The organism is Mesorhizobium sp. CA13, assembly GCF_020165235.1.
In the GTDB taxonomy this organism is placed as follows: Bacteria; Pseudomonadota; Alphaproteobacteria; order Rhizobiales; family Rhizobiaceae; genus Mesorhizobium.
In genome coordinates this window covers 1-44,238 of record NZ_JAIUHS010000022.1, presented here as the reverse complement: position 1 = coordinate 44,238, position 44,238 = coordinate 1, and the positions used below count along the sequence as shown (strand labels likewise).

Genomic DNA, 44,238 nt, shown 5'->3' with positions numbered 1-44,238 from the left:
GGCGAGGGCGGGCCGGATTTCATCCTGATCTGCCGGCCGGCCGATCTCGTCGACAAGGTGCTTGCGCTCGAGCTCGGTGCCGCCGACGTCATCGAAAGTCCGCTCAATGTCAGGGAACTCGCTGCCCGCGTCGGCGGCCTGCTGACGCGGCGGGGCAGGGCCGCCCAGGAGCTGATCGTGCTGGAGAACGCGACCGTCGATTTGAAATCGGCCATCGTCATGCACCGCTCGGGCACGGAGGAGCAGCTTTCGCCCGGCCAGGTGGCGCTGCTTCGGCTGTTCCTGGCCAGTCCCCGCAAGGTGCTGACGCGCGACGACATAATTGCGGCGGCGCCGGCCGAGAATGCCGACGCCTTCGACCGCTCCATCGATTCGCGCATCGTGCGGCTGCGCCGCAAGCTCGATACGGAAGCCATCACCACCATACGCGGCGCCGGCTACCGTTTCGATCCGCCGGCGCAATTCGCCGATTAACGGCCCGGCGCTCACGTCATTCCCCTGGCTGAGCATCGGATTTCCCAGAACCGGTTTTTTTCACCTTGGGCCCGATTGCCATGCGGCTCAGCGCACCACCAGTAGCGATGGCCCCGACGGCATGTCGCCGCTTGTCGCGAACTCGCCTGCATGCGCGCGCTCTTTCAAGAGCACCGTGGCAAGCCCGGCAAAACCGAGCAGGCCCTGTGCGTAGAGCAGTGCCGAAAGCACCGAAGCTGCAAGTTTCGTTTTCATTGCATCAATCCCCCAGTAATTCATGTTGCGGCGGCTTGTTTTCCGAAGACCAGCGCTCCTCTTGGTGGGCGCGTGTCGCTTCGGCGTACTTCACGAAACTCCCGAAGTGCCCGCGCCGTCTACGGAGCCCCCCGTCACGGCGCGGGCCTTCGGTCCTCTCAGCAGCAAGTTGCCGGAGGGGCCGCGCAATGCCAGCAGCCGAAGGCCAACCCGCCAGTGGGCCTTGAGCCGGACGATGCGCAGGCTGGAACAATCCAGACCGTGGCACAAAACAGTACGGTATGCAGGGTTGAGATCTCACTCGAACTCATCGCCGCGAGGCTGGCCATGGAACCGTCGGCAACCGTGCCGGCGCCGCTGATGGCTGCTGCTGCGATGCTGATCCCGAGAAACCAGGACCACATATTCGTTTTCGTTCCCGTGGTCGTTGCCGTCTGCTTTCGTTACGTCAACTCTGCCGGCGGCCTGTATCCGCTTCATGCCGCCTGAAGTAGCGCTTTGTTGCAGATCAGTTTCGAAATTGAGCCTCAGTCTTTCATCTTGGGGAAATTCGAACTTTCGTTTCGGGCTGAATACCTATGTGCCGTGTCCTGTGCGAGTTGACAGCTTCGATGTCCGCCATTTTTGGCTTAGGTTCTGTTAACCAGAGGAAACACATTCGAAACACAAACGAGCATTTCACGAAATCTCACCGAAACATGATGCACGGATAAGCCGCTCATCGAATTTGGGGCCGGCCAGACCGGCAGAGAGAGGGACATCATGCATACTGCTATTTCCGCCAAGCTCATCAACATCACCGCCGCCGCTGCCCTGACGGGCGCGGCACTTCTGTTGGGCGCCGGCACGGGTACCGCGCATGCCGCCAACAAGATCGTGGCGCGCGTCTCGCTTTCGCAACAGGTCATGGAAGTCTCGGTCGACGGCCGCCCGGCCTTCGCCTGGAAGGTTTCCACCGGTGACAGGGCGCATGTGACGCCGACCGGCTCGTTCAAGCCGACGCGCATGCATGAAATGTGGTATTCGAAGAAGTACGACAACGCGCCGATGCCGCATTCGGTGTTCTTCAGCGGCGGCTATGCGGTGCATGCGACTTATGCCATCAAGCGGCTTGGCCGGCCGGCCTCACATGGTTGCGTGCGGCTGCATCCCGACAATGCCGCCGATTTCTACCAGCTCGTCGAGACCTTCGGGCCGGCCAACACCAGCATCGTCATCGTCAAGTAGCAGGCTGGCAACGGGTCGGCACAGCAGCCATATCCGTTCAGGGCTCCCGCCGGAACATCTTTTCGCGGCAGTCGAGAACAGCCAAAAAAGAGGCCGGGGTGTTCCGGCCTCTTTTTTTGTTAGTTTTGTTAGTTCGGCAATGCCGTTTCCATTAGCTCGGCAATGCCGGCATCAGTTTTGGATCCGGCTTCTCTGCCACCTCGGGCAGATCCTTGCTGGCAATGAAGGTATAGAACATGGGCACGACGAAGAGCGTGAACATGGTGCCTACCAGGATGCCGGTGAAAATGACCAGGCCCATCGAATAGCGGGCAGCCGCGCCGGCGCCGCTGGACGTGATCAGCGGCACCACGCCAAGCGCCATCGCCGCCGTCGTCATCAGGATCGGCCGCAGCCTCACCTTGGCCGAAGCGATGATGGCGTCGCGCCGCCGCATACCGTGGATCTCGCGCTGCTGGTTGGCAAACTCGACCAGCAGGATGCCGTGCTTTGTGATCAGGCCGATCAGAGTGATCAGTCCGACCTGCGTGTAGATGTTGAGTGTGCCGAGGCCCAGATTGAGCGGCACGATGGCGCCGAAGATCGACAGCGGCACCGCCATCATGATGATCAGCGGATCACGGAAGCTTTCGAACTGCGCCGCCAGCACCAGATAGATGACGATGACGGCCGCCCCGAAAGCGATCAGGATCGTATTGCCCTGTTCCTTCTCCTGCCTGGACTGGCCCGAATAGTCGATGAAGAAGGTGTCGGGCAGGTTCTCCCTGGCGATGTCCTCGAGGACTTTCAATCCGTCGCCGGTGGTGACGCCGGGCAGCGGCAGCGCCGAGATGGTAGACGAATTCAGCTGGTTGAACTGCTCGATCGCGGCCGGCGACGCATTGGTCGAGATCTTCACCACCGCCGACAGCGGCACCATCTCGCCCGTCACGCTGCGTACGAAGTATTCGCCAAGCTTTTCGGGATTGTCGCGGAATTCTTTCGGCACCTGCGGGATGATGTCGTAGCTGTTGGAGTCGCGGTCGAACTGCGCCACTTCGGCGCCGCCGACCAGCAGCGTCAGCGTCCGGCCGATATCGGCGATCGGCAGATTCAGCGCCGCGGCGCGGTCGCGGTCGATGGTCACCGTCACCTGCGGCGCATCGTAGGCCATCGAATTCTGCACGACGATGAAGCGGCCGGAGGCCTGTGCCTTGTTCTTGATCTGCTCGGCCACGTCGTACACTTCCGAGGCGTCGCCGGTCGATCGCACCACCAGGGCGATGGGCAGGCCGCCGCCGGAGCCCGGCAGCGTCGGCGGCGCAAAGACGAAGGCCTGGACGCCCGCCACCTTGGCGAGACGGGCTGTGATGTCGGCCTGCAGCTCCTTCGAGTTGCGCTTGCGCTCCGCCCAGTCCTTGAAGGCGAAACCGACGAACGCACTGTTCGTCGTGCCGCCGAACGCGACGGCCGAGAACTGCGCCCGCGTTTCGGGAATATCCTTCACTAGACCGAGCATCTGGTTGACGTAAGTCTCGGTGTAGTCGGATGTCGCGTAACGCGGCGCCGTTACAAGCGAGAGCAGGAAGCCCTGGTCTTCTTCCGGCGCCAGTTCGGTTGAGGTCTTGGTGAACATGAAGCCGGTCACGCCGACAAGCGCCAGCACGATGATCAGCGTCAGCGGGCGATAGTTGAGCGACCCGGTGACGGCCCGCTCATAGACGTGTTCGACCCGCGCGAAAGTGCCGTCGACAATGCGCTGGAAACGGCCTGGCGTGCCGGACTTCAGCAGGCGCGCCGACATCATCGGCGTGATGGTGATGGCGATCACGCCGGACAGCACCACCGAGCCGGCGAGCGTGACCGCGAATTCGCGGAACAGCGCGCCGGTCAGGCCGCCGGTGAAGGCCAATGGCGCGAACACGGCGGCCAGCGTCATGGTCATGGCAACGATGGCGGTGGCGATCTCGCGCATGCCGTTGAAGGCCGCCTGCATCGGCGACATGTGGTCCTCTTCCATGTGGCGGTGGATATTTTCCACCACCACGATGGCGTCGTCGACGACGAGGCCGATCGCCAGAACCATGGCGAGCAGCGACAGAAGGTTGATCGAATAGCCCACCGCGAACAACAGGAAACAGACGCCGATCAGTGACAACGGGATGGTGACGATGGGCATCATCACCGAACGGAAAGAGCCCAGGAACAGAAGGATAACGACGACGACGATGGCAACAGCCTCGCCGATGGTCTTGAACACTTCGTCGATCGAGGCGCTGATCTGCCCGGTCGCGTCGTAGACGATCTCGATCGTCATGCCTTTCGGCAGCGTCTCCTGGATTTGAGGCACCAGCTTGGTGAGCGCCGCCGCCGTGGTCAGAGGATTGGCAGCCGGGGTCGGGAAGATGGCGAGGAAGGTGCCTGGCTTGCCGTTGAAGGAGACCCTGGTGTCTGTGTTCTCGGCGCCGAGTTCGACACGAGCGACATCGCGCAGCCGCACCACATTGCCGTCGGTCGAGCGCAGCGGCAGCTCGGCGAAGGCTTCCGGCGTCTGCAGCGTCGAGCGCACGGTGATCGAGGAGACGACATATTCGTTCTCGGTGTTGCCGGGCGCCGACAGGAAGTTGGAGTTGTTGATCGCTGTCAGCACCTCCGATGCGGTCACGCCGCGCGCGGCGAGCCTGACCGGATCGATCCAGACGCGCATCGAATATTCCTGGGCGCCGAAGATCTGCACGTCGGCGACACCTTCGACCGTCGACATGCGGGGCCTGATGACGCGCTCGATATACTCGGTCAGCTGCTCCTTCGTCATGTTCGGGTTCTGCATCGAGATGTACATCATCGCGAACTGCTGGCCCGTGCCCTTGACGATGACGGGATCCTTGGAGGCGTCCGGCAAGGTGCCGCGCACGCCCTGGACCTTGGACAGCACCTCGGTCAGCGCGACGTCCGGGTTGGAGCCGAGCTTCATCTGCACCGTCACCGTGCTCGAGGACGGTCGGCTCGACGACGTGACGTAATCGATGTTCTCGGTCGAGGCGACGGCGCGCGCGATCGGAGCGGAAATGAAGCCCTGGATCAGGTCGGCGCTGGCGCCCGGATAGGCCGTCGTGATGGTGATCGCGGTTTCGTCAACCTTCGGATACTGGCGGATCGACAGGCTGAATATGCCCTGGAAACCCAGGAGCAGGATCATGCATGCAAGGACCGTGGAGAGGACGGGCCGGCGAATGAAGAGATCGGAAACGCTCATTGCTGGTCGGCCTGCTTGTTCGCCGATTTGGTTGGGTCGATGGTGTTGTCGACGTTGACGGACATGCCGTTGAAGAGGCGATTCTGACCTGCCGTGACAACCTCATCGCCCGCCTTGAGGCCCTCGACGATCTCGACCATGCCCTCGTTGCGGCGGCCGGGTTTGACGAACACCTGCGACAGGACCAGGGCAGGCTGCTCGCCCCCTGCGGCCGGCTTGGTCTGATCGGCGGCCGTTTTGTCCGCTGGTTTTGCCGCATCGGCGGCAGGCTTCGCGGCTTCGGCCGGTTTGGCATCGGCCGCGGGCTTGGCGTCCGCCGGCTTGTCGGTCGCCGCAGCCGCGGCGGGTTTTGTTTCATTGGTCGGCTGCGCCTCGGCGGGCTTTGCCGGGTGCACCACGAATATGTAGTCGCCATAGAGGCTGGTGGTCAGCGCCGTCTGCGGCAGCGCCAGCACATTCTGCTCCTGGGGCAATTCGACACGCACTTGCACGAACTGGCCGGGGGTCAGCTTGCCTTCGGGATTGGCGACTTCCGCCCGGATGTTCACCAGCCGGCTGGACGGGTCGATCTTGGGATCGATACCGCGAATGGCCCCGGCAAAAGGCATGTCGCCGCCGCTGAGGCCCAGCCGAACCGTCTGCCCGATCTTGAGCAGCGGCAGTTGCTGTTCGGGGACCGTGAAGTCGACCCGCATCGTGTCGAGGTCCTGCAGCGTCACCACGGCGGTGCCGGGCGCCAGATATTGGCCGAGATCGATCTTCGGGATGCCGACGGTGCCGGCGAAGGGCGCCGTCAGCTGCTTCTGGTCGAGCACCGCCTGAAGCCTGTTGACCTGGGATGCCGAAGCGGACGCGGCGGCACGTGCGGTGTCCAGGGTCGAGTCCGAGCCGACACCGCGCTTGGTCAGTTCGAGTGCGCGGGTCAGCGATGTCTGATCGAGCGCCGCCTGCGCCTTCTGTGCCGCGAGATCGGCGCGCTCTACGGCGTCGTCGAGTTGCAGCAGCACCGCATTGGCCGCCACTTTCTCGTTGGCATGGAAGGGGATCTCCTTGACGATGCCGGCGGTCTCGACCGTCAGGTCGACACCGCGCACGGCGCGGACCGTGCCGATTGCCTCGATGCCCGGCGTCCAGTTCGACGGCTTGACGATGGTTGTCGACACGGTTGCCGCTGGCGGCTTCATCGTGGCGAAATATTGCTTGATGCCGTTGTCACGCAGGAAATTGAACCCGACGATGCCGCCGACCACGATGACGAGCACGGCCAACACAAGAATGATGATAACGAAACGGAGTATGCGCTTGAACAAGGAAGTCCCCTCAGTCGAAATCCGGCGCGAAGCGCGGATATCGGGACACATATCGACTGCGGGCCCCGATTTCAAATGACCGCGGTCTTACTGTACCGTCTGGACGGTCTTGTCAATTGGGCCTAAGCTTGCGATGGGAGGCGCCATGAAAGCCCAACGAACGAACTCGCGCGAGAGGATTCTCGCTGCGGCGGCGGACGTCGCACGGGAATCCGGCCCCGGTAGCCTGTCCCTGGATGCCGTCGCCAGCCGCGCCGGCGTATCGAAGGGCGGACTGCTCTACAATTTCCCGACCAAGGCCAAATTGATGCAGGGCCTGGTCGAAGGCTATCTGCGCGAATTCGAGCAGGCGCTGGAGACCGCCAACAGCAACGACAAGGGCGCAAACCCGCTCGCCGTCTACATCAGGCTTTCGGCCAAGGATTGCGAGGACAAGCAGCCATCGGCCTCGTGGATATTTTCGGCGATCGCCGAGGATCCGGACTTCATGTCGCCGATAAAGACCTTCAAACGACAACTGTTCCAACGACTGAAGAGCGAGACGCCGGATCTCAAGTCGCTGCTGGTCTGCTATCTCGCCATCGAAGGCCTGCGCAGCATGAACCTGTTCGACGCGGATGTGCTTTCCCCAGACGAGCGGCAATTGCTGGTGTCGTCGCTGCTGGAAATCGCCGGATCGTCCGATGTCGGCCCTGCCCGGGCCAAGCGACCCTGACGGACCATCAGGGCGGTTCGGTGTCTACGCAATTCCGGAGGAAAAACCGCGCTCCCGCCGGCGATCGGCGCGTCCTCGTCGAGGTAGATCGGGTGGACATAGCCGCCATGCTGGCCTTGTAGCGCACCGGGATGACCTGGCCGGTCTCGGTGTAGTCGCCGAAGCCGGTCGGTTCGGGCATGCGCGGATATATGGCTGTGGCATCGTCATGTTGCGGCGCACAAGAACGCGTTCTATCTTTCGTGTTCCCTCCCACCATCGCGAGATCACCCATGGGTTCCCTGTCTTCGAAGAATGCGCTCGTCACCGGCTCGACCAGTGGCATCGGCCTGGCTATCGCCCGCGCCTTCGCCGCTGAAGGCGCCAATCTCACCATCAACGGCCTGGGCGACGCCACGACGATCGAGCAGGAGCGCGCCGGCATCGAGAAGGATTTCGGCGTCAAATGCCGCTACTCCGACGCCAACATGATGGACGGCGCGGCGGTCAGCGCGATGGTGCATGAGGCGGAAGAGGGGTTCGGCAGCCTCGACATCCTGGTCAACAATGCCGGCATCCAGCATGTCGCGCCGATCGAGGAATTCCCCGACGATAAATGGGAAGCGATCATCCGCGTCAACCTGGTGTCGGCCTTCCACGCGATCAAGGCGGCGCTGCCCGGCATGAAGAGCCGCAAATGGGGCCGCATCATCAACACGGCTTCGGCGCATGCGCTCGTCGCCTCGCCGTTCAAATCCGCCTATGTCTCGGCCAAGCACGGCATATCAGGCCTGACCAAGACGGTGGCGCTGGAAGTGGCGCAGGAGGGCATCACCGTCAACGCGATCGCGCCCGGCTATGTCTGGACGCCGCTGGTCGAGAAGCAGATCCCCGACACGATGAAGGCGCGCGGCATGACCGAGGAACAGGTCAAGCGCGATGTGCTTCTGGCAGCGCAGCCGACAAAGGAATTCGTCGCCGTCGAGGACCTTGCCGCCCTGGCGCTGTTCCTGTGCTCGGATTCAGCCAGGCAGATCACTGGCGCGACCTTGCCGATGGACGGCGGCTGGACGGCACAATAAAGCCCAGGCGAGGCGTCCTGTTTCCGGCTAATGCCTTCGGGAGCCGGCAAGCGGTTGCAAGTGCCACAGGACCGGTCGGTCCTCCTGTTTATGCACCGCCCGCCATTCGGCATCCCCATGCCGGTGCTCGACGAGGTCAGGCTGACCGACGCCGATGCCCTTCAAGAGCTACTCCAACGCCATGGTAATCACATCTTCATCGGACATGTCCACCGGCTGATCGCCGGCAACTGGCGCGGCATTCCGGTCAGCACGCTGCGCTCGATTTCTCGGAAAGCTGGAGTCTCGGCCACGAACCGCCGCCTACGCCGTGATCTTGGTCGACGCGGATGAGGTGATCATCCATTTTCACGATTTTCCGGTTGGCTAACACTTAGCCAAGGCGAATGCCCGTTCTCCCGTCACACGCCCAGCGCCTCGACTTCGGGACGCGTACGTGCGTCTTGAGCCCGGATTTTTCCGGGCCCGAATGCGTCGAACCGTCGCGAGCCGTTTGATTGTCCGATTTGCTGGCTTTCCCACCTCGCCGACGATGCTGGGAACTGCTGCAAAAGCGCTACGAATCTGGACATTAGTCTTGACAGAAATACAGATGTTCAATACCCCGTCAGGTGATTGAATAGCAGCATTACGGGAGGAATGAGCGATATGGCTTCCAATGTTTCGTTGACGGGCCTTGCCCGTGATCTCGAGGTGCGGGCCAAGTCGGGCAAGCCGATCCGCATCGGCCTGATCGGTTCGGGCGAGATGGGAACCGACATCGTCACCCGCGTCGCCCATATGTCCGGCATCGAGATCGGCGCCATTTCCGAGCTGAACCTGCCGGCGGCCAGCAAGGCCGTGGATATCGCCTTCCAGGAAACCGGGCATGCGCGCGAGGTGTCGAACGCCTCGGCGATGACGGCCGCCATGGAGGCCGGCAAGGTGGCGGTCACCAACGACGCCAGCCTGGTCATCAACAATGACCTGATCGACGTCGTCATCGACGCCACCGGCGTTCCCGCCGTCGGCGCCGAGATCGGCTTGCGCGCCATGGAGCACGGCAAGCATCTGGTGATGATGAATGTCGAGGCCGACGTCACCATCGGCGCTTATCTGAAGAGCGAGGCCGACCGGCTCGGCGTCACCTATTCGCTGGGCGCCGGCGACGAGCCGTCCTCCTGCATGGAACTGATCGAGTTCGTCTCGGCGATGGGCCATCCGATCGTCGCCGCCGGCAAGGGCAAGAACAATCCGCTCAACATCGATGCCACGCCGCCCGACTACGAGGAAGAGGCCCAGCGCCGGCACATGAATGTGCGCATGCTGGTCGAGTTCGTCGACGGCTCCAAGACCATGGTCGAGATGGCGGCGATCGCCAATGCCACTGGGCTGGTGCCCGACAAGGCCGGCATGCACGGCCCGGCGGCGACGCTCGGCGAATTGTCCAAGGTGCTGGTGCCGCAGAAGGATGGCGGCGTGCTGTCGAAGGTCGGCGTCGTCGACTACTCGATCGGCAAGGGTGTCGCGCCCGGCGTGTTCGTCGTCGCCGACATGTCGCATCCGCGCATTTCGGAGCGCATGGAAGATTTGAAGATGGGCAAGGGGCCGTACTTCACCTTCCATCGGCCCTACCATCTGACCTCGCTCGAAGTGCCGCTGACCTGCGCCCGCGTCGTGCTCTACGGCAAGGCCGACATGGTGCCGCTGGCAAAGCCGGTGGCCGAAGTCGCAGCCGTGGCCAAGAAGGACATGAAGCAGGGCGAGAAGCTCGATGCGATCGGCGAATATTGCTACCGTGCCTGGATCATGACGGCGCCGGAAGCGCATGCCGCCAGGGCTATTCCCTGTGGCCTGCTGCAGGGCGGTTCGGTGACGGCGCCGATCAAGAAGGGCGAGCTCATCACCTACGCCAATGCCGCCCCGGCCCCGGGTTCCAAGATCGCCGAACTGCGCGCGCGCCAGGACAAGCTCGTCTACGGAACCGTGGAGGCGTGATCATGGCCGCAGCCAGCAAAGCCGTCGCGGACAGCCGCGCCAACCTGCCCTTCGTCTATCGCCAGTACAGCGCCGAGCAGCTCAGAGAGGTGCTCTACAAGATGTACCTCATCCGCCGCTTCGAAGAGGGCGCGGAGGAGAGCTACACGCGCGGCCTCATCCACGGCACTATGCATCTGTCGATCGGCCAGGAAGCCAGCGCCATGGGCATCTGCATGCCGCTCGGCGAGGATGACCAGATCACCTCGACGCATCGCGGCCATGGCCACTGCATCGCCAAGGGCGCCGAGGTCAAGCGCATGTTCGCCGAGTTCTTCGGCAAGACCACCGGCTACTGCAAGGGCCGCGGCGGCTCGATGCACATCGCCGACGTCGCCAAGGGCAATCTCGGCGCCAACGGCATTGTCGGCGGCGGCATTCCGATCGCCGTCGGGGCGGCGCTCTCCTCCAAGATGATGAAGACCGGCAAGGTCGTGGTCTCCTTCTTCGGCGACGGTGCCAACAATGAGGGCGCTTTCCACGAGGCGCTCAACATGGCGGCGATCTGGAAGCTGCCGGTGATCTTCGTGTGCGAGAACAATGGCTACGGCATGTCGACGTCGACGGCCCGCTCGACCGCGGTCAAGAACATCGCCGAGCGCGCCGCCGCCTATTCGATGCCCGGCGTCATCGTCAACGGCAACATTTTTTCGGAGGTGGCCGAGGCGTCCTACAGAGCCGTCGAGCGCGCCCGCGCGGGCGAGGGGCCGACGCTGATCGAGTCCAAGACCTACCGCCATCGCGGCCATTCCAAGAGCGACCGCAACCGCTATCGCACCAAGGAGGAGATCGAGGACTGGATGTCGAACCGCGATCCGATCACCCTGTTCGAAAGCGAACTGCGCGATTTCGGCTTCATCGACGACAAGGGCATCGAGGCCATTCGTGACGCGGTGGCCAAGGAAATCGCCGACGGCATCGAGTTCGCCAAGGCGAGCCCGTCGCCCGATGTCAGCGAGACCGGAAATTACGTATATACGGAGCAGGTGTGATGGACGCGATGGTGCGTGAACTGAGCTACGCCCAAGCGATCCAGGAAGCCATGTCGATCGCCATGGACATGGACGAACGCGTCTTCCTGATGGGCGAGGATATCGGCGTCTATGGCGGCGCCTTCCAGGTGACCGGCGATCTGGTCGAGCGCTACGGCGCGGACCGGGTGATGGACACGCCGATCTCGGAACTGGGCGGCGCGGGCGTCGCGGTGGGTGCGGCCCTCACCGGGATGCGGCCGATCTTCGAGTTCCAGTTCTCCGACTTTGCCACGCTCGCCATGGAGCAGATCGTCAACCAGGCGGCGAAGATGCGCTTCATGCTGGGCGGCGAGGTTTCGGTGCCCGTCGTGATGCGCTTTCCTGCCGGTTCGGGCACCGGTGCCGCCGCGCAGCACAGCCAGAGCCTCGAGGCCTGGCTCGGCCATGTGCCGGGCCTGAAGGTCATCCAGCCGGCGACGCCGCACGATGCCAAGGGCATGCTTTTGGCTGCCGTCGCCGATCCCGATCCGGTGATGATCTTCGAACACAAGCTGCTCTACAAGATGAAGGGCCCGGTTCCGGAAGGCTACTATACGGTGCCGATCGGCAAGGCCGATATACGCCGCGAGGGGCGCGATCTCACCATCGTCGCCACCTCGATCATGGTGCAGAAGGCGCTCGACGCCGCGGCCGCGCTGGAGGCGGAAGGCATCGATGTCGAGGTCGTCGACCTCAGGACCATCCGGCCGATGGACAAGCAGACCGTCATCGACAGCGTCAAGAAGACGTCGCGGCTGATGTGCGTCTATGAAGCGGTCAAGACGCTCGGCATCGGCGCCGAGGTCAGCGCGATGATCGCCGAGAGCGAGGCGTTCGACTATCTCGACGCGCCGATCGTGCGGCTGGGCGGCGCCGAGACGCCGATCCCCTACAATCCGGAGCTGGAGAAAGCGACGGTGCCGCAGGTTCCCGACATCATCACCGCCGCGCGCGACCTCGTGAGAGGGGTCCGCTGAGAGATGCCGACCGAAGTCATTCTCCCCAAGGTCGACATGGACATGGCGACCGGACAGATTTCGCGATGGTTTGCCACCGAGGGCCAGCAGGTCAAGAAGGGCGACGTGCTGTTCGAGATCGAGACCGACAAGGCGGCGATGGAAATCGATGCGCCGGCCAGCGGCATCCTGCGCGATGTCTCCGGCAAGGAGGGCGTCGATATCCCCGTCGGCGCACCGGTTGCCTGGATCTATGCCGATGATGAAGCCTATGGGATTGGTGCTGCTGAGGCCAAGCAGGACAAGGCGCCAATCTCTCCACCCGTGGGGGAGATGTCGACGAAGTCGACAGAGGGGGGCGCTGCCCCTCCGTCCTCTCAGCGCGAGGCGCCCCCCTCTGCCCTGCCGGGCATCTCCCCCACAAGGGGGGAGATCGGCCAATCGCCATCTGTTGCGCGCGCAACGCCGTTAGCCCGGCGCCTGGCGCGTGAAGCCGGCCTCGTCCTCGCCAGTATTGCCGGCACCGGCCCGCATGGCCGCGTGGTCAAGGTGGATATTGACGCGGCGATCGCTAAGGGCGGCGCCAAGGAAGCCCCAGCGGTGGCTCCTGAAGCTCCCGCCGCTATCGCATCGGCTCCAGCGCCAAAGCCGATGTCGGACGATCAGGTGCTGCGCCTGTTCGAGGAAGGCTCCTATGAACTGGTCCCGCACGACAACATGCGCAAGACCATTGCGCGGCGGCTGGTCGAAGCCAAGACCACCATCCCGCATTTCTACCTGACGCTCGACTGCGAACTCGATGCGCTGCTGTCGCTGCGCACGCAGCTCAATGCGGCCGCACCGGTAAAGAAGACCGACAAGGGCGAGGCGCCCGCCTACAAGCTGTCGGTCAACGACATGGTGATCAAGGCGATGGCCATGGCCCTCAAGGCGGTGCCGGATGCCAATGCCTCGTGGACCGAGAGCGCCATGGTCAAGCACAGGCATGCCGATGTCGGCGTCGCCGTGTCGATCCCCGGCGGCCTGATCACGCCGATTATCCGCAAGGCGGACGAAAAGACGCTGTCGGTGATCTCCAACGAGATGAAGGACCTGGCCAGCCGCGCGCGCAGCCGCAAGCTGAAGCCGGAGGAGTATCAAGGCGGCACCACGGCGGTGTCGAACCTTGGCATGTTCGGCATCAAGGACTTTGCCGCCGTCATCAACCCGCCGCATGCGACGATCCTGGCGGTGGGCGCCGGCGAGGAGCGGGCGGTGGTCAAGAACGGCGAGATCAAAATTGCCACGGTGATGTCGGTGACGCTGTCGACCGACCACCGTGCGGTAGACGGCGCGCTCGGCGCTGAACTGCTGGTCGCCTTCAAGAAGCTGATCGAGAACCCGATGGGCATGCTGGTGTAGGTCACGTTGATGTGAACCGGCGTCGAATGATGCGCCGGCTCACCACAGAATCGACTTGTCAGGCGCGAACCCTTCGCCCATGTTTCAGGTGGACTGTGATCAAGGGAGGTCCGCATGCCCGCATTCGATCCATCCGACGTCAGGACCCTGTTCGGCAAGGTGATGGGCGCGTCTCCGTCCGACATCAAGCTGATGGCGCAGCGGCTGCACGATCACGCTTTCGAGCCGCGTATGTCGGCGGACGAAACCAAGCAACTCGTCGCGAATCTCGGCTATGAGAGCCTGGATGCGTTCTGCGCCGACATCGGCCTGCCGGCGCATATCGCGGAGCGCTGGGGCCGCTTCGGCGTTTCCGGCGAGATGAAGCAGGTGTTCACGCTGCTGGCGGCCCAACGCAGACGGGTGGCCGAGGCGATCGCGGAATTCGAATCCATGACCCATGTCGGCGTCGAGGATTTCTTGCGCGAACGCGGCCTTATCTGAGCGGCACTGAAAGCAGCCTCAGCCAGCCTTTGCCAGCAGCGCCGTCGCCGTATCGCTGTCGGTGATCAGCACATTGGTGCTGACGGCCTTCAGCGCGGCCAGGATCGCGGCAACCTTGCGCTTGCCGCCCGCGGCCAGCACGACATTCGGCACCTGGCCGACGACATCGAGATCGATGGCCATGACGCGGCCGTTGACTTCGTGGTCGACCAGCCTGCCTGAGGCATCGACGAAATAGCACAGCATGTTGGCGACGGCGCCCTTTGCCCTCAACGGCGCGATGAGCGACGACGGCACGATGCCGTGACGGAAGATGGTGGCGTCCGGCGACATGTCGCCGACGGTGAGCAGCGCGATGTCGGCGGCGGCAGCGCGCCGGCGCACGTCCTGCAGCGTCGGCTGCGCCCATAGCAGGTCACGCAGCGAGGGGTCGTCGACCGTCACCGGCGCGGTGATCTGATAGCTGTCGACCTCGAAGACGTCAGCGACCTTGGCGGCGACGATCGACGGATTGATCCACTGCGAATGCGGCAGGCTGCCCACGAGCGCCACGACCGAGGCGTGCTTCAGGTGTCGGCGGGCGAGAAAGCCGAGGCTGGCATGCAGCGTCGCGCCGCCGCCGATCGCCAGCGTCATGCCGTCCTGCATCTGCTCGCCGAGATAGGCCGCCACGGCGTGGCCGATCGCCTTCTCCAGGTGCTCTTGCGCCGAAGGCGTCGGGATGACGACGGCGGCGTCGAGACCCCAGCGCTTCTCGAGTGCACGTTCGAGCGCCACCTGTTCGGCGGTCGGCGCGTTGATCATGGTGACGACGATGCCCTCGGCTGTGCACGCGGCCAGCGTGCGCATGACCTTCACCCTGGAGACGTCAAGCTTCTCGGCGATCTGCTCCTGCGTGAAGCCCTCCACATAATAGAGCCACGCCGTCTTGACGTTGAGATCCGACGACACCATCGGCAATCCGGAGCGGGCCGGTCTGGTCTTTTCCACAGGCATCGCTTTTCGTCCTCATGAGCCTTGGCCCCGCATCGCCTCTTCGGAGAAAGGCCGGCCGCGTGTCAACTGGCGCCGGATGTCCGGCGTGTCGATTGTTGCATAGTTTTGTTCATTTGTAATTGACATCGAACATATGAACATATTTTGTATATCTCACGCGCTGTGTCATCCACCAGTCATATGCGCCGTGCAGGGAGGAAGAGACAGGGAACCGGCCGGGGGCCGGACCGGTCGTGCACAGACAGGACAGGAGGTCTCATGAAGACGCTATTCATCAAACTGCTGGGCAGCCAGCTGGCGCTCGCGGCAACTTTGTTTGCCGGCATGGCAAGTGCCGAAACGTTGACGCTCTACACATCCCAGCCGGAAGCCGATGCGGCCAAGACCGTGGAGGCCTTCAAGAAGGCGCAGCCCGGCATCGACGTGGCAATCTATCGTTCCGGAACAAGCGACATCCTCACCAAGATGGCGGCCGAATTCGCCGCCGGCAGCCCGCAGGCCGACGTGCTGTTGATCGCCGATGCGGTCTCGATGGAGCTGTTGAAGAAGGACGGCCGGCTGCTGCCTTATCCCGAGGCAAAGCTCGACGGCATCGAGCCGGATGCTTACGACGCCGACAAGACCTATTTCGGCAGCAAGCTGATCACCACCGGCATCGTCTACAACACCGCGGCGGCGCAAAAGCCCGAGCATTGGGCCGACCTCGCCAAGCCGGCCTATGCCGATGGCCTCGTCATGCCGAGCCCGCTCTATTCAGGTGCCGCCGCCTACCTGCTTTCGGGCTTCGTCGGCGATGCCGATTACGGATGGGACTTCTTCCAGAAGCTGAAGGCCAACAACACCGTCAGCGTGCGCGGCAATGGCGCGGTGCTGAAGTCCGTGGCATCAGGCGAGAAGCCCTATGGCATCCTCGTCGACTTCATGGCGATGAACGCCAAGAAGAAGGGCTCGCCGGTGGAATTCGTGTTCCCCTCGGAAGGCGTGCCGGCCGTGACCGAACCGGTCGCGATCATGAAGACGGCCAAGAATGTCGACGGCGCCAAGAAGTTCGTCGACTTCATTCTCTCGGACGAGGGCCAGAAGCTGGCGCTTTCCATGGGCTACCTGCCGGCACGGGCCTCGGTCGGCCGGCCCGAATGGCTGCCGGAAGGCGTCAAGGTCAAGGTGATGTCGTTCGACACCAAGGCAATCGTCGCCAAGACCGACGCCGACAAGGCGAAGTTCTCGGAACTGTTCGGCGGCTGACAAGTCTCGACGATCCGGCCGGATGCCGCTTCGGCGGCATCCCGCTGCCGCTGGTCGAATTTCAGGAAAGCAACCATGCCATCAACGATCAGGGAAAGCCGGGGCCAGGAAATGGTCCTGACGGCGGCGGTAGCCGTCGTCATCGTGCTGCTCTCCCTGCTGCCGATGCTGCGCCTCATCAAGGAGATCGTGGCACCCGGCGGCACGGTGTCGACGATGGCCCTGGAGGCCGGACTGAGAAGTCCGGCGACCTGGATCGCCACCTGGCACACGCTTGTCGTCGGCGTAGGCGGCACGGTGCTTGCCGTGCTGTCGGGGACGCTGGTGGCGGTGCTCATCACGCTGACCGATATACGCGGCCGCGGCGCCCTGGTGCTCTGCTACGTCATGCCGCTGATGATCGCGCCGCAGGTTACGGCGCTTGCCTGGCTGCAACTGTTCGGACCGGCCAGCCCGTTCCTCAAGCTGTTCGGCGCCGCACCGCCGCTCGGCACCAAAAACCCGCTCTATTCCACGTCGGGCATCATCCTGCTGCTCGGCGTGCAGTACGGCCCGCTGGTGTTCCTGCTGGTGCGCGCCGGCCTGCGCAAGCTGCCGCGCGAACTGGTCGAGGCGGCGCGGGCCGGCGGCGCGAGCTGGTTCACCGTGCTCGTCACCATCGTGCTACCCCTGATGACACCGTCGATCATGGCGGCAGCGGCACTGGCCTTCGTGTCCTGCGTCGGCAATTTCGGCATTCCCGCCTTTCTCGGCATTCCCGCCAATTATCTCGTGCTGCCGACCTTGATCTATCAGAAGCTGGCCGGCGGCGGGCCGGCCGTGCTCGGCGAGACGGCGTTCCTGTCGGTGCTGATCGGCATCATCGCCATGGCCGGCATCATCGCCCAGGAGGTCATGAGCCGGCGCCGCGACTACCGCATCAGCTCCACCTCGCTGCCCGCCGAGCCCTACGAGCTTGGCCGCTGGCGTCCGATCGTCCAGGCCGGCATGTGGCTGCTGGTCGTGCTGGTGCTGTTCCTGCCGCTGTTCGGGCTGGTGCTGACGTCGTTGGTGCCCGGCTACGGCATCGCGCTCAGCGCCAAGACGGCGACGCTCGACAATTACCGTTTCGTGCTGTTCGAGCACGCTGCCGCCAGCCGCGCCTTCTTCAACAGCTTTTGGCTGTCGATCGCCGCCGCCTTCTTCGCGGTCCTCGTCGCCGTGCCGATCGGCTATCTCATTGCCTGGGGCAAGCAGCGCTGGGTGCGGCTGCTCAATCTTTCGGTCGAACTGCCCTATGCCTTGCCCGGCGTGGTGCTGGCGATCGCCTCGCTGCTCTTGTTCCTGCGGCCGATCCCGCTGACCGGCATACAGCTTTACAATACGGTCTGGATCATTCTCTACGCCTATCTCGCCCGATTCCTGGTGCTGGCCTTGCGGCCGACCATCAGCGGCTACCACCAGATCGACCGGACGCTGGAAGAGGCAGCACAAGTGGCGGGCGCCGGCCTGTTCACCCGCATGCGCACCATTGTTTTTCCGCTGGTGGCGCCGGCAGCGATAGCCGGCGGCCTGCTGATCTTCATGACGGCGCTCAGCGAGCTTACGGTCTCGGCGCTGCTGTGGTCGTCGGGTTCCGAGACAATCGGCGTGGTGATGTTCTCGTTCGAACAGGGCGGCGATTCCAACTACGCGGCGGCGATGTCCGTCATCACGGTCGCGGTCACCTTCGTGCTGATGCTGGTGACCAACCTGCTTGCCCCTCATCTTCCGAGCGGAGTTCTGCCATGGCGCGATTGACCCTGGACCATGTGACCAAGAGCTTCGCCGAGTTCGATGCGGTCAAGGACGTTTCGATCGATGTCGGCGACGGCGAATTCCTTGCCGTGCTCGGGCCTTCCGGCTGCGGCAAGACGACGTTGCTCAGGCTTGTCGCCGGCTTCGAGAAGGTGACGTCGGGCGAAATCCGTATCGGCAGGGAGGTCGTGTCGGGTGCAGGCGGCAGCGTTCCGCCGGAGAAGCGGCGGGTCGGCATCGTCTTCCAGAACTACGCATTGTGGCCGCACATGACGGTCGCCGAGAACATCGGCTATTCACTCAAGGTTGCAAAGCTGGACAAGGCGGTCGCCCGCCAGAAGGTTGCCGATGCGCTGGCCCTGGTCAATCTACAGGGGCTGGGAGACCGCAGGCCCGCCAACCTCTCCGGCGGCCAGCGCCAGCGCGTGGCGCTGGCGCGCTGCCTGGTCGCGGCGCCCTCGCTGGTATTGTTCGACGAGCCGCTCGCCAACCTCGACGTGCATCTGAGGGCCTCGATGGAGGACGAGTTCGCCGCCTTCCACAAGCGCACCGGCACGACCATCGTCTACATCACCCACGACCAGGCCGAGGCCATGGCGCTGGCCGATCGCATCGCGGTGATGGATCACGGTCGCCTGGTCCAACTCGCGACGCCGCGCGAGCTCTATCATGAGCCGGCGAATGAAATGGTGGCCTCCTTCATTTCGCAGGGCATTCTGCTTCCGGCCGACGTGCTGAGCGCCGAAGAGGCCGGTCATTGCAAGGTCCGGGTTCTCGGGACCGAGCTGGTCGTCCGCTGCCGGGCAGGCGAGCGGCCGCGCGCTGGGGCAAGGATCTGCTGCCGGTCGGCCGATCTCGACGTGTCGCCGGACGGCCCCGGCTTCGATGGCCTCGTCAAGCGGGTGATCTACCAGGGTGGCTCGGCGCGCATCGAATTTACGCCTTCCGCGGGACCTGATCTTACCTTGCATTTCGAGCAGCCCGACCCGGTCGTGCTGGAGAGCGGAGCCCAGGCGCGCCTGCGCATAAAGTCCGGCTGGCTGATCCCGGCGGAGGCGGCGTCGTGATGATGCTGGACCTCGCCGGCGGCTTCGGCGAAAAGGGCCGCACCAGCCTTGCCGTCCGCAGCGGAAACGATCGCATCCTGCTCGATGTCGGCATCAAGGTCGGGGCCACGGGAGCGGAGTACTATCCGGCGCTTGGCGGGTCGATCGCCGACATCGACGCGCTGTTTGTCTCGCATGCGCACGAGGATCACGTCGGCGCGCTGAGTTGGCTCTTGTCGCGCGGCTATGCCGGTCCGATTTTCATGACGGCCGAGACCCGTGCCGAGGCTCCGGCCACGCTCGCCGGCTATGCCCATCCCGGGGATCTCAAGCGGTTTCCCTTTCCGGGAGATCGCATCGAGATTTTCGAGCCCGGCGATATGCTGAAGAGCGGCAATCTCACGGTCAGGACGGGGAGGTCGGGACACGTCGTCGGCGGCGTCTGGTTTGCCGTCGACGATGGCAGAAACCGCGTCGTCTATTCCGCCGACGTGGTGCCGGACAGCAACGTCTTCGTCATGGACGCGATCCCCCAATGCGATCTTCTCGTTCTCGACGCCTCCTATGGCGCCGATCCCGTGCCGGGTGCGGCGCGCGCCGAGGCCATTTCGGGCTGGGTGGCGCGACATTCGAACGGATGCCTTCTGCCGACGCCGCTGTCGGGGCGGTCGCTGGAATTGATCGCGGCCTTGCCGGGGCCCTTCGCCATCCACGCCGGCATGCGTGCTTCGCTCGAAGCGCAGATCGCCGCCACTTCAGCGCTGCTGCCTGGCGTATCCGAGATGCTGCGCTTGCGGCTGCGGAGTGCCGCAGACTGGACCGACGCCGACCCGCTGCCCTCGCTACCCTTGCTGGCCGATGACGGCATGGGCGAGGCCGGGCCTTCGTCCCGCCTGCTGCCGCGCGCCGACCGGGCCGGCTTTCCGGTGCTGCTCACCGGGCATCTGCCATCCGGCTCCCCTGGCGATCTGCTCCACAAAGCCGGCCGGGCGGACTGGGTGCGCATGCCCACCCACCCAACACTGTCGGGGAATGTCGATATCTGGGAGAAGGCAGGGCGCCCGGAGACGCTCGGCCATTCCTGCGCGAGCGAACTCCTCGACGATCTGAAAGCCCATATTCCGTCGCTGCGCCCGCAATGCCGCACCGGCCAGACCATCACGGTGCCGCAAGGAAAAAATATATGAGAATCCTGATCTGCAACGATGACGGCATCGAGGCGCCGGGCCTTGCCCGGCTGGTCAAGGCGGCCGGCGGCCTGGGCGACGATTTGTGGGTGGTGGCACCCGACGGCAAGCGCACCGCCGCGGGCGCATCGCTGACGATCGCGCGGCCGTTGACGATGCGGCGCGTCAAGCCCGGCTGGTATTCGTGTTCCGGCACTCCGGCCGACTGCGTGGTGAGCGCGATGACCTGGCTGTTCGCGGGCGGCCAAAAGCCCGACCTGGTGCTGGCGGGCGTCAATGACGGGCGCAACGTCGCCGAGGACCTTGCCTATTCCGGGACGCTGGGCATTGCGCGCGAAGCGACATTCTGGGGCATTCCGGCGATCGGCTTTTCCCGGGTGAAGAATCCGGACTTCAGCGAAGCCGACGACCAGTGGCTCGGCGCGTTGATCGCCTCGCTCTGGCGGTCGCGTGAAGAGTGGGCGACGGACGGCCATTGGCTCAGCATCAACCTGCCGGCTTCGCTGCCGGCCGGGATCCGGCAGCCGCGCATCGGCCGCGACAAGATCGGCCGCAAGGCCGAAATCCTGGAGAGCGACGGCGATCGCACTGTCATCACCGTCCCGCGCGGGCGCGCTCATGCAAGTGAGCCGGGCGACGAGAACGAGGCGATCGATGCCGGCTTTGTGAGCATCAACCGGTTGAACTGGTTTGGCGAAACGCGGCTGGACGGACGGTTTCTGGACGAGATCCTGCACCAGCCTACGCCTGATCATCACTAAGCTGTCAGCGGCAAAATCTCGCCAATTCGATGCCTACGCTTGAAGCCGCCACCATTTCATTCCACATCGGTCAGCATGAAGGGCGAGGCACGAGAGCGGCGTCGGAATCTGTTGTGGGCGTTGCCCGCATCGCTGATCCTGCATACGCTCCTCGCAGCGCTGGTGTTCTACAATCTGCCGAGGCCAGCCCAAGAGCCGCAGCAGGACCAGCCGGTAAATGTCGCGCTCGTGCCTCCGCCCGACCAGCCAAAACCGAAACCTGCTCCCGCACCGCCGCCAAAGGAGCCCAAAGCCGAGAAGCCGCCGGAAACGAAGGCTGAAGAACCGCCTCCGCCCGAGAAGCAATCGCGCAAGACGCCACCGATCGAGACCCTGAGACCTGTCTTTCAGTTCGGCGACAAGGACGCCGGCCCCAGGAAATCCCTGGACGGAGCCAGCGCTCAAGACAATTCGCCGGCGCCTGCCAAGGAGGAGGCCTCGAAGCCGCCCGTGACGCCTGAGCCTGCGGAGACCAAGTCTGGCGCGCCGGCGGCCACCGAAAAGCCGGCAGAGTTGCCCGAGGCCGACAAGCAAACGGCCGCGGCACCGCCGTTGGCCGCCGATGACGGCGACGCCGAGGTCGAGCTTCCCCTATCGGCTGAAAAGCCGACGCCAAAACCCGCCAATGCGCCGAAACCCAGTTCTTCAAAGGTCTCGAAGTCCTCCAACGAGAGCGCGCGAAGCCCAGCTTCCCCCGATGCCGCCAGTGCCGCGTCGCGGCGCGGGCTTCCGGGCGTTCGCAAGCTCTATTCGCAAGACGCTACCGGCGATCCGCTGGCCACGACCTCGATGGGCGGCGTGCCGCGCGCGCAGCGGGGTGCCAAACTTTGCGCCAGCGCATTGCAGCAGCAATTGCTGGACGCCGCCTATTTCCCCGACTTGATCCCAAGCGTGCCGCTGAAGGCCGGCAATATTCTCAACGCTCCCGATGTCGCGTTCCGCGCGACGGGCACATGGTACCATCTGGGCTTCCGCTGCGAGGTCGACAGCGATGTGACCAGGGTTTTGTCCTTTGGCTTGCGTGTCGGATCTGTAATTCCGCCCGACGAATGGGTTCGCCTTGGACTACCCACTCGCTAGAGTGTAGGCGGGAATACCGAGCCCAGCCAGTTGCCGGCCAACTTCCTGCCAATCGGCGCAGACGAAATCGGCGCCGGCCGCCTTCAGCCGCGCGCTGTGCCCGGGATAGGTGTGACCGCCGCCGGTGTAGCCGATCGCCGTCATTCCGGCAGCAACCGCGCCCTGGATGCCGAAAGGCGAATCCTCGATGACGATGCAGTCCGCCGGATTGGCGCCCATCTTTGCCGCGGCGAACAGGAAAATGTCCGGCGCGGGCTTGCCGTTCTTGACCATCGAGGAGCTGTAGATCGCGTCGCCGAAGAACCGCGCCAGCGCGGTTACCGCCAGGCTGTGGTTTATGCGCTCGACGGAGGACGAGGAGGCAACGCAGCGGTCGCCCTCAAGCGCCTCCAGAAACGCGGCGATTCCTGGTGTAGGCTTCAGTTCCTGCGAAAACAGCACCCTGGTCTCTGTCCAGATGTCGCCGTCCGCCGCCGCCGGAAACTGATGGCCGGTCAATTCCCTGATTTTGACGATGATGTCAGACTGTTTCATGCCGATGCACTGGGCGATGATGCCACCGTGGACGCCGGGCATGCCGTGCTTTTCATAGACGCGCTCATAGGCCCTGGCGGCCAATGGTTCGCTGTCCACGAGAACGCCGTCGCAATCGAAAATGACAGGTCTTGATCGCGCCACGCGCTTCTCCCCGGAGTTTTGCACTTTGCTACCGGCAAAAAGTCAAATGTTCAATAGCGTGATGTTCGGGCGCCAAAACCTGGCCGTCAAAGCTGGCGTAGCGCATCGCTGGCCCGGGCCGACCCAAGCGCGCGCTGCATGGCCTGCCGCGATTGCGCGCGGTCCGGCGTGATCCAGTTCGGTTCGGCGCCAAGGAAGCGGTCGAGGAAAGCCACGGCATAGGCCGGCATCTCGGTCACGTTCTCGCGATAGGACCACCATGTGCGCAGGTCGTCGGCGCATTTGTCGATGCTTGGGGCTGAGCCGAATTCCTGCTCGTAGATCGCCGAAATCACCGAAACGCAATAATTGGTGTAGAGGAACCCCTCAGGCCAGAAGCGGACGATTTCCAGCGTGCCGGCATTCTGCTCGGTCTCGACGAGATGGCTGAGGCCGGAGACTTCCCTGGCCGGCGCCTGTCGTATCAGTTCGCGCAGCACGAGACCGGCGGCAAAGACGATGAAGTCGGCGCGGTCGATCGCGGCGAAACGCTTCTGCGCCTCCATGATCTCGACCCAGTCGAGAAAGGCCCTTGTGAGCCGGGCTTCGTCGATTTCAAAACGCACGCCGAATGTGTCGGACACCACCTTGGCGCTGCCGCGAAATGTGGCGCGGAACCAGCGCAACTGCCGCAACCGATGGCGAAGGTCGGGCATAAGGGCCAGTTCATCCCTGAAGGGCAGTTCCATTTCACATATCCCGTTTGACGACAGGCTAGCACAACCGTGCCGTCGCCGAAATCGGCCGACGGCCCTGTGGATGAGGTCAATATCATACATATTGACATTCTCGGAAACAAATGTTCTCACTTTGCTGTTGTCGCGCATCCGTCCAAGATGCGGTTCAACGGAGGCTTCGGGAGGAGAACCGAATGGCGATTTGGCAGTGGGGACTGCTTCTGCTGGTTATTGTGTGGGCGCTGCAGTCGCTCGGCGTCTGGCTACAGATGCGGCACTATTCGGACGTCTTCCGGGGCGTCACCGACCAGTACAAGGATGGCTTCGTCGGGGCCGGCAATTTTCGCGGCCGGCTGGCCAAGGGCACCATCGCGCTCGTCGTGGTGACGCCTGACCTGATCGTGCGCCGCATGATGGTCATGAGCGGGCGCTCGGTGTTCACCAAATTCAAGCGACATCAACAATTCGAGGGTGTTCCCCTCGATCGACTCCGGTCCAACCCTGCGATCATGGGGGAGGGGGAACCCGGTGTGGCCGAGGCCGTGAAACGGGCGATCGAACAGATCGACAAAGCACGGTCGGAGCCGGGGAAGAAGCCGGGCTTGTCCGGCTTGAACGTAGCAAGGGCCTAGAGGACGCCGCGCACCGGCCGGGATCAACCGGCGGGCGGCATAAGGAGGAGAAATGTCTGTATTTTCGTTATTGGCGCAGCATGCCGACATGGCCGTGCATAACCTGCATGTTGCAGGCACCATGGTCTCGGATGCTGCCTGGCACGGCAGGCTCGGCGTCGAGCATGCCACCGATCATCTCGTGGTCTTGGCGCAGGCGCAGACCGACAGTGCCCCGGTCACCGCCGATCAGCTGAAGGAACAGCTGAAAAACGTGCAGCAGGAAGAGCAACTCGGCTGGCTGACCGCAATCGGCAAATACTTCATCGGCATCTTCCAGAAGGGCGGGGAAGTGTTCGCCGGCTTCGTCACCGGCATCATCCCGACACTGGTGGTGCTGATGACCGCCTTCTACGCCGTCACCGAACTGGTCGGCGAGGAGCGCGTCCACGGCCTGGCACGTGGCGCCGGCAGGATCGCGCTGACCCGCTATACGCTGCTGCCTCTGCTGGCGGTGTTCTTCCTCACCAATCCGATGGCTTACACCTTCGGATCGTTCCTGGAAGAAAAGCACAAGCCCGCCTTCTATGACGCGGCTGTCTCCTACGTGCATCCGCCGCTCGGCCTGTTCCCGCATATCAACCCGGGCGAATACTTCGTCTGGGGCGGCATGCTGGTTGCGTTGCTTGACCTGGAGAAGCGGGGTGTCGTCGCCGGAGGCTACCACGTCAAGGTGGCGATCTGGTACGCCATCGTCGGCCTCGTCGTCATCCTGCTCAAGGGCATGCTGACCGAGCGCATCACCGCCATCATGGCACGCCGCCAGGGCGTCGAGCTGTAAGGGCGGGGAGGACATCATGGCCAAGACATACAAAGCCGTAAGGATCTCCCGGGGCTCCACAGGCTGGGGCGGCCCGCTCGTCATCGAGCCGACCGCACAGCGCGACAAGATCGTCTCCGTCACCGGAGGCGGCATCCATCCCGTGGCACAGCTCATCGCCGACATGACCGGCGCCACGGCCGTCGACGGCTTCAAGGCGCCGCCGATCGAAAGCGAGATGGCGGTCGTCGTCGTCGACTGCGGCGGCACCGCACGCTGCGGCGTTTATCCGCGCAAGCGCATTCCGACCGTCAACCTGACGCCTGTCGGCCAGGCTGGGCCGCTCGCCCAGTTCATCACCGAGGACATCTACGTTTCGGGCGTGAAGCCGGCCAATGTCACGATGGCGGACGGATCCGAGGCGGTCACCACTGCGGGGGGAGCAGCATCGATGAGTCCAGGTAACAACACCGCGGCCGCGGCACCACAGCCGCTGCCGAGCGAAGGCGGGGTGATCGGCCTGATCAGCTCGATCGGCCGCGTCATGGGCCGCGTGGTCGGCATCTTCTTCAATGCCGGTCGCCGCACGATCGACCAGGTGGTGCGCAACGTGCTGCCGTTCATGGCCTTCGTGACCATGCTCATCGGCCTGATCCTGTACACCGGCATCGGCGACGTGCTGGCCCAGCCGATGGGACCGCTCGCCAACAACATCGTCGGCCTGCTGATCATCTCGGCCATCTGCGGCCTGCCGTTCCTGTCCCCCATCCTGGGACCGGGTGCGGTCATCGCGCAGGTCATCGGCGTCGCCATCATCGGTCCGCAGATCGCCAACGGCACGATTTCGCCGGCGATGGCGCTGCCGGCGCTGTTTGCCTACAACACCCAGGTGGGCTGCGACTTTGTGCCGGTCGGCCTGGCGCTCGGTGAAGCCAAGCCGAAGACGATCGAAATCGGCGTTCCGGCGGTTCTCATCAGCCGCCAGATCATGGGTCCGGTCTCGGTGCTGATCGCCTGGGTCGTCAGCCTGATCGTGTTCTAAGCAAAATCCGGGAAAGCCTGAAACGGTTTTTCCGGGAAAAGCGCGTAGCGCTTTCCCTTGGGAATTGCGCCAAAACAAGGAGATAGAGGGGTTCATTGTGTCGATGAACCCCTCGAGGAAAGTAGAAATGAGGTTCGCCACATGACGGTTCTGCTGAGAACACGGGTCACTTCCATCGGGCCTGAAGTGGTGGATCTTGCCGAAGGGGGCGTGCTCATCCTGTTCGCGGATGGCTCGCCGCCGGAGCTTGCCGAGGTTTCCGTGCTCCACAAGACGGAACTCGGGCCCAGCGAAGGCGCGCCCCAGAAGGGCGCGTCGATCACCCTTGGACCTGTTTCCGCTACAATCACGGCGGTCGGCTCCAGCGCCTGGAGCAAGGTGCTCGAGATGGGGCATGTCGTCATCTCGTTCAATGGCGCCACCGAGGCCGAGCGGCCGGGCGAGATCTGCGCTTCGCAGGTCGACACCCAAGCGCTCGTGGCCGCCCTGAAGACAGACGCGATCATCACCATCGCCGCCTGAAGCATTCGCGCCGCGACCCATGTCGGCGCGGCGCCACAACAGAGTATTTGCCATGGAACGCTCGACCATCGTCAGAGTGCATGAAGGTTTGCACGCCCGCCCCGCCACGCGCTTCGTCAAGCTTGCCAAGGGTTTCGAATCCGATGTCGAGTTGGTCAAGGACGGCAAGGCGGTCAGCGCCAAGAGCTCGGTCAAGCTGATGCTGCTGGCGGTGAAGGAAAACCAGGAAGTCACCGTGCGGGCGAATGGCGCGGACGCCATCGAAGCGATCGAGGCGCTGATCGGCTATCTCGAGAATCCGAAGGCAGGTCTCGACGAAGACGATCCGCAACCGGCCGCCAATACGGGCGAGGACACTGTGCCGGCGTCCGAACCCGTACCGGCTGTTTCAGGCGTGGCCGGTTTGCGCGGCGTCGCGGCGAGCGAAGGCGTCGCCATCGGGCCTGCCTTCGCGCATTTTCCGCCTGACATCGCTGGACAGGGCCGCATGCTGCAGGCGGAGGAGATCGCCGGCGAGATCGACAGGTTCCGCGCCGCCGTCGCCGCCGTTCAGGCGCGCATGGACAAGGCGCTGGCGCAGGACACCCTGTCCGCCGGAGATCGCGGCATCATCGCGGCGTTGCGGGACATCGCCGCCGACGACAGCCTGACCGGCGAGGCCGAGAAGGCGATCAAAAGCGGCAATGACGCCGTCTCGGCCGTTATCACAGCCGCCTCCACCATTGCCGCCGATTTCAGCGCGGTCGACGATCACTATCTCAACGCGCGCGCCGACGACGTGCATGCGGTCGGACGACAGATCTGTCTGGCGCTGCTCGGCCAGGATGACGCCAGCCTCGAAAATATTCCCGAAGGCGCCATCCTGATCGCCGACGACATAGGCGCCTGGGACCTGGCGCGGGCGCCGCTGAAGCGCATCGGCGGGGTGGTGTGCGGCCATGGCGGGGCCACCTCGCACATCGCCATCATTGCACGTTCGCACGGCATTCCGGCAGTGCTGGGCCTTGGCGACCAGGTCAATGCCTTGCGCGGCGCGCGCGAGGTGGCCGTGGACGGCAATGGCGGGCAGGTGATCGTCGACCCCGATGCGGCGACCCGCGCGGATTTCGCCGCCCGCGTCGAGGCGGCCGCCAAGGAGCGTGCCGGACTGGCCGTGTTCAAGACCGTGACGCCAAAACTCGCGGACGGCAGGGTCATCGAGGTCGCCGCCAATATCGGCTCTCTGGAGGAAATCGAGGCTGCGCAGGAAGCCGGCGCCATGGGCGTCGGCCTGTTCCGCACTGAGCTTCTGTTCATGCGCCATATGCATCTGCCCTCCGAGGACATGCAGGCCGAGACCTATGCGGCGCTGGCCAAGGCATTCGCGCCCTATCCCGTCATCGTGCGCACGCTCGACATAGGCGGTGACAAGCCGATCGCCGGCATCGAATTTCCCGACGAGGAAAATCCCTTCCTCGGCTGGCGCGGCATCCGCATGTGCCTCGATCGGCCCGACATCTTCAAGCGCCAGCTGCGGGCGCTGCTCAGGGCAGCCGTGCACGGCAACATCAAGGTGATGTTGCCGATGGTCTCCGACATATCTGAGGTGCGGCAGACGCGGGTCCTGGTTGCCGAATGCGCGGCGGAACTGAAGGTGCAAGGCGTGCTGCATGCGGCGTTCGATCTCGGCGTGATGATCGAAACGCCGGCCGCCGTGCTGATCGCGCCGGCGCTGGCGAAAGAAGTGTCGTTCTTCTCGATCGGCACCAACGACCTGACCCAGTACATCATGGCCGCCGACCGGCTCAACCCGACCGTGGCCAAGCTCAACGACGTCGCCAACCCGGCCGTCATGTCGGCCATCGAGTTGACGGCAAAGGCCGGCGTGGCCGCCGGCATCATGGTGGGCATGTGCGGCGAGGCGGCCGGCCGCCCGGACCTCATCCCGGCCTTTCTCGAGATGGGGCTGACCGAGCTCTCGATGAGCCCGGCCTCGATCCAGCGCGCCAAGAAGACCATCACGGCCATGGCGGCCGGGCGCTAGTCTCGACCGGAACCGGCAGCTAGGGCAGATGGGCAAGCAAGGTGGCGAAGACAGGTATCAATTCATCGGCCGGGCTCGCCTTGGCACAGGCCTTGACGATGCGGTCGTGACGGATGCCGGCCGCCAGAACCGCGATCTCCAGCATGTCGGGCTCCGGCGCACCGTCGCTGGCCGTGGTGGCCAGGCCGCAGGCCAGGACGACAGGCGCCAGGCAGGCTATGTCGAGCGTCCGGTCGCCGATCGCCTCCGGTTCGGCTTCGACAAAGCGGACAGGACGGTGGTTGAGGCACTCGACCAGCAGCGCCGCACAGGCAGCGGCGACGGCCGGCAGCGCAGCGGGGGCGGGTCTGGCGGGTATCGCTGCCAGCAGACCGGCGTGGCGTTTTCGCATGGCGGCGTGGACGGCGGCGAAATCCGCCTCGTGGATCCGGGCATTATCGATCTTCAGGGCGGCAAGGACGGTCCTGGTCAGATAATACATGTCGCGCCGGAAGACGCGCTCGGCGCTCGACCGGCGTTCCTCGTTGCCGGCCGGGAAATAGGTGCCAAGGCCTTTCACGGTCGTTCCGTCGATCTTCGTCGGGCGTTCATGCGGGACAAAGGATTCGGCGATCGACAAGGCTTCGTCGACGGCACTGGCGGCATGGCCGAGCAGGCCTTCGATGCCTTTGCCCGGGAACGGCGGCAAATGGCTGGTTGCTTCCCGCACGAGATTGGCATCGCTGTCGCTGTCGTGGCGGCTCTGGCGAATGATGTCGCGGACGTCGCGCAGCCGGTCCTTCAAATTGACGCGGACATCCCTGGAGATTTGTCGGAGCATCGCGAATCGCCTCGAAAACGTCTACCGGCCTCGGCCGCCGAGAGCCGGCCGCTGACCCTACATTGTTCCTATCGATTGGTAGATCAATAGGCGATATTAAACCAGCGTGGAGAATCGGCGAGGGACTCCTACATTGCCGAGCGGGGAGACAGACAGTTGGGCAGGCGACGGCAGGGCGATAGCGAAAACGGCGGGGCCGAGGCGCCCGAACAGGTCGTCAACGAGAGCCGTACGGACCGCCTCAGGATCCGCGCCGCCTGGATGTATTTCGTCGAGCAGATGACGCAGAACGAGATCGCCGACGTGCTCGGCGTCGGCCGCGTCACCATCGTGCGCATGCTGGCGGAGGCACGTTCGCGCAACGAGGTGAAAATCACCATCGAAAGCGAGTTGTCCGAGATCGTGCGGCTGGAGCGCGCGCTGGAGCGCACGTTCGGCCTGAAGCAGGCGCTGGTGGCGCCGCTGACCGCGCCCAATGCCGATCCGATCCCCGCGATCAGCGCCAAGACCGGGATTTTCCTGTCCGACACGATGAAATCCGGCATGCGCGTCGGCGTCGGCTGGGGTCAGACGCTGTTCTCGAGCCTGCCCTTCATCAGCGCCAAGTCGCTCACCGACTTCAAGGTGATTTCGCTGCTGGGCGGTGTGGGCGTCGTGCGCCGCTACAACCCGGCCGAGTTCGCCTGGCGCTTCGCCCAAATCTTCCAGGGCGACGGCTATCTGATCCCGACGCCGGCCGTCGTAGACAGCGTCGAGACCAAGATCGCGCTGGTCGAGCGTTGCGGCCTGCAGGAAGTCTTTGAGATGGCCAACGTGCTCGATGCCGTTCTGCTGAGCGTCGGCGGTATCGCTTCGGCCACCACCTTCTCTCGCGGCGGCTTTCTCAAGGAGGCGGACCGCGAAGCCTTGGTCGCGCGTGGCGCCGTTGGCGACCTTCTGTTCCATTTCTTCGACCGCAATGGCGATCTGGTCGATCATCCCGTCAACAGCCATGTGATGTCGGTGGAGGTCGATCGGCTGCGCAAGGCGCCGATCCGCATTCTCACGTCCGGCGGCGAAGAGAAGACAGCGGCGCTGCTGGGCGCCATGAACCTGATCGCGCCGACGATCCTGATCACCGACGAAGAGAGCGCAAGGCGCATGCTCGAGGCGATCAACGGAAGCTGAAGGACCCCGTGATGTAGTCCGGCTGGGCCCCGTATTCGTCGAAAACTGCGGCAAGGTCCGGCGTGTCCGCCAATATCCCGCTTAGAACCAGTGCGGTGGCGAGGTCGACGCCCTTGCCGCCAGCGATGTCATGCTCGACGCTGTCGCCGACGCAGACCACAGTGCGGCGGTCGGGCGCACCGGCCAACGCCAGTGCTGCCTCGAAAATCGCCGGACCGGGCTTGCCGATGCGAGTGACGCTGCCGCCCAGGCTCTCATAAAGGTCCGCCAGCCGGCCGGCCCCGAAGCGGGGCCCGACCGCCGTCAGCATGATCTTGTCGGGATTGGTGCAGAAGCATGGCACCTTTCGCGCCGCCGCCGGCGCAAGCAGCCGGCGATAGTGGTCGAGGTCGTAGCGGTCGCCCTCGCTGGCCGCGATCAGTACCAGGTCCGCGGTATCGCCGGCTCCGGTCAACACAAAAGGCAGGCCCTCGATCGCTGTGCGGTCATTATCGCGGCTGATCAACAGGCAGTTCGTGCCGGGCCGCAACGCTCCGGTCGCCGCCATTTCATGGAAGGATCGCCACGCCACCTCGCCGGAGGAAACGAAATGATCCCAGCTTCCGGCCTCGAAGCCGAGCCTCAGCAAACGGTCTTCGTTGGGCTTGGCGCGCCTGCCGGAGTTGGAGACCAGCACCACGGTCTTTCCGGCGCGCTTCAGTGCCGACAACGCTGCCACCGCGCCTGGATAAGGGGCGGAGCCGTCGTGCAGCACGCCGAACTGGTCGAGCAGGAAAACCTGGTAGCGCTCCACCAGCGGCCCGATGCCGTCGAGGCGTTCGACCATTGCGGTACTCATAGCGGCCCGGCCTCTTTCAGAGATAGCAACCCTGCCCTGTCTGCCCCCTTCAGCGCCAGCCTGGCGGTGCCGGCGGCTGCCTCGTCGGAAAGGGCGGGCAGGAACGCGACGCCGAGCTTGCGCTGTCGGATCGCGCTCCACGCCGGATTTGCCGCGCCGCCGCCGACGCTGCGCACCGAAGTCAGCGCCGGCGCGCCGAGCTCGCCAAGCCGGCGATAGCCGAGCGCCTCGATCGCGGCCATGCCTTCGAACATTGCCTTGAGATAGTCGGCATCGTCCGCCGGGCGCGGGGCGAGGCGCGGAGGGAGCGCCGGATCGGCGATCGGGAACCGTTCGCCCGATGTGGCGAGCGGATAATAGTCGAGGCCGGTCTCGGTCGCCGGGTCGATCATGGCGCTGAGCTCGATGATGCGCGCGAGCGGAAAATGCTGCGCCAGCACCTTGCCGCCGGAGTTCGAGGCCCCGCCGGCCAGCCAGGCATTGCCCAGCCGATGGCTGTAGATGCCGTATTGCGGCGCCGAAATCGGCCGGTCGGACAGGATCTTGATGGTAAGCGAGGATCCAAGCGCCGTGACCCCGTCGCCGACCCCCGCGGCACCCGTCGCCAGGAAAGAGGCGCAGCCATCGGTCGTGCCGGCAATGACGATCACGTCGCGGGCCAAGCCGAACAGATCCGCCATGGCCGCGGTGAGCGTGCCGGTGACGTCGCCCGGCTCGACGACGTCAGGCAGCAAATCCATGCGCATTCCGGTCGCCGCGATCCAGTCCGGCCAACGGCGGGCCTCGACATCGTAGCCGGTTTTCAAGGCGTTGTTCTCGTCGCTGATGTCGAAGCGGCCCGAGAACTGTCCGGCGATCCAGTCCGCCTGATGCAGCACCGCCGCCACGCCCGGCAGATGCTGGAAGTGAATCGCCTTGGCGAGGCCCGAGGTCGCGCCGTGCGCGGCGCTGCCCGCCGGCGCCTCGCGCGCGATCGCGGCCAGTATGTCGTCGTCGGCGACCTTGTCGTTGTACATCAGCGGTTCGGCGAGCGGCCGTCCGGCACCGTCGACCGGCAGCAACGTGCCCGAGGTGCCATCCACGGCGATGGCGCGGACCGTGGTCCGGTCGATGCCCGCAATCAACTCCTCCAGCGCTGCCCGGACCGCTTGCCACCATGCCGCCGGGCTGCGCGGATCCTGACCAAAGGCGTCGAGGCGGACGGCGGCTTGGCCGGCAATGGAAAAGTCCGGGCGCATGGCCACGGCGCGGGCGCCCGAGGTGCCGACATCGACGCCGACGACGAGGCAACCGGAGAGAGGCGAGCGGGCGACGGGCGACATGTCAGCCACCGGAGGCGTTCAGCTTCTGGCGGTACTGCTCGGCGTCCCAGTTGACGAGTTCGTCGTTCTCCGCCTCGGTAAGGTAATTCAACGTCGCCGTAACATCGACCCGCGCCGTCACGTCGGCAAGGCAACGCTGCATGGCGTCGGCGCCGGCGCTGGCATTGGCGCGCATCAGGACGCCGAGGCCGGGGAACAGGATCGATGCGGGCTGGGCGCTGCGGCGCCCGACGACAGCGGCGACGTCCTCGCCGGGCTCAGCCACCACCGAGCCCTCGCCGAGGAAGATGACATGGTCGGGATAGAGGCTGCCGCCCGATGCCATGCGACGGCTGTCGGGATCGATGGCGACCGCGTGCGCCTCGACATCCGCGGGCAAGCGGTAGCCGGAGTTTGCGGCAAGCGCGGTCAGTGCCGCGATGTCGGGCGCGGTTGCGTCGCGCGGCGCCCTTGCCAGCAACCCGGTGACACGGCGCAACAGCGCCTCGGCCCCGGTAACGGTCTCGGCCGCGATGACGAGGCCGTGATTGCCCAGGATCAGGACATCGACGCCCGGCCGCAGCCTTTCGGAGATGCCCTGGGCCAGCGGCAGGCCCGGCCGCCGGTAGGGAACATAGGCCCATTGGATACCCGCGAGCCGGCGCGCGGCCAGGACCTCGCAATCGGCCTGCACCGCAAGCGAAATGGTGTCGACGCAGTGGACATGCAGGACCACGCGCTGCGGCATCAAGGCATGCACCGTGGTCTCGATGGAGGGGCGCAGCCCGCGCGGGTTGAGCGCGCCGATGGCGAAGGCCTGCGGCTGGTCGGCGGCAGGATCGCGTCGTTCAACCGCCTCGAGCAATGGCGCCATCGCCACCGGCACCATGATGTCATCGGCGAGCGCGTCTTTCAGCCAGGTCCCGGAGGCCTTGATCCACAGCGTGTCTCCGGCTTTCAGCGACGTGTTGCCGCCGGCGGCCTGGGTCAAACGCGGATCCTGTCCGATAGCGGCCGAAAGCGCCCGCAGCGCCGCCAATTCCTGCGCATCCGCCTGGGTCGCCATCAAGCCTCTCCTCCAACAATCCGCCAACCGTCGAATGCGGTGGTCGGGCATTCGACGGGGTTGATATCGCAGATAAGAGTGAGTTCCGTCAACCGTGATCGAATACCGTCAGTTGCGGCTTGCAATCGAGCTAATGTTGAGTAAGTTACACCAACTGCCGTCGCAGAACGGCGTTTTTGGAGGAAACAGTTGAGCGACTCCGGCCGCCAGCGTCAGATCGTCGAACTCCTGCGCGATCGCCCCTTCGCCTCGGTGCGGGAGCTGCAGGAGCGGCTCGGCGTTTCGGCCGCGACGGTGCGGCGCGACATCGACCGGATCGACGAGGCGGGCGAGGCGCGCAAGGTTTATGGCGGTGTTTCGGCGCTCGACGGCACGTCGCATGCCGGCGTCGCCTATGCCCGGCCCTATGACGAGAATCGCGATCTCGCGGTCGAGGCCAAGCGGCAGATCGCCAATGTCGCCGCGACCATGGTGCGCGACGGCGACGCGGTCATCGTGCATGGCGGCTCGACCTGTTTCCATCTCGGGGTCAAGCTCGCCGAGCGCAACATCCGGCTCTACACCAACTCGATGCCGCTGGCGGCCTATCTGAGCGATCATGGCCATTGCAGCCTGACCGTTGCCGGCGGCGACCTGCACCGCGAGCCGGGGATCATTCACTCGCTCACCCATCCGGCACCTTTCTACGCTTCGAAGTTCTTTCTCGGCGCGCAAGGCATCGGCCAGGAAGGCTTGCTGGAATCGCACCCGCTGCTGGTGCGCTCGATCGTCGATCTCAGCCAGTGCGCCGACCAGATCGTCGTGCTGGCCGACAGCCGCAAGCTCTCGATCCAGGCCCGTAACGTCGCGCTGCCCCTGTCGCGTATCGGCACGCTGGTCACCGACGACGGTCTTTCCGATGCCGACGCGCGCATGCTGGAGGATGCCGGCGTCATGGTGCGGATTGCTTCCTCCATGGGAGCCATCGCATGAAGGTCGCGGTGCTCGACTTCGGCAAGACCAATTCGAAGCTGTTCGTCTTCGGCCAGGACGGACGCATTCTCGACGAGCGCCGGACCCAGCCGAAATGGAGGCGCCAAGGCGGCTTCAACGTGCTCGATGAGGCCGACCTCCACGATTGGGCGCTCGGCGCCGTCACCGCTGCGATCGAAAACCATGGCGTGGAAGGAGTGATGGTTTCGGGCCATGGCTGCACCTTCGCCCTGGTGGACGACGCGGCGCTGACGCATCCGATCCTCGACTATGAGCAGGAGCCGCCGGCCGAAATCGCCGCGCGGATCGATCGCCGCATTCCGGACTATGCCGAGACGTTCTCGCCGCGGCTGCCGCTGGGCTTCAATTATGGCCGCCACATGCTGTGGCTGCAGGAGGCCGCACCCGACGCTTTCGCGGCGGCGAAATGGATCCTTGGCTATCCGCAATATTGGAGCTGGCGCCTTGGCGGCAGGCCGGCTTGCGAAGTGTCCTATCTTGGCTGCCATTCGCATTTGTGGGCCCCGCGTCGTCACGATTTTTCCTCACTGGTCGACGCCGAGGGGTGGCGCCACCAGATGCCGGCCTTCGCGCGTGCCGGTACTGTCATCGGCGAGCAGGGCTTCGGCAGCGCGGCGCGACCGCTCGCCATCCACAACGGCGTCCACGACTCGAATGCCGCGCTCCACGCCTATCGGCGGCAGGGGCTGGGCCCGGTGACTGTGGTTTCGACCGGCACCTGGGTGATCGTGCTCAATCCCGACTGTCCGCTCGAGGCGCTCGACCGCGATCGCGACATGCTGGTCAATGTCGATGTGGATGGCGGCCCGGTGCCGACCATCCGTTTCATGGGCGGGCGCGAATTCGCCGCCATCAGCGCCGGCTGGCAAGGCCCGGTCGATGGCGCGGCGGTGCAGCGGGCGATCGATGCCGGCATGATGGCGCTGCCGAGCTTCGCGCCGGGCGGGCCGATGCCAAGCCGCTCGGGCCGGCTGGTCGGACGCACGCCAGATGCCGGCGAGCGTGCGGCCGTGGCCCTGCTCTATGTCGCGTTGATGCTCGACCTCTGCCTCGACCTCATCCATTCCAGCAACACCGTGATCGTCGACGGCGGGCTCAACACTGGTGGCCTGCTCGCCAGCCTCCTGGCGCAGTTGCGGCCGGAGCAGGCCTTCATGCAGGGCGCTTCGCTGGAAGGCAGCGCCACGGGCGCGGCGGCTCTGGCTTTCGAAAGCGTCGGGCGTGAATTCGCCGCCGAGCCGCCGGAGCCGGTGAAGGCAGCGCGCTTCACCAACCTCGCCGGCTGCCGCGACGGCTGGCGCGATCTGGTCGCCGGGACCGCCGGCAAGGCCGCAGCCCGATGAGCGCGGGGGCCAAGACTGAGGCAGCCGGCATGGGGGCAGAACGCCACCCGGTGCTGGAAATGCGCCATATTTCGAAGACGTTCGGCGCGATCCGCGCCCTGCAGGATGTTTCGCTTACCGTCCAGGCCGGCGAGCTGCACGCGTTGATGGGCGAGAACGGCGCCGGCAAGTCGACGCTGATGAAGGTGCTTTCGGGCGCCTATCGTCCCGATCCCGGCGGCGAGATCCTGATCGATGGCATGCCCGCCGCGACCGGCGATCCGATCAAGGCGCGCGCCAGCGGCGTCGCGGTGATCTACCAGGAACTGTCGTTGGCGCCCAATCTGACGGTGGCGCAGAACATTTTCCTCGGCAACGAACCGCGCCGTTTCGGCATCGTCGACCGCGACCAGTGCAACCGGCGCGCAACCGAGATCATCGGCCGGCTCGGCGTTTCCTTTTCAGCGCGTGCCCTGGTTTCCGGCCTGTCGCTCGGCGAACGCCAACTGGTCGAGATCGCCCGGGCGCTGTCGACCAATGCGCGCATCATCGTCATGGACGAGCCGACCACGTCGCTGACCTCGCGCGAGACCGAGCGGCTGTTCGAGGTGATCGCGACGCTGAAGGCGCAAGGCATCGCCATCATCTACATCAGCCATCGCATGGAAGAGGTCTACCAGCTCGCCGACCGCGTCAGCGTGCTGCGCGACAGCGGCTATGTCGGCACGCTGGAGCGCGCCGACCTCAGCGCCTCGCGCCTCGTTTCGATGATGGTCGGCCGCGATCTCTCGGCGTTCTACAAGAAGGATCACCGCCCGCCGGGCGAAAAACGCGCCGTGGCGCTGTCGGTGCGCGGCATGTCCGACGGCAGGCTGCTGAAGGACTGCTCCTTCGACCTCTATCACGGCGAGGTGCTGGCGCTGGCGGGCCTGGTCGGCTCGGGTCGCACCGAACTTGCCAGGCTTATCTTCGGCGCCGACCGGCGCAGCGCCGGCACGTTGGAGCTCGACGGCAAGCCGATCGCCATCGGCTCGCCGCGCGAGGCGCTCGATGCCGGCATCGCCTACCTCACCGAGGACCGCAAGGAACTCGGCCTGTTCCTCGACATGTCTATTTCCGACAACATCAACATGGGCGTGCTGGCCAGGGACGCGCGTGCCGGCGGATTCCGCGACTTCGCCGCCGCCGACAGGCGCGCTGCGAAAGCCGTCGCCGATCTTTCGATACGCACCCGCTCGGCGCAGGCCAATGCCGGTTCGCTGTCGGGCGGCAATCAGCAGAAGGTGCTGCTCGCTCGCCTGCTGGAGACCGAGCCGAAAGTCGTCATCCTCGACGAGCCGACGCGCGGCGTCGATGTCGGCGCCAAATCGGAAATCTACCGGCTGATCGACGATCTCGCCAACCGGGGCATCGCCATACTGATGATCTCCAGCGAACTGCCGGAGGTGATCGGCGTCGCCGATCGGGTGTTGGTGATGCGCGACGGCGCCATATCGGGCGAGGTGACGGCGTCCCCGGGCGAGCCGCTTCGCCAGGAAGCGATCATGGAACTTGCGACGGGAGCGGCCCAAGAAGGACCGAAGGAATGACCGACAGAACGACCGCGACGACGACGGTGGATCAGGCGGCAGTCAGGAGCCGGCGGCTGCGCACGGCTTTGGCCGCGCTCGGCATGCTGCCGGTCCTGGTGCTGCTGGCGGCCGGCTTCCAGTTCATCAATCCGCGCTTTCTCACCGGCACCAACCTGTTGATCGTCACGCAGCAATCGTCGATCAACATCGTGCTCGCGGCCGGCATGACCTTCGTCATCCTCACCGGCGGCATCGACCTGTCGGTCGGCTCGATCCTTGCCGCTTCCGCGATGGTGGCGGTGCTGGTGTCGCTGGTGCCCGACTGGGGCCTGCTCGGCGTGCCGGCGGCCATCCTGGTCGGTCTCGGCTTCGGGGTCATCAACGGGCTGCTCATCGCCTATATCAGGCTGCCGCCCTTCATCGTCACGCTGGGCTCGCTCACCGCCGTGCGCGGCGTCGCCCGCCTGCTTGGTGAAGACACGACCGTGTTCAACTCCGACCTGCCGTTCGACTTCATCGGCAACGGCTCGCTGTTCGGCGTTCCCTGGCTGGTCATCATCGCGCTGACGGTGGTGGTGGTGTCGTGGCTGGTGCTGAAGCGCACCGTGCTCGGCACCTGGATCTATGCCGTGGGCGGCAATGCCGAGGCGGCGCGGCTGACCGGCATCAAGGTGCCGCTGGTGCTGCTCTTCGTCTATGGCGTGTCCGGCCTGCTGGCAGGCCTCGGCGGCGCCATGTCGGCGGCCAGGCTCTATGCCGCCAACGGCCTGCAGCTCGGCCAGTCCTACGAACTCGACGCCATCGCCGCGGTCATCCTGGGCGGCACAAGCTTCGTCGGCGGCGTCGGCTCGATCTGGGGCACGCTGATCGGCGGGCTGATCATCGCCGTGCTGTCCAACGGGCTCATCCTGGCCGGCGTCTCGGACATCTGGCAGTACATCATCAAGGGATTGGTCATCATCGTGGCGGTCGCCCTCGACCGCTACCGGCTCCAGGCAGGGGCAAGAACGTGAGTGACCTTGTCGCCGGCATCAAAGACCGGCTTGTGTAGCGCACCGTGAGAGGCGCGGGGCATCAGGAGGAAGTAAGCGTAATGAAGACCATCGCCAAACTGCTTTGCGGCGCCGCGTTCGCGGCCGTCGCCATTGCGCCAGCATCGGCCAAGGACCTGAACAAGGTCGGCATCTCGGTCGGCCTGCTCGGCAACCCCTTCTTCGTCGCCACCATCAAGGGCATCGAGGACGCGGCCAAGAAGATCAATCCGAACGTCGAGGTGACGTCGGTGTCGGCCGACTACGACTTGAACAAGCAGGTCTCGCAGGTCGATTCCTTCATCGCTGCCGGCGTCGACGTCATCATGCTCAACGCCGTCGATGCCAAGGCGATCGCGCCCGCGGTGAAGAAGGCGCAGGCGGCAGGCATCGTGGTGGCGGCCTTCGACGTCTCCGCGCCAGGCGCCGACGTCACCGTGATGACCAACAATGTCAAGGCCGGCGAGGAGGCCTGCCAATATCTGGTCGACCAAACCGGCGGCAAGGGCAATTACGTCATTCTCAACGGTCCGGCGTCTTCATCGATCCTGGAGCGCGTCAAGGGCTGCAAGAACGTGCTTGCCCAGCATCCCGACATCAAGATCCTGTCCGACGACCAGAACGCCGAAGGCTCGCGCGACGGCGGCCTGAAGGTGTTCCAGTCGCTGCTGACCCGTTTCGACAAGATCGATGCGGTGTTCGCCATCAACGATCCGACGGCGATCGGCGCCGAGCTCGCCGCCAAGCAGCTCAACCGCTCGGAATTCATCTTCACCGCCGTCGACGGCGCGCCGGACATCGAGAAGGAACTGGCATCCGGCAAGTCCATGATCAAGGCTTCAGCCTCGCAGGACCCCTATGTGATGGCCGGCCAGTCGCTGACGATGGCCGCCGACGTGCTTGCCGGCAAGAAGCCGGCGGAGCCGGTGGTGCTGCTCGATCCGAAGCTGATCACTGCCGAGAATCTCAAGGACTACAAGGGCTGGACCGCGGCCCGCTGATCAGTCCGACACGGGCGCGGCCGGTGGACCCGGCCGCGCCCCCTCCATATCTCGCCGCAAACCGGAGACGATCATGTCGCGCATCGGAATCCACTCTTTCGTCTGGTCGGCGAGTTCGACGCAAGCCGAGCTCGAACGCACGCTGGCCAACACCAAGGAGGCTGGCTTCGACCTGATCGAGTTCTCCTATCTCGACCCCGCCAATGTCGATATTGGCGGGCTCGCCAAGCGCATCGCCGATCTCGGCCTCGGCGTGGCGATCAGCATCGGCCTGCCGGCCGACGGCGATATTTCGAGCGCCGACAAGGCGGTCGCCGCGCGCGGCGTCGGGATCCTCAACGACACCATCGCCCTGACGCGCGACCTCGGCGGCCAGAAGGTCGCCGGAATCCTGTCGACCAGCCACGGATTGCAGACCGAGGCGCCGACGCAAGACCAGTGGAACCGCAGCGCCGGGACGCTGGCCAGGGTCGCCGAAATCGCGAAGGCGGCAGGCGTCACGCTCAACCTCGAGATCGTCAACCGCTTCGAGAGCAATCTGCTCAACACCGCCGCGCAAGGGCTGGCCTTCATCGAGGACACCGGCTCCGACAACATCTTTCTCCACCTCGACACCTTCCACATGAACATAGAGGAGGCCGATGTCGGGCTGGCCATCCGCCATGCCGCCGGCAAGATCGGCTATGTCCATATCGGCGAGAGCCATCGCGGTTTCCTCGGCACCGGCAATATCGACTTCGCCGCGATATTCGATGCGCTGACGGCGATCGGCTATACCGACGATCTCAGCTTCGAATCCTTCTCCTCGGAGATCGTCGACGAGAACCTGTCGAAGAAGACCGCCATCTGGCGCAATCTGTGGACGGACAACATGGCGTTGGCCAAGCACGCGCGCGCCTTCATCGGGCTGGGAATGGAAACGGCAAGGCGCAAGGCGGAACTCGTCGCGGCGCGCCACAAGCCCTGAGGATTTCAGACTGACGGCAGCAGGGATTGCCAAATCGCCCATCCCAGGCGCGGACGCGCCTGGTTCCTGGTGCAAGACCGCGAACTCGGCTTCATTGACTATGAAGGCAGTTAATGCTACAAAGTGCCTATGGTGCTGAGTCGCGCCAGTGACCCGCCGAGCAGGCGGGTTTTTTCGTTCAGTGCTCCGTCAAACAGCGCGCCGGCGAAGGGCCAGTGAGCCCGGATGCGTTGCCCTGGTCCTCATGACGGCATTGCCCATGCCATGCGCATCGGCTATCCGACGGTGCGACAGCGAAGCAGAACGGAGCTCCGGCGATGACGAACAAGACGATCCTGAAATTCGGCACCGTCGAACACGCGGAAGCCGGCGACCTGCCTGGCTGGATCGCAGTCGAGGGTCGGCCGACCATGCAAACCACCGTCCAGCACACGACCGCGGACGGCAAGGTGATCTCAGGAACCTGGCGGGCGTCGCCCGGTACCTATCACGCCACCTACACCGACTATGAGTTCGTGCACATGATCGCGGGCCGCATCATCATCACACCCGACGGCGGCACGCCGGTCGAAGTCGGCCCCGGCGACGCCTTCGTGGTGGAAGCCGACTTCAAGGGAACCTGGAAGATCATCGAGCCGGTGACGAAACATTTTGTGGTCAGGGTGGGCTGAGGCAGGCCGCGGACAGACAAGCCAGCCGCTCGCCGGCCTTTGATACTCTTCGTCAATCCGGCCATAATCGCATATTCATTCAACTGGCGGGCCGTGGCTGGGGCCCGGTTGGAGCGAATGGGACCGGAATGCCGGCAGGGCGAACGATGTCCGCCTCGCTCATCGGGCCATCGCGTGAGACCCACGGCGAGTAACCCGCAGTCGGAGCACGCGGGACAACGGGACCCGCGGTCATTTCATTGTTTAGTGAGGAAAGCCTTGCAAGCCGGCGTGAGTTCGCCGAGGTGCTGTTTAAGGCAGCCTTGCGCCTTAACTTCGTTGTCCATGTGGCACACCCGCTTGGCGTCCGCTCTACAGGGTGTCTTGTAGGCATCTTTCGCTAAAGCGGCGTCGGTGAGAAAAAGCGATATACAAGCCAAAAGCGCCAGTTGAAGTGACTTTCGATTCCGCATGGTTGTGTTCCCATCGTGAGTGCAGAAGCGCGGTCTTTATATGCGTTAATGCTAAAGAATGGGAATCCACCATAAGGAGGAGGGTGCGAGCACCCGCGCAAAATCGGATGAGCAATGTAGCGCAAAACACGGCTTACATAAGCGCAGTGCTGACCACTGTCTCGCGCACGAATCAATCAAAAGCGCTAATATAGTCACCGGTTTGTCGAGCTTGTTTCCAATTTTGTGTTGGAGTAACCCAATATCGCTTGGGAACACGAAATGGAGAGGCTCGTCAGGATGCATGCAGGATAGGTTTTTCAAGCCGTTTTCCTGAAATACGGAATTGTTCCTTGGCAATACCGGGGAGAGAGACTCTCCGTATAGAATAAATAACGAAGTCGCGATTACGGGCGTTTTATTCCTGATTTGTCGGCGGCGCGAGGAATATTCGAGCCGTGATCGAGCAGTTTTAATCTACTTATAAATGAGGGGCGAGATGTCTACCGTGTTTAGACGCGCGTACATCAAACCAGGTTGGTGTTTTCTTCTCGTGGTCACGTCAGCTGCGTTCCTCATTTGCCTGGGGGGTGGGGAGCTCACTGCGGGTGAGTTCAAGAAAACCAGCTGTTGGTTCGAAATTCCCCGGGATCGGGCAATGACGTGTGGGACCGTGAATGTACCAGAAAATCGAAGAAGACGGGTGGTACCGAGGTCGTCCTGTCCCTGGTCGTATTCGAACCAGACCGCGAGCGGCACGAGCCGGTAGTGTTTCTCACAGGAGGACCGGGGCAGCCTACCGACATTGCCAATAGCGACGACATCGATGGATGGTGGGAATTCATCAGCGCCCAGAGCTGGATGATCGGACGCCGAGTAATCGTTGCTGATCAGCGGGGTATCGGAAAGTCCGCTCCCGCCTTGGACTGTTCTCAATATTTCAAGCCCGATCATTGGAACGCCATTCTCTCGAGCGTTGAGGTCGAAACCACCTTTGGCAAGCTCAAAAAAGATGAAGTTCTTGCATGCAGGACGGCGTTGATCGCAAAGGGCATCGATCTTGATGCCTACAACACTGAGGAGAATGCGGAGGATATTGATGACCTTCGAAAGGCTCTGGGGATAGAAAAGTGGGTTCTCTATGGCGTATCGTATGGCACCAGGCTTGCACTGGAAGTGATGAACCGACACCCCGAAGGGATCTCGGCGAGTATACTGGATTCAGTTGTTCCACTGGACATCAATTATCTGAACGAAGATGGACCTAACCTGGACCGTTCTCTAAAGATGCTGGAACGAGACTGTGAGGCAGCGAACAGATGCATGAAAGGGATATCAAATGCGGTTCAGGTTATTACAAGACAGCTTGATCGGCAGCCGTTGCTCTTGCGCAGCACAGATAAAGAGGCGCGCTACACATATGTCTCAGGGGCAGATTTCCTCGAACTTATATTCGGCATTTTATACGATCGCGATGCGATCCTGACCCTGCCGGAGCTGATCGAGAGGACATACAAACAGGATTTCAGGCCCCTGGCGGAGATACTTTTCGATGCTGACGACTTGGAGATCTCCCAAGGTATGGACTTCTCCGTAAGTTGTTCCGACAGCGATCTGCCCGATCTGAATGGCAAGCAGGACAAATACTGGTCGAAATGGGTTGAGTTGAACGACTACTCCTGGGCATGCCCTCTTTGGATGCTTGAGAACGGATCAGCATCGCGGATGCAGCCGCGCCGCACGGACATACCCACTCTTCTGTTGTCAGGAGAATATGATCCGGCAACGCCGACAACGTGGGCGGACCACGCGGCGGAAACCCTTCCTTTCGGCCAGGTGGTGGTCTTTCGGGGGATCGGACACGATGTCATAGATTCCGACCCGTGCGGGTCGAAAGTAGTTGCTGATTTCCTCGCAAACCCCAAGCTCAAGTTGAAGACTGAATGTGTCGGCGAGATGGGGGCCCCGCAGTTCCCAAGCCCGCCAAAGGAACTGTGGTCGGGGGCGGAGACACTACGCTCACTATCGGCAGCTCGCTCCAAGCAGTCTAGGTTGAGACTCCGATTTTGGCACTGAAGTTCTTCTCGAGTCAATTGTGAAAGTCCGCAGTTGGCTACTGGTGAAGTCCATATAAAGCCGAATGCGCGAATAAATTAAATATCAGCTTAGCGCCATTCAAGAACCCCTCTCGTCTTGTGGGCGCAAGTCGCGTGCCTGTCACATTCGATTGTCAAATGCCGAAAATTCACAGAAATTCTAGGAGGATCGAACAGTGTTTACGTCTCGTCGTGTATTGCTTTCGGCCTTGGGTGCAAGCATCGCATACGCCGCTTTTGGTGGCATCGCGCGTGCGAAGGGCGGTGGCGGTGGT

At 64.1% G+C, this 44,238-nt stretch carries 41 protein-coding genes and 1 pseudogene; 31 read left to right on the top strand and 11 right to left on the bottom strand.

The window, feature by feature from the left end:
* A partial coding sequence (locus LB566_RS29555) for a response regulator transcription factor (RefSeq protein WP_224629630.1) occupies positions 1-474 on the top strand: 474 nt, incomplete at its 5' end.
* A gap of 87 nt (positions 475-561) precedes the next feature.
* Here LB566_RS29555 and LB566_RS29550 read toward each other — a convergent pair.
* Positions 562-729, bottom strand: a complete 168-nt coding sequence (locus LB566_RS29550; RefSeq protein ID WP_140554276.1) for a hypothetical protein — start codon at positions 727-729, stop codon at positions 562-564.
* Positions 730-945: 216 nt separating this feature from the next.
* Here LB566_RS29550 and LB566_RS29545 point away from each other — a divergent pair, with 216 nt between their 5' ends.
* Both LB566_RS29545 and LB566_RS29540 read left to right on the top strand, forming a co-directional pair.
* Positions 946-1,218, top strand: a complete 273-nt coding sequence (locus LB566_RS29545) for a hypothetical protein (protein WP_224629629.1) — start codon at positions 946-948, stop codon at positions 1,216-1,218.
* Positions 1,219-1,491: 273 nt separating this feature from the next.
* Positions 1,492-1,956 carry a L,D-transpeptidase gene (locus LB566_RS29540; RefSeq protein WP_140554277.1) on the top strand — a complete coding sequence of 155 codons (465 nt, stop codon included), beginning with the start codon at positions 1,492-1,494 and terminating at the stop codon, positions 1,954-1,956.
* 151 nt (positions 1,957-2,107) lie between these two features.
* On the opposite strand, the gene LB566_RS29535 is transcribed toward LB566_RS29540, so the two are convergent.
* A complete protein-coding gene (locus LB566_RS29535; RefSeq protein ID WP_224629628.1) occupies positions 2,108-5,191 on the bottom strand; it encodes an efflux RND transporter permease subunit in 3,084 nt (1,027 codons plus the stop codon).
* Positions 5,188-6,501 (bottom strand): efflux RND transporter periplasmic adaptor subunit, encoded by a 1,314-nt coding sequence (locus tag LB566_RS29530; RefSeq protein ID WP_224629627.1) that lies wholly within the window; start codon positions 6,499-6,501, stop codon positions 5,188-5,190. The genes LB566_RS29535 and LB566_RS29530 overlap by 4 nt, the downstream gene beginning before the upstream one ends.
* A 145-nt stretch (positions 6,502-6,646) precedes the next feature.
* Here LB566_RS29530 and LB566_RS29525 point away from each other — a divergent pair, with 145 nt between their 5' ends.
* Positions 6,647-7,216: a TetR/AcrR family transcriptional regulator gene (locus LB566_RS29525; protein ID WP_140554282.1), complete on the top strand. Its 570-nt coding sequence runs from the start codon at positions 6,647-6,649 to the stop codon at positions 7,214-7,216.
* Between the two features lie 29 nt (positions 7,217-7,245).
* Here the strand turns inward: LB566_RS29525 and LB566_RS29520 are convergent.
* Positions 7,246-7,400 (bottom strand): annotated as a pseudogene (locus LB566_RS29520) (acetoacetate decarboxylase family protein); the annotation flags it as partial.
* A gap of 88 nt (positions 7,401-7,488) precedes the next feature.
* Here LB566_RS29520 and LB566_RS29515 point away from each other — a divergent pair.
* The 7 genes from LB566_RS29515 (at position 7,489) to LB566_RS29485 (ending at position 14,146) form a co-directional block, all read left to right on the top strand.
* Positions 7,489-8,277: a 3-hydroxybutyrate dehydrogenase gene (locus tag LB566_RS29515; protein ID WP_224629625.1), complete on the top strand. Its 789-nt coding sequence runs from the start codon at positions 7,489-7,491 to the stop codon at positions 8,275-8,277.
* A 117-nt stretch (positions 8,278-8,394) separates the two neighbouring features.
* Positions 8,395-8,610, top strand: coding sequence for a hypothetical protein (locus LB566_RS29510; protein ID WP_224629621.1), 216 nt, complete (start codon positions 8,395-8,397; stop codon positions 8,608-8,610).
* A 315-nt stretch (positions 8,611-8,925) separates the two neighbouring features.
* Entirely contained in the window at positions 8,926-10,254 is a 1,329-nt protein-coding gene (locus LB566_RS29505) for an NAD(P)H-dependent oxidoreductase (RefSeq protein WP_224629620.1), read from the top strand.
* A gap of 2 nt (positions 10,255-10,256) precedes the next feature.
* Positions 10,257-11,285 (top strand): thiamine pyrophosphate-dependent dehydrogenase E1 component subunit alpha, encoded by a 1,029-nt coding sequence (locus tag LB566_RS29500; RefSeq protein ID WP_224629619.1) that lies wholly within the window; start codon positions 10,257-10,259, stop codon positions 11,283-11,285.
* A complete protein-coding gene (locus LB566_RS29495) occupies positions 11,285-12,283 on the top strand; it encodes an alpha-ketoacid dehydrogenase subunit beta (RefSeq protein WP_224629618.1) in 999 nt (332 codons plus the stop codon). Before LB566_RS29500 ends, LB566_RS29495 begins: the two co-directional genes overlap by 1 nt.
* A gap of 3 nt (positions 12,284-12,286) precedes the next feature.
* Complete coding sequence (locus tag LB566_RS29490; protein ID WP_224629617.1) at positions 12,287-13,663, top strand: pyruvate dehydrogenase complex dihydrolipoamide acetyltransferase; 1,377 nt, start codon at positions 12,287-12,289, stop codon at positions 13,661-13,663.
* A gap of 114 nt (positions 13,664-13,777) precedes the next feature.
* The gene (locus LB566_RS29485; RefSeq protein ID WP_140554291.1) at positions 13,778-14,146 is read left to right on the top strand and encodes a hypothetical protein; all 369 of its coding nucleotides are present in this window, start codon (positions 13,778-13,780) and stop codon (positions 14,144-14,146) included.
* 18 nt (positions 14,147-14,164) lie between these two features.
* Here LB566_RS29485 and LB566_RS29480 read toward each other — a convergent pair whose 3' ends face one another.
* Positions 14,165-15,142 (bottom strand): sugar-binding transcriptional regulator, encoded by a 978-nt coding sequence (locus LB566_RS29480; protein ID WP_224629614.1) that lies wholly within the window; start codon positions 15,140-15,142, stop codon positions 14,165-14,167.
* A 258-nt stretch (positions 15,143-15,400) separates the two neighbouring features.
* Here LB566_RS29480 and LB566_RS29475 point away from each other — a divergent pair, with 258 nt between their 5' ends.
* From LB566_RS29475 to LB566_RS29450, 6 genes are all read left to right on the top strand, one after another.
* The gene (locus LB566_RS29475; protein ID WP_224629612.1) at positions 15,401-16,387 is read left to right on the top strand and encodes an ABC transporter substrate-binding protein; all 987 of its coding nucleotides are present in this window, start codon (positions 15,401-15,403) and stop codon (positions 16,385-16,387) included.
* A gap of 75 nt (positions 16,388-16,462) precedes the next feature.
* The gene (locus LB566_RS29470; RefSeq protein ID WP_224629610.1) at positions 16,463-18,166 is read left to right on the top strand and encodes an ABC transporter permease; all 1,704 of its coding nucleotides are present in this window, start codon (positions 16,463-16,465) and stop codon (positions 18,164-18,166) included.
* Positions 18,154-19,230, top strand: a complete 1,077-nt coding sequence (locus LB566_RS29465; RefSeq protein WP_224629607.1) for an ABC transporter ATP-binding protein — start codon at positions 18,154-18,156, stop codon at positions 19,228-19,230. The genes LB566_RS29470 and LB566_RS29465 overlap by 13 nt, the downstream gene beginning before the upstream one ends.
* Positions 19,230-20,396, top strand: a complete 1,167-nt coding sequence (locus LB566_RS29460) for an MBL fold metallo-hydrolase (RefSeq protein ID WP_224629633.1) — start codon at positions 19,230-19,232, stop codon at positions 20,394-20,396. Before LB566_RS29465 ends, LB566_RS29460 begins: the two co-directional genes overlap by 1 nt.
* Positions 20,393-21,157 carry a 5'/3'-nucleotidase SurE gene (locus LB566_RS29455; RefSeq protein WP_224629605.1) on the top strand — a complete coding sequence of 255 codons (765 nt, stop codon included), beginning with the start codon at positions 20,393-20,395 and terminating at the stop codon, positions 21,155-21,157. Before LB566_RS29460 ends, LB566_RS29455 begins: the two co-directional genes overlap by 4 nt.
* Positions 21,158-21,277: 120 nt before the next feature.
* Positions 21,278-22,276: a DUF930 domain-containing protein gene (locus LB566_RS29450; protein WP_411910519.1), complete on the top strand. Its 999-nt coding sequence runs from the start codon at positions 21,278-21,280 to the stop codon at positions 22,274-22,276.
* On the opposite strand, the gene LB566_RS29445 is transcribed toward LB566_RS29450, so the two are convergent.
* Both LB566_RS29445 and LB566_RS29440 read right to left on the bottom strand, forming a co-directional pair.
* Positions 22,262-22,954 carry an HAD family hydrolase gene (locus LB566_RS29445; protein WP_224629601.1) on the bottom strand — a complete coding sequence of 231 codons (693 nt, stop codon included), beginning with the start codon at positions 22,952-22,954 and terminating at the stop codon, positions 22,262-22,264. The genes LB566_RS29450 and LB566_RS29445 overlap by 15 nt on opposite strands.
* 86 nt (positions 22,955-23,040) lie before the next feature.
* Entirely contained in the window at positions 23,041-23,682 is a 642-nt protein-coding gene (locus tag LB566_RS29440) for a hypothetical protein (protein WP_140517923.1), read from the bottom strand.
* Positions 23,683-23,864: 182 nt separating this feature from the next.
* Between LB566_RS29440 and LB566_RS29435 the strand changes: the two genes are divergently transcribed.
* From LB566_RS29435 to ptsP, 5 genes are all read left to right on the top strand, one after another.
* Positions 23,865-24,302 (top strand): transcriptional regulator GutM, encoded by a 438-nt coding sequence (locus LB566_RS29435; RefSeq protein WP_224629597.1) that lies wholly within the window; start codon positions 23,865-23,867, stop codon positions 24,300-24,302.
* Positions 24,303-24,354: 52 nt separating this feature from the next.
* Positions 24,355-25,122, top strand: coding sequence for a PTS glucitol/sorbitol transporter subunit IIC (locus tag LB566_RS29430; protein ID WP_140625045.1), 768 nt, complete (start codon positions 24,355-24,357; stop codon positions 25,120-25,122).
* Between the two features lie 16 nt (positions 25,123-25,138).
* Positions 25,139-26,143 carry a PTS glucitol/sorbitol transporter subunit IIB gene (locus LB566_RS29425; protein ID WP_140554310.1) on the top strand — a complete coding sequence of 335 codons (1,005 nt, stop codon included), beginning with the start codon at positions 25,139-25,141 and terminating at the stop codon, positions 26,141-26,143.
* Positions 26,144-26,284: 141 nt separating this feature from the next.
* Entirely contained in the window at positions 26,285-26,665 is a 381-nt protein-coding gene (locus tag LB566_RS29420) for a PTS glucitol/sorbitol transporter subunit IIA (RefSeq protein WP_224629596.1), read from the top strand.
* Positions 26,666-26,717: 52 nt separating this feature from the next.
* A complete protein-coding gene (gene ptsP, locus LB566_RS29415) occupies positions 26,718-28,688 on the top strand; it encodes a phosphoenolpyruvate--protein phosphotransferase (protein ID WP_224629594.1) in 1,971 nt (656 codons plus the stop codon).
* A gap of 19 nt (positions 28,689-28,707) precedes the next feature.
* Here ptsP and LB566_RS29410 read toward each other — a convergent pair whose 3' ends face one another.
* Positions 28,708-29,508 (bottom strand): hypothetical protein, encoded by an 801-nt coding sequence (locus tag LB566_RS29410; RefSeq protein ID WP_224629591.1) that lies wholly within the window; start codon positions 29,506-29,508, stop codon positions 28,708-28,710.
* Between the two features lie 156 nt (positions 29,509-29,664).
* Between LB566_RS29410 and LB566_RS29405 the strand changes: the two genes are divergently transcribed.
* On the top strand, positions 29,665-30,675 hold the full coding sequence (locus LB566_RS29405; RefSeq protein ID WP_224629589.1) for a sugar-binding transcriptional regulator: 1,011 nt from the start codon (positions 29,665-29,667) through the stop codon (positions 30,673-30,675).
* On the opposite strand, the gene LB566_RS29400 is transcribed toward LB566_RS29405, so the two are convergent.
* The 3 genes from LB566_RS29400 to LB566_RS29390 are packed head-to-tail and all read right to left on the bottom strand — an operon-like array spanning position 30,662 to position 33,880.
* Positions 30,662-31,513 carry a TIGR01459 family HAD-type hydrolase gene (locus tag LB566_RS29400; RefSeq protein ID WP_140554318.1) on the bottom strand — a complete coding sequence of 284 codons (852 nt, stop codon included), beginning with the start codon at positions 31,511-31,513 and terminating at the stop codon, positions 30,662-30,664. The genes LB566_RS29405 and LB566_RS29400 overlap by 14 nt on opposite strands.
* On the bottom strand, positions 31,510-32,835 hold the full coding sequence (locus LB566_RS29395) for an FGGY-family carbohydrate kinase (RefSeq protein WP_224629588.1): 1,326 nt from the start codon (positions 32,833-32,835) through the stop codon (positions 31,510-31,512). The genes LB566_RS29400 and LB566_RS29395 overlap by 4 nt, the downstream gene beginning before the upstream one ends.
* 1 nt (position 32,836) lies before the next feature.
* A complete protein-coding gene (locus LB566_RS29390) occupies positions 32,837-33,880 on the bottom strand; it encodes a class II aldolase/adducin family protein (protein ID WP_224629587.1) in 1,044 nt (347 codons plus the stop codon).
* Between the two features lie 189 nt (positions 33,881-34,069).
* Between LB566_RS29390 and LB566_RS29385 the strand changes: the two genes are divergently transcribed.
* The 8 genes from LB566_RS29385 (at position 34,070) to LB566_RS29350 (ending at position 43,943) form a co-directional block, all read left to right on the top strand.
* Positions 34,070-34,852 (top strand): DeoR/GlpR family DNA-binding transcription regulator, encoded by a 783-nt coding sequence (locus tag LB566_RS29385; RefSeq protein WP_224629586.1) that lies wholly within the window; start codon positions 34,070-34,072, stop codon positions 34,850-34,852.
* Positions 34,849-36,216 carry an FGGY-family carbohydrate kinase gene (locus tag LB566_RS29380; RefSeq protein ID WP_224629585.1) on the top strand — a complete coding sequence of 456 codons (1,368 nt, stop codon included), beginning with the start codon at positions 34,849-34,851 and terminating at the stop codon, positions 36,214-36,216. Before LB566_RS29385 ends, LB566_RS29380 begins: the two co-directional genes overlap by 4 nt.
* Positions 36,213-37,784, top strand: coding sequence for a sugar ABC transporter ATP-binding protein (locus LB566_RS29375; RefSeq protein WP_224629581.1), 1,572 nt, complete (start codon positions 36,213-36,215; stop codon positions 37,782-37,784). Before LB566_RS29380 ends, LB566_RS29375 begins: the two co-directional genes overlap by 4 nt.
* The gene (locus LB566_RS29370) at positions 37,781-38,779 is read left to right on the top strand and encodes an ABC transporter permease subunit (RefSeq protein ID WP_140554329.1); all 999 of its coding nucleotides are present in this window, start codon (positions 37,781-37,783) and stop codon (positions 38,777-38,779) included. Before LB566_RS29375 ends, LB566_RS29370 begins: the two co-directional genes overlap by 4 nt.
* Positions 38,780-38,859: 80 nt before the next feature.
* Positions 38,860-39,798 (top strand): ABC transporter substrate-binding protein, encoded by a 939-nt coding sequence (locus tag LB566_RS29365; protein ID WP_140517934.1) that lies wholly within the window; start codon positions 38,860-38,862, stop codon positions 39,796-39,798.
* 73 nt (positions 39,799-39,871) lie between these two features.
* Positions 39,872-40,765, top strand: a complete 894-nt coding sequence (locus LB566_RS29360) for a sugar phosphate isomerase/epimerase family protein (RefSeq protein ID WP_224629578.1) — start codon at positions 39,872-39,874, stop codon at positions 40,763-40,765.
* Positions 40,766-41,082: 317 nt separating this feature from the next.
* Positions 41,083-41,436 (top strand): cupin domain-containing protein, encoded by a 354-nt coding sequence (locus LB566_RS29355; protein ID WP_140554333.1) that lies wholly within the window; start codon positions 41,083-41,085, stop codon positions 41,434-41,436.
* A 1,094-nt stretch (positions 41,437-42,530) separates the two neighbouring features.
* Positions 42,531-43,943: an alpha/beta hydrolase gene (locus LB566_RS29350; RefSeq protein WP_224629577.1), complete on the top strand. Its 1,413-nt coding sequence runs from the start codon at positions 42,531-42,533 to the stop codon at positions 43,941-43,943.
* The last annotated feature ends 295 nt before the right edge of the window (positions 43,944-44,238 follow it).

Coding starts and splice junctions, on each gene's coding strand:
- LB566_RS29475 (WP_224629612.1), top strand. CDS start 15,401: ATGAAGACGCTATTCATCAAACTGCTGGGCAGCCAGCTGGCGCTCGCG.
- LB566_RS29390 (WP_224629587.1), bottom strand. CDS start 33,880: ATGGCGACCCAGGCGGATGCGCAGGAATTGGCGGCGCTGCGGGCGCTT.
- LB566_RS29460 (WP_224629633.1), top strand. CDS start 19,230: ATGATGCTGGACCTCGCCGGCGGCTTCGGCGAAAAGGGCCGCACCAGC.
- LB566_RS29535 (WP_224629628.1), bottom strand. CDS start 5,191: ATGAGCGTTTCCGATCTCTTCATTCGCCGGCCCGTCCTCTCCACGGTC.
- LB566_RS29430 (WP_140625045.1), top strand. CDS start 24,355: ATGTCTGTATTTTCGTTATTGGCGCAGCATGCCGACATGGCCGTGCAT.
- LB566_RS29495 (WP_224629618.1), top strand. CDS start 11,285: ATGGACGCGATGGTGCGTGAACTGAGCTACGCCCAAGCGATCCAGGAA.
- LB566_RS29500 (WP_224629619.1), top strand. CDS start 10,257: ATGGCCGCAGCCAGCAAAGCCGTCGCGGACAGCCGCGCCAACCTGCCC.
- LB566_RS29525 (WP_140554282.1), top strand. CDS start 6,647: ATGAAAGCCCAACGAACGAACTCGCGCGAGAGGATTCTCGCTGCGGCG.
- LB566_RS29465 (WP_224629607.1), top strand. CDS start 18,154: ATGGCGCGATTGACCCTGGACCATGTGACCAAGAGCTTCGCCGAGTTC.
- LB566_RS29480 (WP_224629614.1), bottom strand. CDS start 15,142: ATGCCTGTGGAAAAGACCAGACCGGCCCGCTCCGGATTGCCGATGGTG.
- LB566_RS29470 (WP_224629610.1), top strand. CDS start 16,463: ATGCCATCAACGATCAGGGAAAGCCGGGGCCAGGAAATGGTCCTGACG.
- LB566_RS29355 (WP_140554333.1), top strand. CDS start 41,083: ATGACGAACAAGACGATCCTGAAATTCGGCACCGTCGAACACGCGGAA.
- LB566_RS29360 (WP_224629578.1), top strand. CDS start 39,872: ATGTCGCGCATCGGAATCCACTCTTTCGTCTGGTCGGCGAGTTCGACG.
- LB566_RS29515 (WP_224629625.1), top strand. CDS start 7,489: ATGGGTTCCCTGTCTTCGAAGAATGCGCTCGTCACCGGCTCGACCAGT.
- LB566_RS29435 (WP_224629597.1), top strand. CDS start 23,865: ATGGCGATTTGGCAGTGGGGACTGCTTCTGCTGGTTATTGTGTGGGCG.
- LB566_RS29540 (WP_140554277.1), top strand. CDS start 1,492: ATGCATACTGCTATTTCCGCCAAGCTCATCAACATCACCGCCGCCGCT.
- ptsP (WP_224629594.1), top strand. CDS start 26,718: ATGGAACGCTCGACCATCGTCAGAGTGCATGAAGGTTTGCACGCCCGC.
- LB566_RS29485 (WP_140554291.1), top strand. CDS start 13,778: ATGCCCGCATTCGATCCATCCGACGTCAGGACCCTGTTCGGCAAGGTG.
- LB566_RS29440 (WP_140517923.1), bottom strand. CDS start 23,682: ATGGAACTGCCCTTCAGGGATGAACTGGCCCTTATGCCCGACCTTCGC.
- LB566_RS29490 (WP_224629617.1), top strand. CDS start 12,287: ATGCCGACCGAAGTCATTCTCCCCAAGGTCGACATGGACATGGCGACC.
- LB566_RS29365 (WP_140517934.1), top strand. CDS start 38,860: ATGAAGACCATCGCCAAACTGCTTTGCGGCGCCGCGTTCGCGGCCGTC.
- LB566_RS29410 (WP_224629591.1), bottom strand. CDS start 29,508: ATGCTCCGACAAATCTCCAGGGATGTCCGCGTCAATTTGAAGGACCGG.
- LB566_RS29380 (WP_224629585.1), top strand. CDS start 34,849: ATGAAGGTCGCGGTGCTCGACTTCGGCAAGACCAATTCGAAGCTGTTC.
- LB566_RS29395 (WP_224629588.1), bottom strand. CDS start 32,835: ATGTCGCCCGTCGCCCGCTCGCCTCTCTCCGGTTGCCTCGTCGTCGGC.
- LB566_RS29455 (WP_224629605.1), top strand. CDS start 20,393: ATGAGAATCCTGATCTGCAACGATGACGGCATCGAGGCGCCGGGCCTT.
- LB566_RS29370 (WP_140554329.1), top strand. CDS start 37,781: ATGACCGACAGAACGACCGCGACGACGACGGTGGATCAGGCGGCAGTC.
- LB566_RS29400 (WP_140554318.1), bottom strand. CDS start 31,513: ATGAGTACCGCAATGGTCGAACGCCTCGACGGCATCGGGCCGCTGGTG.
- LB566_RS29375 (WP_224629581.1), top strand. CDS start 36,213: ATGAGCGCGGGGGCCAAGACTGAGGCAGCCGGCATGGGGGCAGAACGC.
- LB566_RS29425 (WP_140554310.1), top strand. CDS start 25,139: ATGGCCAAGACATACAAAGCCGTAAGGATCTCCCGGGGCTCCACAGGC.
- LB566_RS29420 (WP_224629596.1), top strand. CDS start 26,285: ATGACGGTTCTGCTGAGAACACGGGTCACTTCCATCGGGCCTGAAGTG.
- LB566_RS29505 (WP_224629620.1), top strand. CDS start 8,926: ATGGCTTCCAATGTTTCGTTGACGGGCCTTGCCCGTGATCTCGAGGTG.
- LB566_RS29510 (WP_224629621.1), top strand. CDS start 8,395: ATGCCGGTGCTCGACGAGGTCAGGCTGACCGACGCCGATGCCCTTCAA.
- LB566_RS29550 (WP_140554276.1), bottom strand. CDS start 729: ATGAAAACGAAACTTGCAGCTTCGGTGCTTTCGGCACTGCTCTACGCA.